This window comes from Lysinibacillus sp. NPDC096212 (assembly GCF_044763105.1).
Lineage (GTDB): Bacteria > Bacillota > Bacilli > Bacillales_A > Planococcaceae > Lysinibacillus.
In genome coordinates this window covers 1-57671 of sequence record NZ_JBIWFQ010000022.1, presented here as the reverse complement: position 1 = coordinate 57671, position 57671 = coordinate 1, and the positions used below count along the sequence as shown (strand labels likewise).

Annotated in this window: 48 protein-coding genes, 5 pseudogenes and 1 other annotated feature (1 of these 54 running past the window's edge); of the genes and pseudogenes, 37 read left to right on the top strand and 16 right to left on the bottom strand. The window is 35.8% G+C overall.

Annotated features, from left to right (window positions below; genetic code table 11):
- From ACIQ7T_RS19390 to ACIQ7T_RS19375, 4 genes are all read left to right on the top strand, one after another.
- Positions 1-512, top strand: the 3' portion of a protein-coding gene (locus ACIQ7T_RS19390) for a DNA ligase D (protein ID WP_402872695.1). 1312 nt of this gene lie to the left of the window's left edge; 512 of the gene's 1824 nt are visible here — the last part of the coding sequence; its start codon lies beyond the left edge, outside the window; the stop codon is at positions 510-512.
- A gap of 1 nt (position 513) precedes the next feature.
- The gene (locus ACIQ7T_RS19385) at positions 514-996 is read left to right on the top strand and encodes a hypothetical protein (protein ID WP_402872692.1); all 483 of its coding nucleotides are present in this window, start codon (positions 514-516) and stop codon (positions 994-996) included.
- 20 nt (positions 997-1016) lie between these two features.
- On the top strand, positions 1017-1478 hold the full coding sequence (locus ACIQ7T_RS19380) for a hypothetical protein (protein WP_370080157.1): 462 nt from the start codon (positions 1017-1019) through the stop codon (positions 1476-1478).
- A 150-nt stretch (positions 1479-1628) separates the two neighbouring features.
- On the top strand, positions 1629-2072 hold the full coding sequence (locus tag ACIQ7T_RS19375; protein ID WP_370080155.1) for a PH domain-containing protein: 444 nt from the start codon (positions 1629-1631) through the stop codon (positions 2070-2072).
- A 112-nt stretch (positions 2073-2184) separates the two neighbouring features.
- Here ACIQ7T_RS19375 and ACIQ7T_RS19370 read toward each other — a convergent pair whose 3' ends face one another.
- Complete coding sequence (locus ACIQ7T_RS19370) at positions 2185-3105, bottom strand: MBL fold metallo-hydrolase (RefSeq protein ID WP_370080153.1); 921 nt, start codon at positions 3103-3105, stop codon at positions 2185-2187.
- Between the two features lie 1056 nt (positions 3106-4161).
- Between ACIQ7T_RS19370 and ACIQ7T_RS19365 the strand changes: the two genes are divergently transcribed.
- The gene (locus ACIQ7T_RS19365) at positions 4162-4662 is read left to right on the top strand and encodes an NUDIX hydrolase (protein WP_402872689.1); all 501 of its coding nucleotides are present in this window, start codon (positions 4162-4164) and stop codon (positions 4660-4662) included.
- A gap of 40 nt (positions 4663-4702) precedes the next feature.
- On the opposite strand, the gene ACIQ7T_RS19360 is transcribed toward ACIQ7T_RS19365, so the two are convergent.
- On the bottom strand, positions 4703-5662 hold the full coding sequence (locus tag ACIQ7T_RS19360) for an MBL fold metallo-hydrolase (RefSeq protein WP_402872687.1): 960 nt from the start codon (positions 5660-5662) through the stop codon (positions 4703-4705).
- Between the two features lie 379 nt (positions 5663-6041).
- On the opposite strand from ACIQ7T_RS19360, the gene ACIQ7T_RS19355 reads away from it, so the two are divergent.
- Both ACIQ7T_RS19355 and ACIQ7T_RS19350 read left to right on the top strand, forming a co-directional pair.
- Complete coding sequence (locus ACIQ7T_RS19355) at positions 6042-6836, top strand: phosphotransferase family protein (protein ID WP_402872685.1); 795 nt, start codon at positions 6042-6044, stop codon at positions 6834-6836.
- Positions 6837-7173: 337 nt separating this feature from the next.
- Complete coding sequence (locus ACIQ7T_RS19350; protein WP_402872682.1) at positions 7174-7455, top strand: VOC family protein; 282 nt, start codon at positions 7174-7176, stop codon at positions 7453-7455.
- Between the two features lie 58 nt (positions 7456-7513).
- Here the strand turns inward: ACIQ7T_RS19350 and ACIQ7T_RS19345 are convergent, their stop codons facing one another.
- The gene (locus ACIQ7T_RS19345) at positions 7514-8770 is read right to left on the bottom strand and encodes a nucleoside permease (protein ID WP_402872679.1); all 1257 of its coding nucleotides are present in this window, start codon (positions 8768-8770) and stop codon (positions 7514-7516) included.
- 1074 nt (positions 8771-9844) lie between these two features.
- Positions 9845-10762, bottom strand: coding sequence for an alpha/beta fold hydrolase (locus ACIQ7T_RS19340; RefSeq protein WP_402872676.1), 918 nt, complete (start codon positions 10760-10762; stop codon positions 9845-9847).
- A 519-nt stretch (positions 10763-11281) separates the two neighbouring features.
- On the opposite strand from ACIQ7T_RS19340, the gene ACIQ7T_RS19335 reads away from it, so the two are divergent.
- The 7 genes and pseudogenes from ACIQ7T_RS19335 to ACIQ7T_RS19305 all read left to right on the top strand — a co-directional run bounded on the left by ACIQ7T_RS19335 (position 11282) and on the right by ACIQ7T_RS19305 (position 17957).
- Positions 11282-11635 (top strand): ArsR/SmtB family transcription factor, encoded by a 354-nt coding sequence (locus ACIQ7T_RS19335; RefSeq protein WP_402872673.1) that lies wholly within the window; start codon positions 11282-11284, stop codon positions 11633-11635.
- 16 nt (positions 11636-11651) lie between these two features.
- Positions 11652-12883, top strand: a pseudogene (locus tag ACIQ7T_RS19330) (NADH:flavin oxidoreductase/NADH oxidase family protein).
- A 235-nt stretch (positions 12884-13118) separates the two neighbouring features.
- The gene (locus ACIQ7T_RS19325) at positions 13119-13463 is read left to right on the top strand and encodes an ArsR/SmtB family transcription factor (RefSeq protein WP_402872670.1); all 345 of its coding nucleotides are present in this window, start codon (positions 13119-13121) and stop codon (positions 13461-13463) included.
- A 30-nt stretch (positions 13464-13493) separates the two neighbouring features.
- Complete coding sequence (locus tag ACIQ7T_RS19320; RefSeq protein WP_402872667.1) at positions 13494-14006, top strand: SRPBCC family protein; 513 nt, start codon at positions 13494-13496, stop codon at positions 14004-14006.
- Positions 14007-14063: 57 nt separating this feature from the next.
- Positions 14064-14444 (top strand): VOC family protein, encoded by a 381-nt coding sequence (locus tag ACIQ7T_RS19315; protein ID WP_402872664.1) that lies wholly within the window; start codon positions 14064-14066, stop codon positions 14442-14444.
- Positions 14445-14598: 154 nt separating this feature from the next.
- Positions 14599-15108, top strand: a complete 510-nt coding sequence (locus tag ACIQ7T_RS19310) for a MepB family protein (protein ID WP_402872661.1) — start codon at positions 14599-14601, stop codon at positions 15106-15108.
- A 774-nt stretch (positions 15109-15882) separates the two neighbouring features.
- A pseudogene (locus tag ACIQ7T_RS19305) lies at positions 15883-17957 on the top strand (serine hydrolase domain-containing protein).
- An 87-nt stretch (positions 17958-18044) separates the two neighbouring features.
- Here ACIQ7T_RS19305 and ACIQ7T_RS19300 read toward each other — a convergent pair.
- Positions 18045-18254 carry a hypothetical protein gene (locus tag ACIQ7T_RS19300; protein WP_402872659.1) on the bottom strand — a complete coding sequence of 70 codons (210 nt, stop codon included), beginning with the start codon at positions 18252-18254 and terminating at the stop codon, positions 18045-18047.
- Between the two features lie 1185 nt (positions 18255-19439).
- On the opposite strand from ACIQ7T_RS19300, the gene ACIQ7T_RS19295 reads away from it, so the two are divergent.
- Both ACIQ7T_RS19295 and ACIQ7T_RS19290 read left to right on the top strand, forming a co-directional pair.
- Positions 19440-19727: a hypothetical protein gene (locus tag ACIQ7T_RS19295; RefSeq protein WP_402872656.1), complete on the top strand. Its 288-nt coding sequence runs from the start codon at positions 19440-19442 to the stop codon at positions 19725-19727.
- Positions 19700-19915 (top strand): GNAT family N-acetyltransferase, encoded by a 216-nt coding sequence (locus ACIQ7T_RS19290; protein WP_402872653.1) that lies wholly within the window; start codon positions 19700-19702, stop codon positions 19913-19915. Before ACIQ7T_RS19295 ends, ACIQ7T_RS19290 begins: the two co-directional genes overlap by 28 nt.
- Positions 19916-20288: 373 nt before the next feature.
- Here the strand turns inward: ACIQ7T_RS19290 and ACIQ7T_RS19285 are convergent, their stop codons facing one another.
- Entirely contained in the window at positions 20289-21716 is a 1428-nt protein-coding gene (locus ACIQ7T_RS19285; protein ID WP_402872650.1) for a serine hydrolase domain-containing protein, read from the bottom strand.
- A 78-nt stretch (positions 21717-21794) separates the two neighbouring features.
- A pseudogene (locus ACIQ7T_RS19280) lies at positions 21795-22824 on the bottom strand (IS256 family transposase); the annotation flags it as partial.
- A 244-nt stretch (positions 22825-23068) separates the two neighbouring features.
- Between ACIQ7T_RS19280 and ACIQ7T_RS19275 the strand changes: the two are divergent.
- The 6 genes from ACIQ7T_RS19275 (at position 23069) to ACIQ7T_RS19250 (ending at position 32815) form a co-directional block, all read left to right on the top strand.
- Positions 23069-23788: an ABC transporter ATP-binding protein gene (locus ACIQ7T_RS19275; protein ID WP_370080126.1), complete on the top strand. Its 720-nt coding sequence runs from the start codon at positions 23069-23071 to the stop codon at positions 23786-23788.
- Positions 23757-26222 (top strand): FtsX-like permease family protein, encoded by a 2466-nt coding sequence (locus ACIQ7T_RS19270; RefSeq protein WP_402872647.1) that lies wholly within the window; start codon positions 23757-23759, stop codon positions 26220-26222. The genes ACIQ7T_RS19275 and ACIQ7T_RS19270 overlap by 32 nt, the downstream gene beginning before the upstream one ends.
- Positions 26223-26228: 6 nt before the next feature.
- Positions 26229-26735: a PadR family transcriptional regulator gene (locus ACIQ7T_RS19265; RefSeq protein ID WP_323657096.1), complete on the top strand. Its 507-nt coding sequence runs from the start codon at positions 26229-26231 to the stop codon at positions 26733-26735.
- A 71-nt stretch (positions 26736-26806) separates the two neighbouring features.
- Complete coding sequence (locus ACIQ7T_RS19260) at positions 26807-27442, top strand: hypothetical protein (protein WP_370080120.1); 636 nt, start codon at positions 26807-26809, stop codon at positions 27440-27442.
- 1175 nt (positions 27443-28617) lie between these two features.
- The gene (gene acnA, locus ACIQ7T_RS19255) at positions 28618-31323 is read left to right on the top strand and encodes an aconitate hydratase AcnA (protein ID WP_370080118.1); all 2706 of its coding nucleotides are present in this window, start codon (positions 28618-28620) and stop codon (positions 31321-31323) included.
- Between the two features lie 79 nt (positions 31324-31402).
- Positions 31403-32815: a YcdB/YcdC domain-containing protein gene (locus ACIQ7T_RS19250; RefSeq protein WP_370080116.1), complete on the top strand. Its 1413-nt coding sequence runs from the start codon at positions 31403-31405 to the stop codon at positions 32813-32815.
- 207 nt (positions 32816-33022) lie between these two features.
- Here the strand turns inward: ACIQ7T_RS19250 and ACIQ7T_RS19245 are convergent, their stop codons facing one another.
- From ACIQ7T_RS19245 to ACIQ7T_RS19235, 3 genes are all read right to left on the bottom strand, one after another.
- Complete coding sequence (locus ACIQ7T_RS19245; protein WP_402872643.1) at positions 33023-33421, bottom strand: hypothetical protein; 399 nt, start codon at positions 33419-33421, stop codon at positions 33023-33025.
- Positions 33422-33523: 102 nt separating this feature from the next.
- Complete coding sequence (locus ACIQ7T_RS19240; protein WP_402872641.1) at positions 33524-34090, bottom strand: hypothetical protein; 567 nt, start codon at positions 34088-34090, stop codon at positions 33524-33526.
- Between the two features lie 308 nt (positions 34091-34398).
- Positions 34399-35541, bottom strand: coding sequence for an MFS transporter (locus ACIQ7T_RS19235; protein ID WP_402872639.1), 1143 nt, complete (start codon positions 35539-35541; stop codon positions 34399-34401).
- Positions 35542-35708: 167 nt separating this feature from the next.
- Between ACIQ7T_RS19235 and ACIQ7T_RS19230 the strand changes: the two genes are divergently transcribed.
- The gene (locus tag ACIQ7T_RS19230; RefSeq protein ID WP_402872637.1) at positions 35709-36560 is read left to right on the top strand and encodes a LysR family transcriptional regulator; all 852 of its coding nucleotides are present in this window, start codon (positions 35709-35711) and stop codon (positions 36558-36560) included.
- 48 nt (positions 36561-36608) lie between these two features.
- Here the strand turns inward: ACIQ7T_RS19230 and ACIQ7T_RS19225 are convergent, their stop codons facing one another.
- A complete protein-coding gene (locus ACIQ7T_RS19225; protein WP_402872635.1) occupies positions 36609-37193 on the bottom strand; it encodes a DJ-1/PfpI family protein in 585 nt (194 codons plus the stop codon).
- Between the two features lie 141 nt (positions 37194-37334).
- Here ACIQ7T_RS19225 and ACIQ7T_RS19220 point away from each other — a divergent pair, with 141 nt between their 5' ends.
- The 6 genes from ACIQ7T_RS19220 (at position 37335) to ileS (ending at position 44476) form a co-directional block, all read left to right on the top strand.
- Positions 37335-37772, top strand: a complete 438-nt coding sequence (locus ACIQ7T_RS19220) for an Lrp/AsnC family transcriptional regulator (protein WP_402872633.1) — start codon at positions 37335-37337, stop codon at positions 37770-37772.
- A 105-nt stretch (positions 37773-37877) separates the two neighbouring features.
- Positions 37878-38396 carry a sigma-70 family RNA polymerase sigma factor gene (locus ACIQ7T_RS19215; protein ID WP_402872631.1) on the top strand — a complete coding sequence of 173 codons (519 nt, stop codon included), beginning with the start codon at positions 37878-37880 and terminating at the stop codon, positions 38394-38396.
- A complete protein-coding gene (locus ACIQ7T_RS19210) occupies positions 38389-39345 on the top strand; it encodes a hypothetical protein (protein ID WP_370083575.1) in 957 nt (318 codons plus the stop codon). The genes ACIQ7T_RS19215 and ACIQ7T_RS19210 overlap by 8 nt, the downstream gene beginning before the upstream one ends.
- A 143-nt stretch (positions 39346-39488) precedes the next feature.
- On the top strand, positions 39489-40121 hold the full coding sequence (locus tag ACIQ7T_RS19205; RefSeq protein ID WP_402872628.1) for a hypothetical protein: 633 nt from the start codon (positions 39489-39491) through the stop codon (positions 40119-40121).
- Between the two features lie 38 nt (positions 40122-40159).
- Positions 40160-41011 carry a DUF2785 domain-containing protein gene (locus ACIQ7T_RS19200; protein ID WP_402872625.1) on the top strand — a complete coding sequence of 284 codons (852 nt, stop codon included), beginning with the start codon at positions 40160-40162 and terminating at the stop codon, positions 41009-41011.
- Positions 41012-41092: 81 nt separating this feature from the next.
- Positions 41093-41332, top strand: a binding site (T-box leader).
- 54 nt (positions 41333-41386) lie between these two features.
- On the top strand, positions 41387-44476 hold the full coding sequence (gene ileS, locus ACIQ7T_RS19195) for an isoleucine--tRNA ligase (RefSeq protein WP_402872622.1): 3090 nt from the start codon (positions 41387-41389) through the stop codon (positions 44474-44476).
- Between the two features lie 670 nt (positions 44477-45146).
- Here the strand turns inward: ileS and ACIQ7T_RS19190 are convergent.
- Both ACIQ7T_RS19190 and ACIQ7T_RS19185 read right to left on the bottom strand, forming a co-directional pair.
- A complete protein-coding gene (locus tag ACIQ7T_RS19190) occupies positions 45147-46100 on the bottom strand; it encodes a Tle-like phospholipase domain-containing protein (RefSeq protein WP_370083567.1) in 954 nt (317 codons plus the stop codon).
- 195 nt (positions 46101-46295) lie between these two features.
- Positions 46296-46418: a hypothetical protein gene (locus ACIQ7T_RS19185; protein ID WP_370083565.1), complete on the bottom strand. Its 123-nt coding sequence runs from the start codon at positions 46416-46418 to the stop codon at positions 46296-46298.
- Positions 46419-46714: 296 nt separating this feature from the next.
- Here ACIQ7T_RS19185 and ACIQ7T_RS19180 point away from each other — a divergent pair, with 296 nt between their 5' ends.
- The 6 genes and pseudogenes from ACIQ7T_RS19180 (at position 46715) to ACIQ7T_RS19155 (ending at position 52572) form a co-directional block, all read left to right on the top strand.
- Positions 46715-47188: a DinB family protein gene (locus ACIQ7T_RS19180; protein WP_370083563.1), complete on the top strand. Its 474-nt coding sequence runs from the start codon at positions 46715-46717 to the stop codon at positions 47186-47188.
- A pseudogene (locus ACIQ7T_RS19175) lies at positions 47188-49166 on the top strand (S9 family peptidase). Before ACIQ7T_RS19180 ends, ACIQ7T_RS19175 begins: the two are co-directional and overlap by 1 nt.
- A 423-nt stretch (positions 49167-49589) precedes the next feature.
- Complete coding sequence (locus ACIQ7T_RS19170; protein ID WP_370083559.1) at positions 49590-50099, top strand: hypothetical protein; 510 nt, start codon at positions 49590-49592, stop codon at positions 50097-50099.
- 166 nt (positions 50100-50265) lie between these two features.
- Entirely contained in the window at positions 50266-50739 is a 474-nt protein-coding gene (locus ACIQ7T_RS19165; RefSeq protein WP_370076659.1) for a GNAT family N-acetyltransferase, read from the top strand.
- Between the two features lie 730 nt (positions 50740-51469).
- Complete coding sequence (locus tag ACIQ7T_RS19160) at positions 51470-51961, top strand: DinB family protein (RefSeq protein ID WP_402872619.1); 492 nt, start codon at positions 51470-51472, stop codon at positions 51959-51961.
- A gap of 321 nt (positions 51962-52282) precedes the next feature.
- Positions 52283-52572 (top strand): annotated as a pseudogene (locus ACIQ7T_RS19155) (CcdC protein domain-containing protein).
- A gap of 256 nt (positions 52573-52828) precedes the next feature.
- On the opposite strand, the gene ACIQ7T_RS19150 reads toward ACIQ7T_RS19155, so the two are convergent.
- The gene (locus ACIQ7T_RS19150) at positions 52829-53257 is read right to left on the bottom strand and encodes a HEAT repeat domain-containing protein (protein WP_370076655.1); all 429 of its coding nucleotides are present in this window, start codon (positions 53255-53257) and stop codon (positions 52829-52831) included.
- 435 nt (positions 53258-53692) lie between these two features.
- Here ACIQ7T_RS19150 and ACIQ7T_RS19145 point away from each other — a divergent pair, with 435 nt between their 5' ends.
- Positions 53693-54277, top strand: a complete 585-nt coding sequence (locus ACIQ7T_RS19145) for a hypothetical protein (RefSeq protein WP_370076653.1) — start codon at positions 53693-53695, stop codon at positions 54275-54277.
- 279 nt (positions 54278-54556) lie between these two features.
- Here ACIQ7T_RS19145 and ACIQ7T_RS19140 read toward each other — a convergent pair whose 3' ends face one another.
- Positions 54557-55159, bottom strand: a complete 603-nt coding sequence (locus ACIQ7T_RS19140) for a LysE/ArgO family amino acid transporter (protein WP_370076651.1) — start codon at positions 55157-55159, stop codon at positions 54557-54559.
- 264 nt (positions 55160-55423) lie between these two features.
- Between ACIQ7T_RS19140 and ACIQ7T_RS19135 the strand changes: the two genes are divergently transcribed.
- A complete protein-coding gene (locus ACIQ7T_RS19135; protein WP_402872614.1) occupies positions 55424-56851 on the top strand; it encodes an aminotransferase-like domain-containing protein in 1428 nt (475 codons plus the stop codon).
- Positions 56852-57080: 229 nt separating this feature from the next.
- Here the strand turns inward: ACIQ7T_RS19135 and ACIQ7T_RS19130 are convergent, their stop codons facing one another.
- On the bottom strand, positions 57081-57569 hold the full coding sequence (locus tag ACIQ7T_RS19130; protein ID WP_370076647.1) for a 3-isopropylmalate dehydratase small subunit: 489 nt from the start codon (positions 57567-57569) through the stop codon (positions 57081-57083).
- Positions 57570-57671: the final 102 nt, after the last annotated feature.

The following is a 57671-nucleotide window of genomic DNA, read 5'->3' as shown; positions in this document are numbered from 1 at the left end:
ATCCTCCTTCCGTTGAGCAATTTTCACTTGCTGTTACTGGAGCTCTGGATTTAAAGGGAATTATCGATTATTTTAAGCTGCAATCTTTTGTTAAAACGTCGGGAGGTAAGGGAATACAGCTATATATACCGTTACCTGAAAATGCCTTTACTTATGAAGAGGTGCGAGTATTTACTGAATTTGTCTGTCGTTTTTTATGTGAGCAAAAACCGGAATTGTATACGATCGAGCGTTTAAAGAAGAATAGACATCAAAAATTATATTTAGATTATGTGCAGCATGCAGAAGGCAAGACGATTATTGCTCCATATTCAACTCGTGGCAACGAAAAGGGCTTAGTGGCAACGCCATTACATTGGGAAGAGGTTAATGAGCATTTAACACCAGATCTCTTTACTATTCCTGCTGTACTGGAGCGAATGAAAAATGTGAGCAACCCTTTTAAAGATTTCCGTCAGGTAGGGAAGAGCCAGGATTTTCAATCAGCTTTAGAGAGGTTAAAAGAGCAATGACTTGCTATCTAAGTTTGAAAAGGAAGAAAATGGGATCTGTGTAGAAGCGGCATCCCTTTATCATCATGTACCAAATAAAGAAGCACTTATACAACAGGTTATCGATGCTGTGAGTATAAAAGCTGTTGTTGACGAAGCAACTGTGCTGCCATGGACGCAGACGTTCCATTCTTTTGCAACTAATTTCAGAAACATATTGAAAGCGCATCCGGGGGTGGTTCCATTAGTGGCCATTCACTCCGTTTCTGAAAAGACGGGCGCTAAATTGGCTGTCCCATTAATTGCTGTAATGGAAAAGACAAAGGCAAGTCCCGAAGAAGTTCTTTTCATCATCCAGTCGATCGCCGTCTTTGTTATTGGTCATGCACTTGCGGAGGTAGGTAATTGTCCTGATCGTCCCACAGCGCCAGCGGAATACTATAATCAATGGTTCGAAGTAGGTCTCACTGCATTGATCAATGGATTCGAACAAAAGTATGAGTAACAATGACAGGAGGAACAATCATGTTTTTTTATTTATTGCTATTGCAAGTTGCAACGTTGCTTTATCATCAACTTACAACATGGATTGATTTTTATCCTTTTAACGGAGTACGTCATTACTCAGCCAAAGAGCGCCGCAATGAGGCGTTGGTGAACGGCATAATTATGATGATCCCTATCTTGCTTTCTTTAAGCCGCGAGTCCGTATGGTTCGGCATTAGTGGATTTGTATGGACCCTTGTTTTGATTGGGGCAATTTTTAACTGGTGGATTCCTTATTTGACAGGTGTGATGGTTTATAAAATGCCGAATAACGAGACATGGCAGCAAGTATACGAAAGGATTTTTTCGAACACCATTACCATACTCCCTCGTATAAAAAATAATCCGCGTCCCAACCTGGAGCATATGATTCTCCACGCCCTTATTCTAGGGTCGGCGATTACTGCTTGGACGTTTGCTTTCTATTTCAAAATCGGCTAAAAGTTATTATTAAAGTTCGATTTTTATCAAAACACCATTATTAAAAAGCACTTAAAAGAATGTTCTTATACTTGCGAAACCACTGCCTATTGATTTAATAATAGTAAGTGAATTTTAGAGAAAATTAATAAGAATGGTGGGATAACTCTTATGGTTTATCATGCAAAAACAAATATTAATTTAGCAATAATGATTTTTTTATTGATTTGGATATTTGGCGCTATATCACTTCTTCCGATCATCACATCTTTATTAACGGTTATTATTATGTCAACGGCCTTTATTGTTTCACTAGTTTTTATTTGGTGGTACGCAAATTCTATCAAGTTTGTTTTCTGTGAAAAGTATCTCTTAGTTAAAGGTGGTCCATTCAAAAGTAAGATTCCGTATCAAAGTATAACAAGGGTTTCTCCAACGACAGATAAGTATACTGGTTATCAAATTTCATCATCTGAAAAGGGACTGGAAATATTTTACGAAACAGCAGCTCATGGTAGTATAAAAATTTTACCAAAAGATAAAATGAAGTTTATTTTAGAGTTAAAAAAACGATGTCCTAATGCACAAATTCCACAAAATCAACAATTCGAGTAAATGGTTAAATTTGTTTTATCTGTAATCCTTTTTTGATAGGGAGGAGCAGGCTTTTCAATCTGTCTTGGCTCATATATAAGACTAAGAGAGGACAAAATACTACGCCCTCTCTTTAATTGGTTGACAATGCTTTTAGTTGTTCTATATTTTGCTGGTAAATCTCAGGTGAACGCCAATCTTTATAGATTTCAGGAATTTCAATATCCTCATTCTGCTTGCTCTTTTCTGCAATAGTAGTTAATTCAGAAATATAATTGATTATTTTTGAGATATCTTCTTTTGTACCTATTGGACCGTGTCCGGGTACTGCCACGTCAATTTCTAGTCGTCCAACTTTTTTTAAAATATTGCTCCATTTCACAGGATCAGACTCTTCAAAAAACGTTGGGTGACAATTCACAAATAATAAATCACCCATAAATATTACTTTCTCATCAGGAATATAAAGCATTGCATCACAAAATGAATGGCCTCCTCCTAACGTGAAAAGCTTTGCACAACGTTGTGTTCCCTGAAAGGTTATTTCATTTATAAATGTTTGGTTCGGTAAAACTAATTCCAAAGTTGGTAAAGAATCTTTTAATTCATTTAGAGAATTTATTTGGTATTGTATTTGGGGATCATTAGTTTGATTTAGTTGGTCTTTTAAGGATAGAATATAGCCTTTTAAACCTTGAATATCATTTTTCTGTTTACTGAATCTTGAGGGATGGACATCTCTTATTTTTGAGTATGTAATTTGACTTGAAATAATAATTGAATCTTTAAATGTTTGGTTGCCTCGAATATGATCGCCATGCCAATGGCTGTTAATAACCCATGTAACAGGTCGGTTTGTTATTTTTTCAGCAACGAACTTTAAGTCTTCAGATGCTTGTTGAGTGTTAAATGTATCAAAAATAATAATTTTATCGCCTAGATCCACAAAACCGGCATTTCCTACAGCTCCACCACCATCTTTAGCTATTGCTGCATATATACCTTTACCAATTCGGTCTAGCTGAAAGTGTTTACTATAAAACGTATCGTTCATTTATCTCACCTCTTATTTTATTTAGTTTCCTATATTTTCTATATTCGATTTTGATTAAAACAATTCCTTTAAGATTTAAAAGTGGCTACATCTGTATACGTATTCGTCTGGCCCTATAATACAAAGTTTTTAATTGAAGTAATCTATGCTTATTTATCAGGGAGAGAGGGCAGCTTGCTCTAGTTTTGAATCTTTATATCTTGTGGTAAGCAAATCAAGTTTAAATAGAAACAGATATGAAAACTGTTATAAATATTCCCACAGCCATTACAAAGAGGGAAATTTTCTGTAATAATGAATAGTCTCGAAATTTTTTATTTTGAAAAGCAAAATCAGAAATTATGGAAAATAGAAAAGCTACTAAAATATCCACCAAGATTCTATTAAGAAATGAAATATTGTATATAGCAATTGCTATAATTGCTATATGCGAAAAGATAAAAAACCTAATATATTTGATATATTTGTTTTTTAATATCATTTTATCACCTCTTAATTCCTTTATATTACAAAATATGTATTGACAGGATGATTATGACGTTTAATATATATGTCAATAAAATTATTATTTTTATGTTATTTTCGTTAGTTTTTATTTTGTATTGGCCAGTTTAGTTCCAATGCTAATGCTACTATACCGATGTTGCTGATATAAGTACCGATAATGGTCAAATCTTGTTACTTGTACAGTATGGATATCATGTCTAGGAGGAAACGCTTTAACTTGTTTAATACTCTACCTTGTGTAGAAGGAATTAACTTTGAATGATACGACAGAAACGTCTTGCCACCAAAACTTGTGCGGTTTTTCTCGTTATTAGATTAATAGAATTCCTATAGCCTTTGCTCTTTCTTTCATTCGATTTAACATTTCACTTCGCAACAAATCAATTTAGTCTTGTTCTTATGGTGACTGCAAATAAATACGGTTATGACTGTAAGCATCCAGCAATTCTATATTGACCATTTCGTTTGGAGTCTGTTCATGTATGCAATATCGAGAAAAGGTAGCGATATAACGTGATAGATTTAACTTTTGAAAGGTAGGAGATTCTGATGGATAAAGAAAAACATGATATCACATTCCCAACTAAAGATGGTGTGTTCAATATGAGGGTGGGTGCAATCATTCTCCGAGATGATAAAGTGCTGATGGTTAAAAATAATCGCGACTCTTATTACTACTCCGTTGGGGGAAGAGTGAAATTACAGGAAACGTTAGAAGAAGCCATTATCCGCGAATGCTTTGAAGAAACCAAAGTGCATTTTGAAGTTGATCGTTTAGTGTATATTCATGAAAATTTTTTTCCTGTTCAAAGTGGTACATATGGAGAAACCCAATTTCATGAAATAGCATTCTTTTATTTAATGAAATCAAATGAAGTCGAAGTAGAGTGTGAAAGCTACACCAGTGATGGCATTGAAGAAAGGTTAGAATGGTTACCTATTTCGAATCTTCAGGATGCCTTTCTATTCCCAGAGTTCTTTAAATCAGAACTCGCTTGCTTGCCTGCTGAAATCAAACATATCGTAACAGTTGAAGAAAAAAGAACATAAAAGAAACAGAGAGGATTACTCCTCTCCAGTTAAGTTTGCTTTAATTTTGGGAATTCTTTTTCTCTAAGAAGTAATCCAGAATCCCCATTGACGAAACAATAGTATCGAATGGGATTGTTTGATAAACCGGATGATTTTCTGCGATGCCATTTTCCTGTAAATAGTTGTACAAAAGAGCCTTTAAGCGGGTATCTAAAAATTGTACTTGTTCTTTAAAATCACTAGATACCAATAACGCTTTTTTCCCTTCAGCTAGAAATAATGGTGTCCAGTAGCGTACTTGTCTGTAAGCTTCAGTTGGATTTTTATAAGCACCGAAATGGCCGAAATACAATTCTGTAGCATTTAACTTTTCATAAAGTTGGATAGATTGCTCCATTGTATCTGGGTCATACTGATTCGGTGAAGTGGAGGGAATAATTAAATCAATTGATTCGCTCTCCATTTCTGGGTAACGTACACCAGTTGTATCTCCAACAAACAATCCATTCGTAGCAGAATAAAGCATTGAAACATGATGCTTTGCATGACCTTCTGTATGATAAAACGTTAGCTGATGTTGACCTAAAGATAGTACTTCCTCATGTCCAATCTCTATAATGCGGTCAGCATCTATAGGGACAATCGGATCAAAAAGACGATCGAACTCCGCCCCGTAAACACTCTTTGCACTGGCAATTAGACGACTAGGATCCACCATATGAGATACACCTCGTGGATGTACAACGAATTTGGCATTTGGACAGCTTTGTAAAAACAAGCCTGCACCGCCAGCATGGTCTAAATGGATATGTGTAACAATTACATATTGAATATCCTCTAGATCAATATGTAATTCATCTAAACCTTCTATTATATATGGCATAGAAGGACTAGCAGAAGTCTCGATTAATGTAATTTTTTCATCGATAAGCAAATAAGAGCTTGTACGCTGTTCACGATTTAAATCATGTGTATCAATACAATAAAAATTTGGTGCAAGTTGTTGGACTCTCCCCATGTAAATAATCCCCCTTAGTTTCTGTTGAATGTAAAATATTCTCTAATATGCAATTTTTATCTACAAAAAGTAGTGGTTATACTTTATAATAATAGAAAAATATACTGAATGTCCATTCATTTTTTAGGGGGATCTATTAATGGAGAAAAAAATTCGCTACGATACACAAAAAGTCCATCGAGTTAATATAGCTATCATTTCAATTTTGGCTGTTCTTATTTGTGGACCAATGATACTTTTTTAACTCCCACTAGATTCATAACGGCTTAGTGAACACCTTTAATATGGATGATTTCAAGCATTCTGAGGATTTCCTGAAGAAACGAGTGACTCTCAGCAATGCAGTATAAGCTAAATTCTTTTCAGAGGAGGGTTCTCATTGCAGCCTATACAGGTTGATGAAATACCAGAAGAAATAAGAGAATTTCTAAAAAAACTTGACTCTATTAAGTTTCCAAGACAAGGATACACCTCGAATGTTGCAATTATTCACAATCATCAAGGCTCTTTTGCTCTCAAAAGAACAAAAGGTGAATGGTATTGTTCTTTGTTAAAAAAGGAGGTTTCTGTACTAAACTGCTTAGCAAATGAAACAAAACTACTCATTCCGAAAGTAAAGCTATTCGTTGAGCAAAAGCAAGATCGTCAATGTTGGGCACTTTTTGAGTACATACAGGGTGAAACTGTCCGAATTGCTTTAAAAGATGAGAAAAATAAGGAAACAAGGCAAGAAATAATATTTAATTTTGGCAAACTCTTAGCGGATATTCATTCAACGCCTTGTCCAAAGGAACTAATACACAATAAAAACTGGCTTGGGCAAATGATAAGTCAAGCACACAATAATCTTATTAATAATGAAGTAGATGGAACTAAGGAGTTATTGGAAAAGGTTAAAAAGAATAAACCTGATAATTATAAACAGACGTTAATTCACGGAGACTATACAATTGATAACGTATTGGTATCCAACAGGGAAATCACAGGTGTTATTGATTGGGGGAGTGGAGCATATGGAGATCCGAGATATGATGTTTCACTAGCAATTCGACCGAAAACAAATGTCTTTGAAAAAGAAATCGAAAAACAAATTTTTTTTGAAGGATATGGTGAAAATATAATTGATGACAAAATATATGAGTATTTTGTTAATGGACTATATGAGTTCTTTTAATGATTAGATGATGGGCTTTTATTAATTCAGACAAAAGATTGATGTAAATGGTTTGTGCTTTTAATATACTATTTCATAAATAATGATGAAATAGGAGAATATTTACATGATAAAAGGTTTATATGAAGCTCATTTACAGATTCTCCGAACGAGAAAGCCTATGCAGGGTGTAGCCCGTCTTTAGACATGGGATGAAAGTGAGGTCAGACAAGAGGTAACTATTGCTACCTTAATTGTCTGAAAGGGTGTTATACTTCATCTGTAGACTAGTAAAAGTCTATAAAACACGCTCGTTCATTGAAAATTGGATATTGTATAAGGTTCGATAGCCTAATTCATGCTATCGGTAAAACAATATGAGCATGTAAAAGAGTGGTTGTCTTCAATCGGCATTGAAGTTCGAACTGAATTTGGACTTGCTTCCGAACATCAACCTTTAGTACTGTCAAATAACCCACATGCACATGCGGCAATTTACTTTTCTGATCCAGATGGTAATTCATTAGAATTAATAACACCGTTGAGACTAGATGATGTTGAGAGTTTTAATGAGATGTCTCTTGAAGAGGGAGAAAATGTCAATCCATCTAACCTAATTATTCATGAGGACAAACTTTAAAAGTACAGTAAAAGAGCCATCACCAAAAGGTAAGGCTCTTTCTAAATTTCCTTTTAAATCACTGTTTCACAGCGCTTTTCATTGCACCACTGTCATGATTATATTTAAAAATTACTGCAAAAATGATTGCCAAAACCAGGGTATACGCACCAAAGAATAACCAAATATATTGCCAATTCCTGACTCCGTCAATTGTAAAATAATCAACTACTTTTCCGCTAATAACAGCTCCTAAATAGGCGCCTATGCCATTGACCATTGTACTAAATAATCCTTGAGCACTACCACGAATGCGGTGATCGACTTCTTTTTCCATAAAAATGGCTCCCGAAATATTAAAGAAATCAAAGGCGCAGCCGTAAACAATCATTGATAATAATAATAGTAAAAATCCTCCGCCAACAGGGCTCCCATACCCAAAGAAAACAAAGCGTAAAGTCCATCCCACCATACTGATCAGTATTACTTTTTTTATCCCATACTTACGTAAGAAAAATGGAATGGTCAGTATAAAGAATACCTCTGAAATTTGTGACACTGATAATAAAATAGCTGGATATTTTACCGCAAAGCTATTTTTATAATCAGGGTTCAAGGCGAAGTCGTGTAAAAATGGATCACCAAATGTATTCGTAATTTGAAGCGCAACACCTAATAGCATTGCAAAAATTAAAAACAACGCCATTTTTTTATCTTTAAAAAGAACAAAAGCGTCCAGTCCCAAAAGGCTTACCATTGACTTGTCCTTAATAGCAGCATTAGAAGTTGGACAGGGAGGAAGGGAAATTGTGTATAGTGCAAGTAGCAACGAAGAGCCGCTAGCTATAAATAGCTGAATATTACTTAATTCAATTTTGGCAAGACTAATAATCCACATCGCAATAATAAAACCAATTGTCCCATAGACACGAATAGGTGGGAAGTCCTTTACAACATCAAATCCTTTATTTTCTAAGTGATAATAAGAAATTGTATTCGATAATGCAAGTGTTGGCATATAAACGATTGAGTTAAAGAGCATTACCCAAAACATTATTGTAGGGTCTGAAATTTCAGCAGCGGTAAATAAGGTAATGGCACCGAGGAAATGCAATATTCCATATAACACATTTGCTTTTACCCACCGATCTGCAATAATGCCTATAAGACTCGGCATAATAATGGCTGCAAGACCGTTAGAACTATACACGATTCCAACTTGCGCACCAGTAAAATTCAACGTATTGATCATATAAGAACCAAATGTCACAAGCCAAGATCCCCAAATAAAAAACTGTAGAAAAATCATTATTTTAAGCCGTAATTTTATATTCATTTTTTTCCTCCTATAGAAGGTGATGGAGTTTTATTTACTTTGTGATGTTCTGAGCTAATGCTACCATTGTGTATTTATTTGAAGAAGTAAGAGAAGTTGCTGTTTTAGACTTTAGAACATACCTACAGCATTTGCTCCTAATGTCAGATTCATACGAACTTTATTGGAGTTTCTTATGTTGATTCTTGAAATGTTTTGTGTAAATTGCGGCAATGTATACGATTTTCACGAAGATGCCAAAAACGTGGAGAGATACTGCAAGAAGGATATTAATTTTACTGAACAATGTATACGTCGATTCTAGAACGTAATTGTAGACTAGCTCTTGAATTTTCTAATGTGCAATCTAGTTGCTAAATAATATAATTATTAAGTGACGTAAAAACTTAAAGTTTAGGAGTAGGTACAATGTTTATTATGGCAATATTGGTTACTTTAATTTTCGGCAGTTTTTCTTACATGTTGTTGAAGTTTCCTGAAGATTTCTTAAAAATGAGTTCCTTTTCAAATAGATTTACTGAGAAACCATTTTTAAAAAAGTTCGTAAAGTTTACGGGCTGGTGGTTTTTAATACTTGTGATAGGTATATGGATTATAGCATTCATCTCTTTATTTGAATGAAATTATAAGAAGTAGTAGAAAATCACGGCTGATGAGGATTGTCATAATAATTCATAGGTGGGGAAAAGAGAGGTGACTCCTCAGAAATGCAGTAGTTAGGTAGGAGGGACGAGGTGGCTCAAACAACGCCTGCGCAGAGTGTTCTCTCAAAGTGAGATGAGCAGGGAAGTACATATTTTGGTGAAGAGCTATTATTTAAAGTTAGAATCTGAAAAGGGAGAATTTAACATGCAATTAATAGATATTTTTCCTATAACATCATTAGGTATGTTGTATTGTTTTAGGCTTTTTAATTATTATTTCACATACAATTCAAATCGTTGCGAGAACAATTTAAAATACATAACTTACAATACAGAAAACCCAATCTCTCAGTGGAAAAATGAGAAATTGGGCTTTTTGTTACTCCAGAAAGCGCGGCCGATTTTAGAAGGTCAGAAATAATTAAATAGCTTATACTTCTTGAACATTAGCACTCGTTACTAAAGAGTCCAGTTCATATAGCGGATCTTTATGTAAAAAATTAATGATAGACTCGTTTACCTTTTTAGCATCCTCGATAAATAAGCAATGACTTGTATTTGGCAACATCATGGTTTCTATATGAGGAATGCAGGCTTTTGCTTGCGTTAGAGCCCGTCTAGGATTGTAGATGACCTCTTTGTCGCCCATTAATAATAAGGTTGGAACTTGAATAGTCTTTAGTTTTTCTTTTGGAATCACTTTAGGGATGACTGGCTTTACCTTCCATCTGTAATGCAATACCCCGTAAATGAATTGATCAAAGACTTTGTTATCGATGGTATTTCCTTTTGCAATGAACCAATCACAAAAAAATCGCTGGATGAATCCTTTCCGTCTTATGGCGTTTATAAAAGCAAGACGAAGGAAAAATTGTTTATGGAACGGGATAAATGAAGCGGCAGGGGCTAAGAGGACCATCTTGTTTATCCTGCTTTGTATGGCTGTCGCTATATTCAACGTTATATACCCACCTGCCGAATGTCCGATAAAATCTGTTTTTTCAATACCAAGATGATCTAGAATTTCAGCCATCCATTTCCCCATGTCCTCAGGATCGCTGATGGAACGAAGAGGTTCACTTTTGTTTATATCCCCAATTACATCAACTGCATAGACGCGTCGATTATTACTCAACGCATCAATGTTTGCATACCAAATGGTGGATCCCATTCCTGCCCCATGCAACATAATAACTGGCGGAAGTTCTTTTTCTCCAGTTGCTATGACATGTGTATTTCCATATGTAGTTGGTATATTCAATATTTCATATGAAACATTCCAACGTTTTAAATTATTGCTATAGGCTTGCTGAAAAAGTTCTTCGCCTTCTGGTGTTTTGAATGCCATTTTATCCTCTCCATCATATAAAAGTATTTGAACATCCTATTAAAGGTTATCGGGGTAGACAGTAGGGAAGTTTGAGCTTGTTCCCGAACCTTTGAAAACTTCTACTATTTCTCCATCGTACAGAGAAAGTAATAAAGTTGGTATAGCCCCTATATAGAATAATCTCTTCAAATCCCCCACCATATTTCCATTTTAGGAAATAGAATTAGGGTTGTATATAAAAATAATTGGGAATGGATAATCTACTTCAGAATGCGTATACACTCTATTAATTAGATGAACATAATACTTAAAGTAGTAAAGGAGCATCATGAAAAATTGATTAATCCTCAGGACTTCATTTTCTATGATGTTTTTGATTATTTACATCATAGCGAGAAGAATGTGTGACTAAGAATTTACAAAATATAATGCAATTATTTTAATGGTCTCGATTTTCTTTCTCATTAAAATTGTATTTAAAAAATATGATAAGATGCCTTTAGTTTAATCGATTAAACGAAAGAGGAGATACAGCAAATGAAGGAAGTTGAAAAACTTAGTATATTAGCAGAAGAATTTTTGGCTTGTCAGACTGTTTTAAGTGCCATTGGAGATACAACACGACAATCAATCATTTTTACTCTTATAGGAGTAAGTTGTGAAGATGGAATGCGTGTCGGTGAAATTACTCAAAAAACACATTTATCACGTCCAGCTGTTTCTCATCATTTAAAAGTGTTAAAAGAAGCAAAAGTTGTTAATGTAAGACGTGAATCGACAAAGAATTATTATTATATTGATCCACATAATAACAGTTTGAAAATGTTAAAAAACTTACTACTACAAATAGATGATTATATTGAAGAGCATTTGGAACCATCTAAAAATTAGTGGAAGGAACATAAAAATGAAATCTGCAATTTTGAATACATCTATGAATAAGTCTACAAATTTCACCGTAAAAAATCGTTTTTTTAAAGCAGCTATGAGTGAGACGATGGCAACGGTAAATAATAATCCAACGGAAAATCTGGTGAATCTTTATTCTCGCTGGGCACAAGGAGGCGCAGGATTATTAGTGACAGGAAATGTAATGATTGATCGCAGAGCACTTGGAGAACCAGGTAATGTGGTTATCGAAGACGAACGAGATTTAGAAATCTTAAAAAAATGGGCAAAAGCAGGTACTAAAAACGACACACAGCTTTGGATGCAATTGAATCATCCTGGAAAACAATCGCCCAAAACAATATCTAAATATCCCGTTGCACCGAGTGCCATTCCTCTTACAGGCGATATTAAAGATTTCTTCAATGAACCACGTGCACTAACGACTAATGAAATTTGGGAACTAATTGAACGATTTGGGAACACAGCTCGGATTGCAAAAAAAAGCAGGATTTACAGGTGTCCAAATCCACGCGGCGCATGGATATTTAATCAGTCAATTTTTATCCCCTCATCATAATCAGCGCCAAGACGAGTGGGGTGGCGATTTAAATGGTCGTATGAAATTTTTAATTGAAATATACAAAGAAATACGTAAACAAGTAGGCGATGAATTCCCCGTTGGTTTGAAATTAAATTCAGCAGACTTCCAACGTGGTGGTTTTTCAGAGGAAGAATCAATGATAGTTCTTCAAAAAATGGATTCGCTTGGGGTGGACTTAATTGAAATTTCAGGTGGTAATTATGAAAATCCTAAAATGTTTGATGGTGTTCGTGAAAGTACAAAGAAACGCGAAGCATATTTTTTAGAATACGCTCAAAGCACGTGAATTGGTAAAAACGACTTTAGTTGTTACAGGAGGTTTCCGTTCTGAAGAAGCAATGACAGAAGCAGTCGAAAGTGGTGCAGTGGATATGGTTGGCGTTGGAAAGCTATTTGCATTAAATCCAGACTTCCCTAATCAAATAATAAAAGGTACGTACAAAACTATGACTATAAAACCGATACGAACGGGGATTAATTTTTTAGATAAGAAATTAGCTTCTATGTTAGAACTTGTATGGTATGAACAGCAGTTTAAATTGATGGGAAAAGGGCAAGAACCAAAGCCTAATTATAGTGTATGGAAGACAGTTTTTAGAATGTTTAAAGAAAATGGTACTGCAGTTTTTCAAAAGCGTAGAACATAAGTCATCAATTTTTTTACTTCGTATATAGTAATGTTAGAAATAGACAAGCGTATGAAGCTTTTAAGTACAACTTAGAGTGAGAAACAATACTTTGGTTCAAATGATAAAGATACATTTCAATATTCCTTGACGGGAATATTCCGATTGAGTTATATTTGTGACTAACAGGATCATAAAACCTGTGCTGAGGTAGATGATAATTTACCGGCGACCATCATTTTACGAGGTGAGTGACATGTCAGGGAAAGTTCCAGGAGTAAACATAACGATGTTGAGCGCTTTGTCTGAACCAAATCGTTTGAATATCGTCGAACTCCTGCGCCAGGGTCCTCTAACTGTGGGTGAGATTGCCGACCAACTGGGATTGAGGCAGCCTCAAACTTCAAAGCATTTAAAAGTACTTAGCGACAACGGGATCGTGGAAGTGCAGGCTGAAGCTAACCGTCGAATCTACAAGCTACGGCCCGAGCCATTCCAAGCGCTGGATTCTTGGTTACAGTCCTTCCAGAGTGTAATGCAAGAACGATTCGATAATTTAGATGAATATTTGAAGGAATTGCAGAAAAAAGAAAAATCATAAAAACCATTTCATCTTCAAGGAGGAGTTACAATGTCAAACAATTCAATGGTATCAAGAGTAGAAAACGATCGTGTACTTATACTGGAGCGCGTTTTCGATGCTCCACGAGATTTATTATTTGAGATGTTCAAAGATCCAGAGCATCTGAAACGTTGGTGGGGGCCGAGAGGATGGGAAATTCCAGTGTGCACCGTTGATTTCCGTCCGGGAGGCGTTTGGCACTACTGTATGAAGTGCGTCGATGAAAATCTAGGTGACTTTTTTGGTATGGAAGCGTGGGGAAAAGGGGTTTATAAGGAGATTATCGAGCTTGAGAAAATCAGCTATACCGATTACTTTTCAGATGCTGAAGGTATTTCGAATGACTCCATGCCGTCGACCGAGATTACATTGGAATTCATCGATTTGGGTGGAAAGACTAAGTTGATAAACCGTGCAGAATATGTGTCTGCAGAAGCGCTTAAGACCGTTATGGATATGGGCATGCTACAAGGCATCACAGAAACGTGGGACCGTTTGAATGAGCATGTGCAGTCGCTGTAGTAATAGAAAAGTTTTTTAGGTAAGAAAATCAGACATTTTATGGGAATGTAAAAAGCAATGATTAATAAAGTCGGTCAAATCATGTTGTATGTTAATAACCAAAATGAAGCAAAAGAGTTTTGGACAGAAAAAGTAGGATTTAGTGTAATATCAGAGGAAGATAACGGCCAAGGAATGAAATGGATTGAAATTGCTCCAACTAAAGAAGCAGCGACAAGAATTATTCTCCACAATAAGGAATTAATCGCTAAAATGCAACCTGAAATGAATCTTGGTACACCTTCTTTAATGTTCTTCTCGGAAGATATCGATAAATTATATAACGACTTATTAAACAAAAACGTTATTGTCGGAGAAATTGTAAATATGCCTTCAGGTAGGGTGTTTAATTTTGCGGATAATGAAAACAATTACTATGCAGTAATGGAAGCAAAATAAATTTTTAAACAATTTATGAGTGCGATGCTTGAATAAAAGCATCGCATTTTACTATGTTGGTCGATTTATAATAGAGCTTTTTAATGAACAATTACGGTGACAATTCCGCAGATGATATAATGGTATATCTTAGAATAAGATAAGGAGTAAAACTATGAACAAATTTAATAAGACGTTAGCATATGTAAATGAATTACTTTATGAACCTAATAATTTAACTATAAAAAACATCCGAGAAGAAACTCAAAATTCAGATTATGGAGCTGGGATATTTCAGTTAAATTCTAAATCGGTTAGATTTAGAGTCGCAAAAATAACACCTACTAAGATAGGGCAGTTTGTTTCCTTTTGGGAAAAGAATGAAACTAATAAAAACCAGGCATTCTCATTTGATAATGCCACTGATTTATTGGTAATAAATACTTTTAATGATAATGGTGAATTTGGCCAGTTCGTTTTTCCAAAAGAGATTCTTTTACAACAAAACATCCTTAGAACCTCTAATACAAAGGGGAAAATGGCAATCAGAGTATATCCTAAATGGGATACTCCCACTAGCAAACAAGCGATAGCAACACAAAAGTGGCAATTACCATATTTTATAAATTTGGACGATAATAATAGTTTAGCAATACATGAACTATTAAAATTATACACTAACTAAAATTGATATCTTTAAGTTTGTCATTCAAATATTTACTACACACTTTGAGGAAAGAAACTATAAAAGGGTCACTGAGTTGAAAGTGACCCCTAGTAACAAATGAGGGAGGATGTGGCGGTCAACCAACGCCACAACCTAATAAGTGCGTGCGATACACTCAACATTAATTTGTGCAAATTGAGGTTACCTATACAATAAAAAAGCCGTAGTGTCGTCTCACACTACAGCTAAGAATTGGTTTATGTCCTTTTATAGGTTCGCATTAACAAAATCAAAGATGAATTGTTTATGGTTTAAAATCCAACAGGTAAGATATTTGGTGACAGCGAACAGGAACAGGAAGTACTTTTCTGGTTGCTAGAGGGCATCGTTTTGGTTGGGTTGCGTATTTCGAGCCAGACGGTAAGCTATGGCGAGTTAAAACCGGTACATTAACTGGTGCTGAAGCAGCCAAAGCAGGATCTAATAAAATAAAAACAGCTAAACTTGCGCAAGTTGCAAATGTTGTAGCTGCATAATAGGAGATGACCAGCAAAGCTAATTTAGCCGAGCTGGTCTTTTTAATTTACTTAGTCATAATCAACCATAAGTCTTAAGCCCGATATGCTATCAGTCTATCACTGTATTTACGAGTAAATAAAACTTTGATATTCTATTTATGGAAAATACTTCTTGGAGAAGGGGGATCAAGGTGTTAAAGTAGACAAAAAAATTTTATTTGTAGGGGCATGTTTTAGGAAGTGTATATCTAGAAATCAAGGAGGCGATTCTTTTATGAAAAATAAACTATCTGCGGTGTTAGCCGCTACATTAGCGTTAACGATGAGCCTACCAACAGGGGCTATGGCGCTTTCTAGCAGTCAGGCTACGGTTGTAGCTAGCCAAGAAGTAGCTAGTCAAGAACTAAAAAAGATTGCGGCAGAGAAGGCTACTTTACTCACGGAATCCTATGAAACGACTAGCGTGCAGTATGCGCTAATTGATAATGGTAAACTAATTTTGTCGGGTCAGACAGGCAAGAACGATATGAAAGGGAAACAGCCGCTGACCAAAGATACCCTATACGGGATTGGTTCAGTCAGTAAAATGTATGCAACGGCGGCTATGATGAAATTGGTCGACGAAGGAAAAGTCGATTTGGATACTCCTGTTGTCCACTATGTTCCTGATTTCAAGATGAAAGACGAGCGTTACAAAAGCATTACGCCACGTATGCTGTTGAACCACTCCTCCGGCTTGCAAGGTAGTACGCTTAGTAATTCATTTTTATTTAATGATAATGATACCTATGCCCATGATAACTTGTTGCAGCAATTGTCCAGCCAGCAATTGAAGGCGAATCCTGGCGCGTTCTCGGTATACTGCAACGACGGCTTTACGCTTGCCGAGATTATGGTGGAAAGAGTCAGCGGTATGAGTTTTACCGAATTTATACATCAACGGTTTACAAAACCCTTAAAGCTAAATCATACGAAAACGCCACAGGACAAATGGGAAGACGATAAGCGAGCTGGACTTTATTTTCCAACGTTCCAAGGGCAGCTTCCTACTGAATCGGTGAATGTAATTGGTACGGGAGGGATCTCTTCCACAGCAGAAGATATGGTACGATTCTCACAAATATTTATGGGACAGGATAAAGAAATTCTCTCTGATAAGGCAGTCAAGGCGATGGAGCATGAGGAATATAAAAAGGAATGTGGCCAGGGGATGGTGATAATATTGTCAACTATGGTCTTGGCTGGGATAGTGTGAAACTATATCCATTCAGTGAATATGGGATAAAGGGCTTGGCTAAAGGCGGCGATACTGGACTGCAACATGCTTCACTGGTCGTACTTCCTGAACAGAAGATGGCAGTGGCTGTGTTGTCATCCGGCGGTAGCAGCACAACAAATCAACTGATGGCGACTGAATTACTGCTCACTGCGCTTAAAGAGAAGGGCACAATTAAGGATATCAAGCCGAACAAATCCTTTGACAAACCGGTCAAGGCCAAGATGCCTCAAGACGTAGCGAAGAAAGCGGGTTTTTATGGTAATAGTTTCAGTCAATTCAAAATAGATATTACGAGGAATGGAGAATTGATCCTACCATCTAATCCAGAAGAAAAATATGTATATACTGCGAATGGAAGCTTTATTAATGCGGAAGGTACCTCCAAGTTCAATTTCGTCACAGAGAAGAATAGACGAACATATTTGAAGGAGAGCACATTTATATCGATGCCAGGCTTAGGGCAAGTAGTGATTACTCAATATGTAGCCGAGAAACTAGAAGACAATGTGCTATCGAAGGAAACCACTGCCGCATGGGCAAAGCGGGAAGGCGTCAAGTTCTATCTTGTGAACGAGAAATTTAGTTCTATGCAATATTTAATGATGCCTACCCAACAAATTAATAGCAAGGAAGGCATGGAGGGCTATTGGGAAAGCAGAAAAATTACAGGCCCTAACACGGCGATGCATCAGCTCCAAATACCTGTGATGGGTGGCCGTGATACGTCGGAAGCCCGTTTCTTTACAGAAGGCGGCGATGAATATATGGAGATGTCCGGATCTTTATACGTAAGTGAATCCAACGTAAAACCGCTGGATGTAAGCCAATCATCCAAATTTACGCTGCAAGCAAATGGGCATGCGAAATGGTTTACGATCCCGCAAGAGGTAGCAGGGAAAACGATGACCGTGGCGTTGCCATCAAAGAGTTCGTTCGCTGTGTATGATGAGAAGGGAGTATGCGTCAACTTTACCGTTGTGAGCGGCAATAACAAAATAAAACTGCCGAAAAGCGGAACGGTTGTATTTGCTGGCGCGCCGAACTCGGAATTTGCAATCACGTTGAACTAACTATAATTCAAAGTACAGAGAATCCAGAAGAAATAAATGCAGATAAAGTTGATGAATAATATTTTAACAACAACTGGACCAAGATAGCTAAATGCCATCTTGGTCCAGTTTCATTTCATTTAACATTTGCTTACGCTCCAATATCAATCCCATAAACTCATCTAAATCTTCCTCTAAAGCATGATTTTTAATAAAACTACGTGCCCTAGATCGAGCACTAATGTACTTTGCACGCTCTTTATTCTTTTCTTGCCAGCGTTTATTTGCTTCGGTCTGAGAATTTTTTTCCAACTTCATCACGTTCCTTCAATAATCTTTTTTGTTCACGTTTTAAAAAATATCCCTGGATGTATAACGCAAGCAGAGCAACCAGTGAGACAATGAGTAGGATACTTAAAATTTTCATATGCATGTAGTATACTTAGTAATGAGGGAGGGGATAAACCCCCTCGTCTCATTTTTCTTATTTCTAGCTCTAGCTTCTTGTTTTCTAACTTCTTCTTCCGGTTGTCGAGCCATTTTGAATGAAGTTGTAAAGCAATGAATGCTAGGGCTATTATTGTTCCTAAGTATTCCACATATTCACCTACTTTCTATACTTTAATTATACTAATACTAGTATACAACGTCGATACTTTCCTTCAATTATTTCCATTAAAATCAAACATTTTTTATTGAATAAAAACGAACATTAGTTCTATGATGTGCACAAACAAACGGGCAAACGATGTGATTCAATTTATAAAATAAATCATCGTTCATATGATTGGTTAAAATATAAACATTTTAAAGTTTATATTTACTGCTCAGGGCGTATTCAACAAAAGACAGCAAACTTAGTATAGATAATCCTTTATAAATAAGAATTTATAGGGGGTTTTTTATTTGCCTTAAAATAAAAAAAAGGGTGTATTTGTATAAAATATTCGAGCAGTTAAATCATAAGCAGACCCCTCAATGAACTCATTCGCAACCATGACAACACAAAAAAAAGTTAATAATTTACAGAAATGATATTGATATGCTAAACTTTTCCTAAAAAACAATGTTTGTATTTTGGATAGTAACACTAATCGTCTGATTTATTATGAAGTTTGAATGTACCAATATTAAAAAAATTCAAAGGGGATAATAGTATGAAAACTTTTTATCATTGTTTAATAATGTGGATACCCTTTGGATTGCTGTTTTCCTTAGAAAGATTGTTGCTCTTCAACTCCCATGAAAGAACTTAATCATCTTTCATTTTCTGTGGTGTAGCGCTGGTTTTTGCGCTACATGGATGGCTAAAGGGGTAGTTTAGTTGAAGAGTGTTGTTTAACTTATTGTTCATCAATCGGGCCAGATTGTGGAATAACAACTTTTTATGAAAGATTACCAAACGACGCTTGGGAACTTTTTTTAAAAGTATAATCTAAAAATGGCTGAATAATTTTGTATATATTTTACAATAAAAGAAATCAAGAAGGAGGTTTATATTTTATGGGAGTTTCATTATGTAAAGCAAATATAGATGATGCTGTGACGATTCATGAAATGCAAGTCAAAGCATTTATGCCCTTACTAGAAAAATATCAAGATTATGATACAAACCCTGCCAACGAATCCTTAGAAAAAATTATTACTCGGTTTAACCAACCTTTTACAGATTATTATTTAATCAAATATTTCGAAGATACAATTGGTGGTATTAGAGTTGTAAAGATGGGAAAAAATCTTATCGTGTCAGTCCTATATTTATATTGCCAGAACATCAAGGAAAAGGAATAGCCCAAAAAGTCTTTGCAAAAATAGAACAGATACACCATGATGCAAAATTATGGGAGTTGGACACCATAATACAAGAAGAAGGACTCTGTTACCTGTATGAAAAGTTAGGTTATAAAAAAACAGGTGAAACAAAGAAAATAAACGACAAAATAACAGTAGTGTTTTATGAAAAATCCCATTCTATTTAAGAACACTTTAGTTCATTGGAGATTCATAAAGTATACATTATAACTTCAAGAATCGTTCCCAAATGGAAGTTTGGAAACACACCAAAAAGGCACGAATGTTGTTAAATCAATGTTCGTGCCTTTTTACGAGTGTGTGCAGAAATAATAAAGTTGTTTAATTTACAATAAAGTCATTTAAAAAATAATATAGTTGTTTAAAAATCCTTATTCCGAACGAACAAGTTAGTGGAAGTAATAGTAATTAGGTTTGGCTGGGAAAATTGTCGATGATATTAAAAAAGACACCGAAGTGTCTTATGTTTTTCAAATTAAGCATACCGATAAATTGAAATTTAATTACTTAACATTATGCTTATCTTGGGAGCAAGGTATTTTATCGGTGAGTGTATACAAACCATGTAATGCTGGCTGTTAATAATGCTGACGAAATCAAAGCTGTAAGAACACTAGATGTTCGCCAAATAAGTATCGTTGACCAATCTAAAGCACAGCACAGTATACCCAGGGCAATCGTAGCGATCAGGAAAATAATTGTTACGATTATTCTCTTTTTTGTCATTGGCTGCCGCTCATTCGTTTTCTTTCTGCGTAATCCTAAGAGAAATAACAAAACGGCCAATAGGCAAAGAATAATTGTGATAGACGACAAAGTGATATCCAAAAGCTGTGTGCCGCTTATTTCATATGACTGAGTTAGATTGCCGTCTAATATATCTTTAACTTTTAGTACCAGGTTTATATTGGTATTTGCACCGTTGCTCAGCAAGCAGACAGCTGTTCGTTCATTTAGCAGTATGGCTACTTTGGTTCTGAAATTTGGATTGCCCCCAGTGTGTTCTATAATCGTTTGGTCGGCGTTTACCGACCAACCTGCCGCATAATACATATCGTTGACAGCCGAAACAGACATATCACCCTTATGTGATTTTTCGATAACCGTGTGAAATATTTCGGGTATGTCTTGCACGATACCCATCTGTATGCCCATCCAACGCGCCATATCTTTTGTATTAGAAATGATGTAGCCTGCGGGTTTATTCCCAGCATAATCCGGAGCTTTAAATGGAGTTGTCATAAAAAAGGAAGAACGGTAGCCCTGCGCTAACTGTCCAGTGGCTTGAGCATCTTCTTTATAAACATACGTCTGGTGAAGACCTAATGGCTGAAATACCTGTTCCCTCATAAAGTCTTCATAGCTTTGTCGCGACACAATCTCAATAACCAAACCCAATACGTCATAATTAACAGTTCCATAGTTATACTGTTCACCGGGAGGGAACGCCAATTCAGCATCCACGAGCATTTCCACAGTCTTTTGCAACATATCCGGTGTATTGCCTTGAGGAATATTTTGAGTATGCCTAATATTTGTTAGACCACTGGTATGGTGAAGAAAGTTATTTAGTGTAAGGCTTTGCATATCAACAGGTTTCCCTTGATACTTTAACGTAAACCAAGGTAAATATTTTTGGACAGGGTCAGTCATTGAGAGCAGCCCTTGCTCTTCCAACAGCATAATACCCATACCGGTAAAAGCTTTACTGACCGAGGCTAACTCATAGAGTGTATTTTCACTTGCAGACAACCCCTTTTCACGGTCTGCATACCCTGAAGAAAAGTAGAACACTTCATCATCAGCAAGTATTGAGATTGACATTCCCGGCACACCTGATATACGACGGGCATCATCTAGCAACGCTTGAATTGCCGCAGATTTCGAATCTGACAACGCATAACTTTGTGTTGCGAATCCTGAGAATAATATAAATATCGTTAATACAAAAACAATAATCTTATTCATAAACTCTCCTTTTTGAAAAATTAGGTACCGTCAATAATTTTGTGTAAATAAGTTTTTCCTTTTCTTGTAGACGCTCTTTTATTCTTTCGTTTTGAACAGATTTTCAAGTTCTGCTCGAGCTTTGTCAAAACCTATATGGTACCTGGTGGCGAACCGTTGATTATATTCTTCAAACTGTGAAACTAGAACGCGTTCTAACGATTCTTCGTTGGGGAATTCCTCCTTACGCTTGCTATATTTCTTGATTTGTTTATTGAATGATTCAATCAAGTTGGTGGAGTAAATACTACGCCAAATGGATTTTGGAAAGCTATAGAACGTGAGTATATAAGGATTGGCAGCTAACGGTTTTGTGACTTTGGGATAGAGTGTTTTCCACTTTTCAATGAAATCTTGGAGCGCTTTCTGTGCATTTTCCAAGTTATCTGCACGGTAAACCTTTTTGAAATCGTCACAGATTTTTTGGCGATCAGAAATTCGTACTTTATGAGAAATATTTCGTTGTAGGTGGACACAACACGTTTGGTATTTTGCATCTGGATAAATGGAGAGAATGGCATCTGCGATACCTTTTAACCATCTGATACAAATAATAAGATTTCTTCCGCACCACGGTCTTGAATGTCTTGAAGAACCTCTTTCCATACGCTCGCTGATTCAGTCGGTGCAATGGTATATCCTAGTACATCTTTTGAGCCATCTTCACTGATTCCAACGGCAATAAAAACAGCCTCTTTTGCGACTGTTTCTCGTTTTAAAGCAATATAGGTCGCATCTAAATAAACACACGCATACCGTGCAGAAAGGGGACGAACTTGAAACGCCTCAACTTGTTCAGACATCACCTTTGTGAGGTTCGAAATCGTTTGTGGTGTGTAATGGTGACCATACATCCGCTCGATGAGATCAGCAATTTCAGCGTTTGTCACGCCTTTTTGAAACATATGAATCACGAACGCTTCTAGTGTATTGTATCGTTTGAACGGCGATAGGGCGCTACGGTTTGTTGTTTAAATTCTCCATTACGATCTCGAGGGATAGCAAGTTGAAGATCACCAAACTCAGTATGTAGCATACGCGTATAGGAACCATTTCTAGAATTACCAGAGTACCTTTATAGTACCGGGAGGTGCTGCGTGTTTATATGCGTTATTTGAATACGGGCTTACGAATAAAGTGACGACTTTATTATCATTATACAGTATTTATGTATAATGTATACTAAGTATACATTATACTTAGGGGGTCTTTTATAAAAAATACATAATTTATAATGAAATTTAAACGATTTTACTTTTATGCATTATATACTTAGTATATAATAATTTCGAAAGGATAGGAGGAATTAAAACATGATTAAAGTTAGAAATTTGAAAAAGGAATTTATACAGGGGCAAGAAAGAACACAAGTCTTGAAGGGTTTTGATTTGAACGTTGAAGAAGGCGAATTTGTGGCTGTAATGGGCCCAAGTGGTTCTGGAAAGAGCACATTACTACAACTTTTAGGGGGTCTTGATGTTCCTACTGAAGGAGATATAGTAATAAATCAAAGTAATTTAAGTAATATGACGGAAAAAGAAAGAACGATATTTCGTAGAAAGTATATCGGTTTTATTTTTCAGAATTACCAGCTACTCCCTACATTAAGTGTAGAAGAAAATATAGCTTTCCCTCTTCATGCAGATGGTAGTTTAACTAAAAAGAAGAACCAAATTATTATAGAACTACTTGATTCTGTCGGATTGAAAGGACTTGGTCGGAAACGTGCTAATTTGCTGAGTGGCGGTCAACAACAACGAGTTGCTATAGCCAGGGCGTTAGTTAATAATCCTTCTGTTCTATTAGCCGATGAACCAACAGGAAATTTAGATAGAGGTAAAGCCGAAGAAATACTCGGATTAATATCAAGATTCAATCGAGAGAATAATCAAACAATCATCATGGTAACGCATGATATTTTCGCAGCTGGGTTTGCTGATCGAATTATTCTTTTTAAGGATGGTGTTATTGATCAAGTGATTTCTAGAAAGGATGATGATTATGCTAAATATGTGGCGAATTTCATGGCGTAATATCACACAAAATAAAAAAAGGTTTTTCATTTCCCTACTTGGGATAATCTTAGGTATAGCTTTTGTAACATCTATGCTTATTGCAGACAAAACAACAAATGATGTTTTCGATTATTATGAAGAAATGTATGTGGCAAATGCGGATTATTGGGTTCTAAGCGATGAACATACTTACTCTGAGGATGTGGTTTCGTCAGTTTTAACTAGCCCAATTGTGACGGAAACCATGCTTGCACTTGATAAACAAGCCTTTTTTGAGCTGGAGGGTGATCAATCTTTAAATCAAAGATCTGTCCGAATTACAGGCGTGAATGATCAAAGCAGTTCTTTACTGAAACTTCCCGTTATCGAAGGGAGTTTGGATAATGAAGGTTTGGTGATACCAAAAGCTGTTGCAAATCTGTTAAATAAAAAAGTAGGAGATACAATTAGGTTTACCGATTTGGGAGAAGCTAAGGTTTCCGCCATTGTTGAATATACGCAGTTGCTTGCAAGTCCGAGTAACTGGGAGCGTGCTGAATCAACCAGCTTCCGAATCATGGCTCCACTTGAATTGCTACAAGAATGGACTGGTATGGAGGACAAACTTTCCTATGTAAGATTTCAAACAACTGAAGAAGGAGAGAAACTTTTTCAATCTCTCCAGGAAGAATTTCGTAATTCAAATGTATATGTACAACCAGTTGTCGCGGATGATCGACAAAGTAACGATATAGGGGGACTATATACGTTCTTTTACTTAATTGCTGGGTTATCTATGTTTATTAGCGGATTCATTGTTTTTAATATGATTTATACAAGTGTTATGGAGCGAAAAAAGGAATTTGCAATCATGAAAAGTTTCGGATATCTACAAAGTTCTGTTTCCAGACTTATTCTTATTGAAGTACTACTGTTGGGGCTAATAGGTACAGCTGTTGGGGTGCCTATGGGAATTTGGCTTGGGGATATGTTCATGCAAACTTTACTAAGCGTATTTGAATTTGACATGGTTTACACATTAAATTGGAAAATACCTGCATTAATAGCTGTAGTAGTTGGAATTTTATTTCCTGTTGTATCTTCATTATTTCCTATTTACAATGCGGGGAAAACCTCTGTGTTATTGACATTAAAAATGGCAAATCAAACCCAATCATCGAGAAGCCTGTACATAGTTAGGGCAGTTCTAGGTGTTGGCTTGCTTGCTGTTGTATTTATCAATCATCCCATCTCTTATTTAGCGATTTTAGTAAGCATCATTTTGTTGTTTCCATTATTGTTACTTGGTGTGAGCAGGATATTTAAACCTATTTTAAAATTAATCTTCGGCTACTCTGGTAGTCTGGCAACGCAAACCCTTACAAAACAATTAAATCGAAATGCTAATACTGCTGCTATTCTTGCTGTGGGGATTGCAGTGATATTATTACTAAGTGCTGTTATTGAATCCGCACCTGAAGGTTATGAAAATGAAATCAGGAATACGTATGGAGGAGACCTGAGAGTTTCATCAGAAGCACCTTGGTCTAATCAGGATATAGAAAAGTTACTATCGTATGATGCTGTTGTAAATGTTGATCCTTTAACGGAAGCTACGCCAATTACATGGGTAACCACTGATGGGGAGAAGAGACAGTTTTCCATTTTTGCTGTAGATGAAGAAGGCCCCACCTTATTTGAAAGTTCTAATAAAGACAATTTATATTATGAGCTGGCAAAGGAACCTTCTGTTATCCTCGGCGAAAGAGCTTTTGATGAATGGGGTGGAAATATAGGAGAATATATTTACATTAATACACCCTCAGGTAAACAACAACTTGAAGTCCTTGATGTAGTGAAAACATCGAATTACTCAGGCTATGTTGCATTTATGGATGAGAATCATTTAAATAATAAATTTGGTTGGGCGAATCATTTCGACATATTATTAACTTTAAATGACGGATATACTGGTGAACAATTACGTAATGAGTTATGGTTGGATTTCAGCACTCATCTCTCAAAAGTAGAAACAGTAGAAGATAAAATTAAATCAACTACTTCAGCATTAACCGGTATGAATGAGTTGATTTTAATCATGTTAGTTTTAATCATTGGACTAGCTAGTATCGGTACAGCAAACACTTTATTAATGAATACGTTGGAACGCACCACCGAGATAGGGACAATGCGAGCGCTTGGTTTTACGAAACAGCAAGTTAAAAAGATGATCATTGGAGAAGGTTTACTTATTGGATTGTCGGGGTTTATTGGTGGTATAATTTCGGGTGTAGTTTTACTTTATACAACTAGCCAATCCGAACTATTGGGAGGGTTGATATCTTTTCAATTACCTTTAGGGAATATTATTCTGGCACTGATTGCTGGTGTTTCTCTAAGTCTCCTTGCTTCTTGGATTTCCAGTACTACAGCTAGTAAAATAAATATTATATCATCACTCAAAGAAGGTTAAGCAATTATGTCGGTTAAGTACGGAATATTAACTCTGCTATTTCTACAAAAAAATCACGGGTATGAATTAAAACTAGAGCTAGAATCCCATCTGGGAGTTAAAGGAAAAATTAATCCTGGTCAAATTTATACGACTCTAGACCGTCTAATACGTGATCAACTTGTCTTATCTGTAGGAATGGATGACCAAGAAAGAAAACTTTATGAAATCACTACGGAAGGTAAAAAAGAGTTGGAAAATTGGTTGCTGGAACCTGTACCCTATCATTCTACTAAAGAAGACTTTCATTTTAAATGGAGCTGTGCTCGTAAGATTGATTTCGAACAAGAAAAGAAAATGCTTGATCAACAAAAAGCGATGATAATGAAAGATGTCATGGAATTGACTAAATTTAAAACGGAATTTCTTCTTCAAGGTGACGAGAATAGGTATTTATTAATCACTGGTACCCTCTTGCATTTAGAAGCAGATTTAAACTGGATAAATCAAGTTGAAAATCGAAATAGACCATAATTCTAGGTAAAGGTTTTCTCTTTTAAAAACCTTTGCCGTTATTCAATCTTTTGAAGGGGAGTGAAAATTTTTTGGATGTTATCCTTGATTACAATTGGGAATTGTTTATCTCTATAGAGGTATTGTCATTGGGATCCCTGATCTTATTCGGTATATTTCGCTATTTTTTTAAAAAAACTCGATATAGCCTAATGTTTATTTTTTTATTTCTGTTTTTGTTGATAATTGAGGGATTACTCGGACTGTATGTCTATCGTCAAACAGGAGAAATATCAACTTTTCAAATCGTTATTATCATCTTTATCATTTATGCTTTTACATTTGGTATACTTGATTTTATCAAATTGGATCGTTGGATGCGTAAAAAAATTGGAAAGTTACGTGGCGTTGAATTATTGACTGATAAAGATTATGAGATTATTGAAAAAAATAATAATCCTAAATATATTGCAAAGAAATATCGTGTATCATCCTATATTCATTTAGTTTTGTTCATTACAGTTCAAGCTATTCTATGGGTAATTGGTACAGAAAGTTTGGCAGAAATAAAGATGTACTTAAGTGATTTTTCGTGGCTAGGAAATGAAAATGCTAAAGGATCACCTTATCCAAATGATGCTGCGTTTGCAATAGGTGTAATTTGGGGAATTGTATTTATTGCTGACTTTATTAATTCATGGTCTTATACATTGTTTCCAAAAAAATAGGCAGAAGTAAGTTTGAACTTCAAAATTCGCACAATTATGGCATATACAGGTTATAATCGCCTTTTAATAATTAGTGGAAACAAGATATTAATCTATTCTTTGAATACATGTCCACAGTGAAATAGTGTTGTTTAATTACACTTTTTTATAAAAAGGTATTGATAAAGTGTAAGCCCGAATTATAAAAAAATAGGCGCACTTTTTCGGTACGCATCACGAATAGCCGTATATCATTGATTTTTTTATCAGATATACGGCTATTTTATTTTCCACATGCAGCTTGGATGTTTTTTGACCAAGGCATGTAGTGATTTAAAATTTCTAGGTTTCGGTGGATATCCAGATTCGGTGGATCCGTCATTAACTTCAACAGGTATTGATAGAAGTCCACTAAATGCGCCCTTATTTTTGGTATATATAACAAAATTATGGATACAGTTATCTTGGGTTACAGCGAAAATCCTTTTTCATTATTAGTGGGCACAATGATAAACAAAAAATATAAGGCTCTAGCTAATGTTGAGTTTGGATTTAAAACAGAAGAAAAGAGCCTTTCGTCAAATCGCCAAACATATTGCAACAAAAGTAGATCGCGATATGATTTGGCTGGAGCCGAGATTGTATTGTAAAGTCCAGTATTTAGAGAAAACTAATTCTGGATTGTTAAGAACAGTATCGTTTAAAGGATTTTGTTTTGATAAAGAACCTGAAGAATGTATCTATTGAAATAATAGTTCATGAAAAGTCACTCATTATTTATTTATAAAATGAGTGACTTTTTTAAATTTTTTTAATATGATTTATCTATATAAAAAATATGTTTCTTTGTAAGATTTCTACTATATAAAGTACCTGTCCGAACGATTGTTATAAATTATTCAATATTATAGGTGGGGTACCATTAAAAAAACTACGAGTGCCCCAAAAAATGCCCCAGTTAAATACACTTCATATAAAAGGTATAAAAACTTCTTTTTAGCGAAACCTTCATATTATGCACATCAAAAAATTAAAAACATTAGGCTACAAACCAGGGTCATAAGGATTACTTATTGAAAAAGATAATATTAATGTAATTTACTTATGAATATAAATACGCTATTATGGGTATTGGAGAAAAGATGCTTTAAAAATTTATATAGCCTTTTCAAAAAGAAATTTAGGGGGATCCGCAAATGGCACAAGGTAATTTACACAACAGCCGCGCATCATTCGAAGTTAATGGTAAAACTTATAATTACTATGACTTAGCTGCGATTGAAAAAGCTGGCGTTGCAAAAGTTTCAAACCTTCCTTACTCAATCAAAGTATTATTAGAATCAGTTTTACGTCAATATGATGCATATGTTATCAAAGAAGAGCACGTAAACGAATTATCAAAATGGGGTAACGGTGCAGATCCAGAAGCAGAAGTACCATTCAAACCTTCACGCGTAGTATTACAAGACTTCACTGGTGTACCAGTAGTAGTTGACCTTGCTTCTCTACGTTCTGCTATGAAAGAAATGGGCGGCGACCCAAGCAAAATCAACCCTGCTATTCCAGTTGACCTTGTAATTGACCACTCAGTACAAGTTGACAAATACGGTAATGCATCTGCATTAGCAGCAAACATGGACCTAGAATTTGAACGTAACGCTGAGCGTTATAACTTCTTAAAATGGGCTCAAACTGCTTACAATAACTTCCGTGCTGTACCACCAGCAACTGGTATCGTTCACCAAGTAAACTTAGAGTATCTAGCTCCAGTTGTACACGTAAACGAAAATGCTGACGGTACATTCGAAACTTTCCCAGATTCAGTAGTAGGTACTGACTCACATACAACAATGATCAACGGTATCGGCGTTCTTGGATGGGGCGTTGGTGGTATCGAAGCTGAAGCAGGTATGCTTGGTCAACCTTCATACTTCCCAATCCCAGAAGTTATCGGTGTTAAATTAGTTGGCGATCTTCCAAACGGAACTACTGCTACTGACTTAGCATTAAAAGTAACTCAAGTATTACGTCAACGTGGCGTAGTTGGTAAATTCGTTGAGTTCTTCGGACCTGGCGTAACTAAATTACCACTAGCTGACCGTGCGACAATCTCTAACATGGCTCCTGAATATGGTGCTACATGTGGTTTCTTCGCAATTGACGAAGAATCATTAAACTACATGCGTTTAACTGGTCGTGACGAAGAGCACATCGCGGTTGTAGAATCTTACTTAAAAGCTAACCACATGTTCTTCGATCCAACTTTAGAGCCAGTTTACACTGACGTATTAGAAGTAAACTTAGCTGAAATCGAACCAAACCTTTCTGGTCCAAAACGTCCACAAGACTTAATTCCACTATCTCAAATGCGTACTCGTTACAAAGAAGCAGTAGTGGCACCACAAGGTACACAAGGTTTCGGTTTAACTGAAGATGAATTCGCAAAAACTTCTGTAGCTAAATTCGCTGAAGGTGATGTAGAAATCCCAACAGGTGCTGTAGCAATCGCTGCTATCACTTCTTGTACAAATACATCTAACCCATACGTATTAATCGCTGCGGGCTTAGTTGCGAAGAAAGCTGTAGAAAAAGGTCTAACTGTGCCTAAATGGGTAAAAACTTCTTTAGCACCAGGTTCTAAAGTAGTAACTGGTTACCTTGAAGATTCAGGTTTACAAACTTACCTTGACCAAATCGGTTTCAACACTGTAGGTTACGGTTGTACAACATGTATCGGTAACTCAGGTCCATTACTTCCTGAAATCGAAGACGCTATCAAAGAGAACGACTTATTCGTAACTTCAGTTCTTTCTGGTAACCGTAACTTTGAAGGTCGTGTACACCCACTTGTAAAAGCTAACTACTTAGCTTCACCACCACTTGTTGTTGCTTATGCACTTGCTGGTACTGTGGATGTTGACCTACAAAAAGATTCATTCGGTAAAGACAAAGATGGCAACGAAGTATTCTTCGCTGATATCTGGCCTACAACTGAAGAAGTTAACGCAGTATTAGGTACTGTAGTTAACCGTGAATTATTCCAAAAAGAATACGAAACTGTATTCACAGCGAACGAAAAATGGAATGCAATTGAAACATCAACTGAGTCTCTATACACATTTGATGACAAATCAACTTACATCCAAAACCCACCATTCTTCCAAGGTCTTGCAAAAGAGCCAGAAGCTATCAAAGGCTTAGAAGGCTTACGCATTATGGCGAAGTTCGGTGACTCAATTACAACTGACCATATTTCTCCAGCTGGTGCAATCGGTAAAGATACACCTGCAGGTAAATATTTAATCGAAAACGGTGTTGCAATTCGTGACTTCAACTCATACGGTTCTCGTCGTGGTAACCACGAAGTTATGATGCGTGGTACATTTGCAAACATCCGTATCCGTAACCAAGTTGCTCCAGGTACAGAAGGTGGTTTCACTACTTACTGGCCAACAGGTGAAGTAGAGTACATCTATGACGCATGTATGAAATACCAAGAGCAAGGTACTGGCTTAGTAGTACTTGCTGGTAACGACTACGGTATGGGTTCTTCTCGTGACTGGGCTGCTAAAGGTACTAATTTACTTGGTATCAAAACAGTTATCGCACAATCTTACGAGCGTATCCACCGTTCTAACTTAGTAATGATGGGTGTTCTTCCACTTCAATTCATGCCAGGTGAATCAGCTGATACATTAGGCTTAACTGGTAAAGAAGAAATCTCTGTTAACATTACTGACAACGTGAAACCACGTGAAATCTTAACAGTAACTGCTAAATCTGAAGACGGATCAGTTAAAACTTTCCAAGCTTTAGCTCGTTTCGACTCAGAAGTAGAAGTAGACTACTACCGTCACGGTGGTATCCTACAAATGGTTCTTCGCGCGAAAGCTGCTCAATAATCATTTAACTAAAAAACCGATCTCTTAGGAGATCGGTTTTTGTCTATACATAAAAATAATTGTCATGGGGGTTTTGATTTTGCAAAAAGATAAACTAAAAGAACGGGCTCTATCAATTGTTCCATTACCAAGTCACTATAAACTAATCATAGAAGAGTATTCTGAAGACGAAAGAGTGATGTTCTCATGGGCAACTGAACAACAAGATGAAAGTATGACTGTTGAGTTAGACTGCTCTGGAAACCTCATATACTTATCAATTGAAAAAAATGATTCTGTTTCTGAGGCAAATTCTTTATCTATTGATGAAAAAAGAAGATGTGCTGAACAATTTTTACTTAGTCATTATCCATCTGCACTGGAAGATTTAACGTTTTCAAAAGCTAAACAACTATCTAGTGCGGATCGTTTTTATTTTGAACAAATTGTCATGGATTTACCGTTAGAACATGCTGGTTGTTTTATAGATGTCGATGCTTTGGGAAATATTGTTGGATTTAGATATGACGGAGTGAAAACGAGTCCTGAAATTCCTTCAAGGCTAGTTTCAAAGAAAGCTCTAATGGAACATGTGCGGAATGAATTGGTGTTACAACTAGTAATAACAACATTATCTCGTGATGTTTATAATGTGAAGAAAGATGGACTCCATCTCGTGTATCAAGTAAATTCATTTTTACACTTTAAAGCAGATTCTTTAGAACCAAAATTAACGAGTATTCATGATGAAAATGAGCCTGAAAGTTATGCTACACTTCCTCCTTTACCAACTAACTTAATTGCCAATGAATTTACGAATGAATCAATCATCGGCATAACAGATGAACTGGAGCTTATTCGAGAAGTAGACAGAGGTCCAGAGATAGGAATCGTGTGGCGTATACGGGATTGGGAGATGAGAGAAAAAGATTTATCGTTGAACAGTTTTTTTAAAATGCAGTCAGAAGATACAGTAAAAGCTATTATTTCAAAGAAGACTGGTAAAGTTCAAAGCTTTATATGGATGTATGAACGCTCAGGGAATCTACAGCTTAGTCAAGCAGCCTGTTATCAAAAAGCATTAGATTTTTTACTGAAAATAATTCCTGATTACTATCCTTATATCCAACGATTAATTCGAGAAGATGAGGAAGAAGATAATACGTCACAAAGAGAATCGTTTATATTCCAGGCCTATAATAGCCAAGGTATACTTATTCATGATATGGTTGGCGTTGTTGTTAATCGTATGACTGGTCAGATTGATAATTATGCTGGACCAAACTTTGATTTGATTGAGCTTAGCCAAGTTCCAACAGGACCACGTATTTCTATGGAAGAAGCGTATCGTCGATTTCTAGAGAATGTCGATTTTCAATTGGTTTGGGACAAAAATTACGATGACGAAATAGAATCTTATCAACTTGTCTATCAAGCGTGTGATCGATATACTAGGTCACCTATCCGGTATATTGACGCAATAACTGGCGAAATTATTGTCAGTAATGTTTAACTTTTTTCAGTGAATTGTTAATTGAAGCGACAGCTATAGAAGTCTCCAACCTCTTTAAGTGGTGAGATGAATGAGGATAAAGTTATCAAAACATCCGTATCCAGTTGCTCTTGGTGCAGAAACCGATTTCATGGGAAGTCGGTTTTTTCATGCACCTCTATTATGATGGATAGAACTTCAATAAAGAGGTCTTTAGTTTTAAAATCTTTACTCTTCTACAATTTCCAACTGTTTGTAATAGTTTTCTACAATAGGATAAATATCCGGGTTTGAATCATAGTAGGTATTATCAATTTCGCTTAGTGTAAAATAAAATTTTCTTTCACTATCAAAAAGAGTAATACCATATCTCCAACCAACACGTTTTTCTTGATTGTCTTGCGGAGTAAATTTTATATCTTTAATCAGAGAAATGAATTCATTGATTTGGTCTTGCTTAGTTATCGTTTTTGAAGCACCCGTTGAACCATCTTGGATAATCACTTTATCGATACTTTCAATTTTTGCATCCTTATAAAAAGCTTCTAATGATTGCGTTTTTCCATTTGTACAAGCAGACACCAAATACAGACTTACCAATAAAATTAGAAACAAAAATCTTTTCATTAGACTGCCTCCAAAAAGTTTATTCTATTGCCAATTAGACGGGCTAAATTACAAATAGTTACAAATTGCAAGAGTGTTTATTTAATGCAGCTGGCAGCTTTTTCAAATGCCATTGCCTCGATAATGGTTGTAATATATCGTATAACACTTAGTGACGGATAGATCCTCTGAAATCGTGGATAGAAACGTCAAAATCGTGGATAGAACTTCCGGAATCGTGGATAGAATGGTCAAAATTGCGGATAGAACCTCTGGAATCGTGGATAGAAACGTCAAAATCGTGGATAGAGCCTCCGAAATCGTGGATAGGGTGGTCAAAATTGCGGATAGAACCTCAAAACAATGGATAGAAATGTCAAAGCGATAGATAGAACCTCCGAAATGATGGATAGAATCGTCAAAGTGACGGGAAGAACGGCCAAAGTGACGGGAAGAACGGCCAAAGTGACGGAAGTTCCCGCCAAAGTGACGGAAAGAATCGCCATAGCGACGGATAGAACCATCGAAACGACGGAAAGAACGGTCAAAGCGACGGAAAGAATCGCCAACGACGGAAGGTCCCACCGAAGTGACGAAAAGAATCATCAGAGCGACAGATAGGACATCGAAGCGACGGAAAGAACGGTCAAAGCGACGGAAAGAATCTCCAACGACGGAAGGTCCCGCCAAAGTGACGGAAAGAATCGCAATAGCGACGGATGGAACCATCGAAACGACGGATGGAACAGCCAAAGCGACGGAAAGAATCTCCGACGACGGAAGGTCCCGCCGAAGTGACGGAAAGAATCGTCAGAGCGACGGATGGAACCATCGAAACGACGGAAAGAACGGCCAAAGCGACGGAAAGAATCTCCGACGACGGAAAGCGCCATCCTAAAAGAAGGTAACCCAGTCAAATGTGCCATTCTAGCCATCAAAATGACGAATAAGATCATCAAATCAACAGTTAGAATCGCAATTATATAAATTTATACTTTCTAAACGCTAAATTTGTTCTTCAAACTAAAGAACTGTAAACAAATGGCGATTAGCATAGAGATAACCGCAAAATAAATCAAAGTTATTGTTCCAATCTGTAAGGACAGTACAATGCCACCTAAGCTTGCACCGATTGCACTGCCTAAATAATTTACAGAACTGTTTAAGGCCACTGCGGAGCTTCCGTTGTTGGGCTGATATGATAGTAAAATATGTTGTTGAGGTGCTTGGCTTGCCCAACCCATTGCTCCCCAGACAAAGAATGGTAAGTACTTTATTATAGGTAAGTTAATCATTAATGGTATACAAATAATGGATAAAGTTAAAGTGAATAAAATGATTGTAACTAAAGTTTTTGGTTTTCCGAAGTAGTCGATTAAGTATCCAATCATTATACTTCCAAATAAGCCACCGAATCCCCATGCCCAAAGATATTTTGTTATGTTACCTGAGCCTGCCATGTCTTCTAATACGGGAGATAGATATGTATACAATCCAAGGCTAGCAACACTGGCGAAAAATGTTATACATACAGTTACAGTTACTCTTTTATCTAGAAACATCTTTAATCGTTCATTTAGTGCAGGGGGAGGGGTTGTTGGGAAATTGGGAAGTAAAATATACATACATAAAACAGAAATTACACCGATTATAACTAATAGCCAAAGTGTTAATTTCCAATCAAATAAGTTGGATATATATATACCTAAAGGAACCCCAAGTACTGTTCCCATACTCATTCCTCCAATAGTCAATCCTAGAGCTCGCCCTCTCTTTTCACTAGAAACGAACTTTGTAGAGGCTGCAACAGCTAATGGTGAAAATAAACCAGCCCCAGTCCCCGCAATTGCCCTCGAAAGTAGAAAAATAGAAAAGGTTGGCGCTAAAGCTGTGATGCCATTCGCTATTGTAAAGATAAGCATTGACCCTATTAAGATTTTTTTTATTGGTTTTCCTGCAAGTAAAGAAGAAAATAACGGCGCTGATATTGCGTAAAATAAAGTGAAAATACTTACAGCCTGGCCGACTTGTGAAGTGCTTTTGTGATACGTATCGCTAATTCCTGGGAGAAGCCCTGCGATCACATAGGCATCAAAGCCCAAGGCAAACATGCCAAAGGATAATAATAAAACATTTTTCATTTATTGAACCTCCAAAAATTTAAAGATGCTAAGTATAGACGTCCTATAACGTTATGTTATAATCGATGCACCTTCTATATTTAATAGATTACTAAAAAACCAAGAATATGGAACAATCACTATTTTATAAGGGTATAACGAATCGTTATAGGTTAAGGAGGAATACAATGAATGTAGAATGGTTACATAGTTTTATTGCCGCAGCCAATCAGAAAAGTTTTTCAAAAGCTGCTCAAATCATGAATCTTTCCCAACCTGCACTAAGTAAACATATACGAAACTTAGAGAATAATCTTGGCATCGAGCTATTTCATAGGACATCGATTGGTATCGAATTAACAGAAGCTGGCGAACGTTTTTACACTCGCATTACGCCAGTTTTGACTGAATTAACGGCCATTCGTGAAGAATTACAGCAATTTAACCACAGCAATCCAATTGCCATCGGTGGTCTGCCTAGCTTAGCCACTTACTATTTGCCAGACAAAATGAAAGAGCTTAAGCTACTAGATCGACCTATAACATTAATGATTCAAAATACGTCAAATGAACTGTTGCAATCTTTACAAAAAGGTAGACTTGATGCTGTCTTTGTTGATGCAAAATATTCGAGAGAATCTTTGTGGAGTTGTGAATTGTTTACGGAACCTTACTATGCTGTGTTTCCGTTGAATCATCGTTTTAATGCAAGAACAGCAGTGGAGCTGGAAGAATTATGTGAGGAGCCACTTATTGTTCATCAGGCTCCTTGTGATTCAAGGAAGGAAATAGTAGAACAAATACAGTCTCTTGGCTACACACCTAATATCATAAGTGAGGTGAACTTTGGGGATTTTATCTTTGGAGCTGTAAGTACTGGAATGGGGATTACGATTGTACCAGAATTAATGGCTAAAAATATTGGTCATCTTCAGCTTTTCGCCTTACCAATTAATAATTTCGGAAGAACAAGAACCATTTCATTGGTTACAACAAACAAAGAATTTGGATCGAGGCTACATCATCTATTATCAAATTAAATGTAAAGAAGCTGTCTCAACTTAACGCTTTGAGACAGCTTCATTAAATTAATTAAACCCCATTAAATCCTTTACTTTTTTAGTATTTTCCACAGATGTCAGCATTTCCAGTAAGCTGAATGCAACGTCGAATGCTGTACCGGGATTTGAGGATGTAATAATATGTTCAGTTCGAACAATTCGCTCATCGACGATTTCTGCACCATAGGATTGTAGCTGTGCTAATCGTTTGCTTGTTGGATGATTATAAGTAGTAGCTTTTCGATTTTGTAGTACTCCGCTTTGACCTAAAATTAGGGAAGCTACACAAATCGTCGCAATCGGTTTTTTGTGTTCATCGAAATGACGAATGACCGCCTGGAACTCCTCGCTAAAGGCATCATCATAAAATCCAGCTTCTTCAAAACCTCCAGGAATCGCTAGTGCATCAAACTCCGCTAATGAAATTTCATGAAGTAACTTTTCAGGTGTTACGTTAAAATTCCATGTACATTGTAATTGCTGATGCAATCCTACTGTCACGACTTCAGTTGTGCCGTCTCCCTCCCATTTATTCCAGCCAAGTACATCTGTAAAAACACTCGCTTCAACAGCCTCGAAACCATTTGCTAATAGTAATAATATTTTTTTCATGTTGTTAATGCCTCCTTTATATGTTTCATTGTAATGAATAAGGCTATTCAATGACAGAATCTGTATAATGTTATTTAGATGAATTGCTTTATTATAAAAGGAATTTTATTAAATCTAATTAATTAAAAAAGGTGGATACATATGGATCAAATAGATACAGAAATATTACAGCAATTGCAGCGAAATGCAAAAATATCGATGAAGGAATTAGCTTCGATGGTTCATTTATCATCTCCAGCAGTAATTGAGCGTGTTAAAAAGTTAGAAGAGCAGGGGATTATTGAGGCTTATAGTGCGAAGGTAAATTTAAAAAAGTTAAATCGCGATATTCAAGCTATTATTTTATTTAAATCAATTGATTGTAAAAGTCTTTCGGATTTTTGTAATGCACATCCTGATGTCCTTGAATGCTATCGTGTAGCGGGTGAAATAAGTTATATCGTAAAAATTGCAACTAATTCAGTGGAAACATTGGAGCAGTTTATAGATGAGGCAATGCCTTATGGAACGCCATCTACAAATATTGTGCTTTCTTTAAATAAAAAAGCGGTCATTGCTCCTTTCTCTGATGAAAATTAGAATAAGTGAATTTAGAGTTTATCTAGATCTTTATTTAAAAAAATATAAAAAAAGCAAACCTCATTATCGTGAGCACCGTTTATAGGGCAGAGAGGGGGAGAGATGTTGCTTGAAACTAAAGAACTCGAAGAAATAATGCAGCAGCATACAGAAAGGCTCATCCGACTTGCCTTTTATTACGTCAAAGATTTACAAAGTGCTGAAGATATCGTGCAGGATGTATTTATCAAATTTTACGATATTCAGCAAAACTATGAGGAAAGAGGAGAATTACGGGCATATTTATCGAGGCTCGTCATTAACAAAAGTAAAGACTATTTACGTAGCTGGACATACCGTAAAATACAAGTTCAACAGAAGATCTTTGCCAAGCAGGCTATTACGAAAAGGGACATGCTAGTACAGCAGGATGAACAAACCTTAGTAGAAAACGCCATCTTAGCACTACCATTAAAACAGCGTGAGGTCCTAATTTATTTTTATTTTGAGGAAATGCCTGTTATTAAAATTGCCGAGCTTTTAAGTATTCCGGAGAGTACGGTGAAAACAAGGCTACGTCGTGGACGAGAGCTATTAAAGCCGAAGCTACAGCAAATTGAATGGGAGGTCCTGCTGCATGAGTAAAGTCGATGTGAGGGTAATAAATGATTTAACCGAAAGCAAAAAGCGTGTGATGACTAATGTTGTACAGCATTTAGAACAGCGTGAGATGAAAAAAAGATCCTGGCGTTGGCAATATAGTGTATTATCTATTTTATTTACAGTTTGTATTGGAATATTTCTGTATAGCCAATTCAACGGAAGTCAAGAGCAATCAGCAAGTATACCAACTGTATTGGATGAAAAATTTCTAAACTTCTATTTAGAAACGGATTCCCGAGTAAATGATCAGAAAAGGTCCAATGATGCAAAGAAGCAGAACTTTGAATCCTTTTTACAGGCTGAATCTTTATATGCTTACGCTCGGTCAAAGGGGATAGTACCTTCGCAAAAACAAATTGATGAACAGCTTGAATCATTGATAGAAGTAGGTATAAATCAAAACGAAGCGCAATTTACTGAACAATTAAAAATGGTGAATCTTACAAGAGAAGAATTTATCGAACAATATTCTTATAGATTAGCTATAATCAATTCACTATTGGAGCAGGAAAAGAATCAATACAAAGATGTAAATAGGCCGATACTATATTTTCTAGTCTTGAAAGATGCTATGAACTATTTAGAGAAGCACTATAGTCAAGAGATAGTTGCCTTACGTGAAAAATTTGATATTCCAGTTGGGGAAAAAGAACTCCATTCTAAAAAGGGGTTAATCGTAGCAATCAAGGAACATGAATTTTTAGTTGTTTCCTATGCAGATAAATCGGATATTGGTAAATTATCAATTGATGACATTGTACAAAAACACGGTAATGGTACGTGGTTCCCATTAATCGATGCTCCTACAACATTGTCGCTTGGAGATAATGTAGAAGTGAAATATAGTATAGATATAGGAAGGGAAAAAGCCGAATCTAAAATAACCTTTGCAGATATAGATAGCATGAAAATACTCGAAGATCATAAATAAATCAAGGCTAGACATTCGAAAATTTCAAGAATGTCTAGCTTTTTTATTAGCTGTTTTATATATTTGGATTAGGGTACAATTATTGTAAGTATTTGTATGATGGTGTTTTCTTAAAAAATAGGTACTGGGGAGTGAATAAAGCATTGATAACTGTAATAATGGACAATTCGTTAGCATTTATTCTATCTTTTCCACTTATACTTATCTATTTTAAAAGTCTTTCCCAGGAAAATTCAGCTTGGCGTTGGACTTTGCCTCTTTGGTTTTTAAATCATAATATGATTAGATATTTAGTGTCTTTTGGTGATGACTTTTGGGTGGTGTTAATGTGGCAAATTCTTTTTGTTTGGCCATTATGTATAGGCATATATTATTTCTTATACAAAAAGGAAGATAAATGGGGATTTTATATAGGGTTAAAGAAAAAGAATGTCATTTTATTGGGAAGTCTACTCGTTTTATGCATTGGTTCACTTGGGATTAGTATGTATGATACTAATAAAAAAGTGATTGCCTTTCATGAACATGTAATGAAGGAGTTGCAAGATAGCTCTGACCGTCCGCAATATTTGATACAAAATAGTGTTACTCCATCTACTCTGCTCTCTTTGTCTGACCAAATCAATGAGGTCAGAAATGGAAAGGTGCGTGCGGTGACCTTTCCTTGGAAAAGCAAAGTAATTGTTGTAATGGACAACGAGCAGAAGGAGTTTACTTATGTACGGTTTAATGAGGGATGGAAGCTTGATGGCATTTATCGTGAAAGTGGTTTTTGATTATTCGATTAAAAGCAAACATGAAAAGGAGAGAAACAGTGCGTATACTACAAAATGAAAACTTATTGAAGGAAGATGAATTAAAAGAAATACTCAAAGAATTACAAAGTGGAGCTATTACATGGCAGCAAAAGGATCATACCGATCTCATACAATCAATGATGCTACATATCGGTTCATTAGATAGTGAATTACGAGATAACTTAATTTATGGATCGTTTTATGAATTGATTCATGAAAAAAACTTACTAGAGCATTCACTTTTAACGGAGCTTTTAGAGGAATGTTTGAATAATTTATTATACAAGGGTATTGAAGAAAGCGAATCAGATTTAGTTTTTACCCGTACATTTACGTCACTATTGATTGCCCTAATATTGTTTAGAGATAACGCAGATGATTTTTTATCCCAACAGAAAATCGCTGATTGTAAAGATAAAGTACTAGCTTATTTAGCGGCAGAAAAGGATGTAAGAGGCTACGTTCCGGTGAAAGGGTGGGCTCATAGTGTTGCCCATATGGCTGATGCAATCGATGAATTGGTGAAAAATCCGAAATTAAATAAAGCCTCTTATTGTGAAATTGTAAGCGCATTATACAACGCCATTTTGCAAGAAAATTATGCTTTCATTCACGAAGAAGATGAACGGATTTTAGTGCCTATTTTCACAATGCTTGAGCATGGTTTAGAGGAGCAAGAGCTCATTAAATTGCTGCAAGAATTACCTGCTACTTTAAAAGTAAAAAAAGGACAGCTCGATGTACAGCATCACAGAATCTTAGTTTTTAACTGCAAAACCTTTGTAAAAAGCTTTTATATTAATACAAATGGAAAGCCTAAGTTCGCAGCTCTTCATAAAAGCATTGAAGCATGTCTCAATGAATTATAAGGAAAACACTACCAATATTAGTACTTTGAAATTATTGACAGACAAAAATTAGTTTGTTAAGATGAGTGACAATAAAAGCATACAAATTCGTTGATGAGAAAAAGTAGTGTTTCATTTTGTTCTACAGAGAGCCGACATATTGGTGGAAGTCGGTGTGCAAGTGTTACATGAAGATCCTCTCTGAGAAGATTGGCTGAACATAGTAAGCTAATCCGGGTGTCTACCGTTAAAAAGAACACGTATGATTGTACGTTGCTAAGTGCTATTGAACGTTGATTCAATAGAATTAGGGTGGTATTCGCGGTTAACCCCGTCCCTTACTTGGGACGGGGTTTTTTGTATGCCTTTTATACAATTAGTATAGGAGGAATTTACATGCAAGCTAATGAGAAGAAAGAAACGACTGTAGAAAGAGAAACGCGTATTCGTCAGTTGTGGGAACAAGAAGGAACGTTCCAAGCGTCTGTTGCGAATCGTTCTAACAATAAGCCTTTTGTATTTTACGAAGGTCCTCCAACAGCGAATGGCTTACCACACGTAGGGCACGCATTTGGCAGAACAATTAAAGATGTCGTGGCTCGTTATAAAACGATGCAAGGTTATTTAGTTGAGCGTAAAGCTGGCTGGGATACACATGGTTTGCCTGTAGAGTTAGGCGTGGAAAAAAAGCTAGGTATCTCTGGCAAGCAAGAAATTGAGAAATATGGTGTCGAACAATTTATTCAAGAGTGTAAGGGAAGTGTCTTTACCTATGAGAAGAAATGGCGCTCCTTTACAGAGCAGCTAGGCTATTGGATTGACATGGATGACCCATATTTAACGTTAAGTAATGATTATATTGAGTCTGTTTGGAATATTTTAAGTCATGTGCACAAGGAGAAGCTTTTGTATAAGGGCCACCGCGTTTCACCTTATTGTCCTAGTTGTCAAACATCATTAAGCTCTCATGAAGTTGCGCAGGGCTATAAAGATGTAAAGGATTTATCTGTCACGGCAATGTTTAAGCTAAAGGATAAAGATGAATATTTTCTTGGCTGGACAACGACTCCATGGACATTACCTGCCAATGTTGCATTAGCCATGAATCCTAAGCTCATGTATGTTCGAGTGAAGCAGCACAATAAAGTCTATATCTTAGCAAAATCACTAGTGAATAAAGTTTTTGCTGATTCTGTGGAAGTGTTAAGTGAACATGAGGGGCATGAATTTGAAGGTGTATCGTACACCCCACCATTTTCTTATGTCACAGTTGATAAGGGGCATGTCGTTGTATTAGCGGATTATGTCACAGAGCATAGTGGAACTGGTATCGTCCATATCGCGCCAGCATATGGGGAGGACGATTATAAAACGGTTCAGCAAAATGGGCTATCGTTTGTCAATGTTGTTGATTTAAAGGGTTGCTATACAGAAGAGGTTCCAGAGCTTGCCGGTAAATTTGTGAAAGATTGCGACGTCGAAATCATTAAAATGCTCGCTAAAAAGGAGCTATTGTTTGATAAGGAAAAATATGAGCATAGCTATCCACATTGCTGGCGCTGTGATTCACCATTGCTTTACTACGCGACTGACAGCTGGTTTATCAATATGTCTACAATGAAAGATAAACTTTTACAAAATAATGAACAAGTTACATGGTATCCTGATCACATTAAGCACGGTAGATTTGGCAATTTCTTAGAAAACCTAGTGGACTGGAATATTAGCCGTAATCGCTATTGGGGTACACCGCTAAATGTGTGGGTTTGTCAGGATTGTGGTCATGAAGTGGCACCAAATAGTATTGCATCTTTAAAAGAACTAGCGAAGGGTACTATAGATGACATTGAGCTTCACAAGCCGTATATTGACGAGGTTGTGTGTACTTGTCCAAAGTGTAGTGGTGACATGGAACGTACACCTGAAGTGATTGATGTTTGGTTTGATAGTGGATCCATGCCATTTGCGCAGCATCATTATCCTTTCGGTGACCTAACTACTTTTAACAATCAATTTCCGGCGGATGTGGTCATCGAAGGCATCGATCAAACACGAGGCTTTTTCTATAGTTTATTAGCGGTTTCTACCTTATTCACAGGAAAGGCACCTTATAAAAATGTACTTTCTTTAGGGCATGTTTTAGATGAGCATGGACAGAAAATGTCGAAAAGTAAAGGAAATGCGTTAGAGCCAGTTGAACTGATAGAGCAGTACGGAGCGGATGCTTTACGATGGGCGTTTTTAGTCGATAGTTCTCCTTGGAATCCCAAACGTTTTTCAACAAAAATAGTGATGGATGCGAAATCAAAGCTAGTCGATACACTAGATAATACGTTCAAATTTTATCAGCTATATGCAGAAATAGATGGCTTCCAGTACGATGCTAACAAGACTGGCACTCGCACAAAACTAGATCATTGGGTATTGTCTCGATTACATCATACAATTCAGCTTGTGACAAAATCTATGGATGATTACCAGTTTACACAGGCAACACGCGAAATCGGCAAGCTTGTGGAAGAGCTAAGTAACTGGTATATCCGTCGTTCACGAGCAAGATTTTGGGCAAATGGGCTGACAGAGGATAAACGAGGTGCTTATAGTACGCTGTATGAGCTACTAACGACAATTTGTCAATTACTAGCACCATTCACTCCATTTATCGCAGAGGATTTATATCGACAATTATCAGGGAAAAGTGTTCATTTACAAAACTACCCAACATACAATGAATCGCTCGTTAATGCTAAGCTTGAAAAAGAGATGGCGAATATTTTAACAATCGTTGAGCTAGGCCGTAGCATACGTAATAGTCAAGGGATCAAGGTAAAGCAGCCGTTAAGTGAAATCATTGTCTCTGTTGACGGCGAGTTATCAGATTATCAACCATATAGCGAGCTCGTGAAAGATGAATTAAATATAAAACAATGCGTTTGGACAAATGATTTTTCAGCTTACGAAACAGTTCATTATAAGCTTAATTTTAAAACGGCTGGTGCAGCATTTGGAGCAAAAGTGAACAAAGTAAAAGATTACGTAGTGAATTTAAATGATGAGGAGAAAAATGTATTACAGCGAACAGGTTCAGTTCCGTTAACGATCGATGGAGAACAGGTAACATTATTAAAAGCGCATGTGTTAACTGAATCTATCGTGAAGGAACATTACGTCTTAAGTGAAGATGCTTCTTGTCGAGTCCTTATGAATGTTCATTTGACAGCTAGCTTACTTGAGGAAGGGCAAATAAGGGAATTAATTCGCACAATTCAAGATACACGCAAAAAATGGAAACTCCCTGTTGAGCAATATGTTTCGATTTCGATTGCTGGAAGTGCCAAAGCAACAACTATCATCCAGCAACACGAAGCGTTACTAAAGGCCAATGTGTTGTTAAATGATATTCATTATCTGAGTGACGATCATGGCGAACGATATATAGAGACAAAAGTGTTTGATGAAAAAATTACTGTTTATTTTAAGCTGTAAAATCTTTAATGCTCAGGTAATCTGGAAGACAGAAGAGTGATCAGGTAAGCCCGGAAACTGCTTTGGAGTCGCCAGAAAAAAGCACAGAACGATGTAAAGAACGCTCAGGTAACTAAAAGTAAGTTAATTGTTTAAATAATGCACTTAAAACAATGTACAACATTTTTATTTGCTATTTTTAAGTTGAACTAATTTTGATATTAGTTCAGCTTTTTTGTGTTTAAGGATATAGTTCGAGTATATTTATAAAAGTTTAGTATCTGTAAATTTTTCTCTCCGTTATTTAACTAACAGAGAGGATATATCAAAGTGCAGTATTAAATTACAACACTATATTGAGTGAATATCTGAAAGAAAATGTGCAGTAGGAGAATGAAATTAATTAATCACAAACATGGACTCCAGACGCTAATCGAATGATTACAGATTATATCGAAAATGAGTACCTAGAAATGTATGAGGATTGGGACTGACAGAGCTAATGAATGCGTTACAGATGAAATCTTGCAGAAAATCCAAACAATCTTAGATAAAGCTTTTGCCAGCGATTCGGTTAAACAATATTGGACTTTAGAAAAGAAAATCGTAATTTAAATACTGTACATTTTAAGCAAAACTAAATGGACAAAAAAATGTGTATTCAGTAATGAATACACATTTTAATAAAAACTTAATGATACACGTCATTTGAAAGATATTTTATGCTGTGATAGTCCACAATATTTTTATTTTTGTTAATTCGGTAGTAGTTAACGATATCTATGAGTGGAGTTAATGGTGAATAATCCAAAGAAGTGTAATGAGGAATTTTTTTATTCACTGCACCTTCTTCACCGATATACGATAGTTTGCTAGAATGCATATCGTGTATACTATTTAACCATTCATTATCAACGAAAAGGTTTTTTACATCACTGTGATATGTACGGTTTTTGTTTGCAGTCCATTGAGTATCAGTCATTTGTGACTTAGCTACTGGTAAAGCATTAAAAGTATATACTCCGCTAATTTTTTCCTTTTTGATAGGACCATAATGAGTAAACTTTTGGTTAGAAACTACTGTTATTCCAGCACGAACGTCTAAGTAGGACTTCGCTGCCAACCATCCACCTAAAGAATGTCCTGTAAAATACCATTGGTAGTCTTTATAACCAAATTTATCATAGATATAGTTAAGGTAGAGGTGCGCTTGATGTAATTGGCCTGGAACACTACCATTCAATAATGATGATGCTGCTGTTGCATAATCTGAAACATCTTCTGAACCTGCAAAGGCAATGAATAGTTTCTTACTACCATTTGGATCGGCAATAACAACTGTCATTGCTTTAAAGCCAGTTCTATCTAAATTGTAACTAGGTGCTCCCATCTTATGATTTTGATTAGAGTTAATGTCTACCGAATCAATCACTTTAAATTTATTTGGACCATGTTCAAGATTGATTGCATGTTGGATTTCAGCATTTGTCTTATTTCCGACTTTGTAAACTTGGTCTGCTAAATCATAGTATAGTTTACTAGGGTTATCTGCATAACCTGCTTGTGCTTTACTAGCACCAATAGAAAATGTAAATAGTAGTAGGATGGCAGAAAGTAAAACTGTAAAACTAAATTTTTTTAACATGAAAAATTAATACCTCCTTTTATTAAGTATATTGGTAATTATCCTTTATTTTGGTAATTAAGTCTACGGTATTATTAATTAAACAAGTATATTTACGAAGATTTTTTTGTATCAGCAATAATAGTGAACATTTTGAGGATTAAACAAAAATAGAGCGATTAAATCGCTCTATAATCCCATTATGTATTCAAGTAATTACTTATTTCTTTCAAGTTCTTCGATACGTTTTTCTAACTTTTTAATCTTAGCATCAGCTGAGACAGCAAAGGCGAATGATAAACAAGCAAAAGAAAAGGCCATAAGTGCAAAAGAGTTCATTTAAGTACCTCCGAATAATAATAAAGGAAAATTGTTGTAATTAATTTACGGATGAAAATGGAAAAGGTTTCAAATAGTTCATGGCGATTGAAAAGGAAAAAGCCGCAGCGTAGCCCATACTACAGTAAACTAATGAACAATAGAGGAAATTAATAAATAAGGTAATCTACTACTTATTACGAATATCAAGAATTTGTGAAGAATCATACTCGAACTACGGCGCTGGTTAGTTGAAGAAGGAAATAGTTGGATTTATATCGAAATATATTGTAATAAGCTAGATTGGAGTGCTTACAATGATTAAATTATTTGAATACAACTGGCAGGTAAGAGATGAATGGTTTGACTGGTGCAATCAACTGACAATTGAAGAGTTGTTAAAAGACCGCAGGGGTGGAGTAGGAAATATATTATATACACTTTTTCACATAATTGATGTGGAATATAGTTGGATTCGTGGTATTCAAGGCAAAGAAGATGTAGTATTTCAGTTTGCTGATTATCCTACACTTGAAAAGGTTAAATCTCTTTCAGTTAAATTACGAAATGAAATAGCTGAATTTATAAAAACAAATGTAGGAGATTTAAAAGAAAAATTAGTCAGTGTTTCTTGGGATGAAGATAAATACACTGTTGACGAAATATTACACCATATAGTTACTCACGAAATTCACCACATAGGTCAACTTTCTGTTTGGGCAAGAGAATTAGAACTAAGTCCTGTACCTGCTAACTTTATTGGAAGAGATTTAACGAGAGGGGTTAATTAATGAATATGAATGAAAAAACATATCCAAGTATAGAAGAGATTATTTCATTACCAACCTTATCAGATACAAACATAAGTGATGATGGCAAAAACGTAGCATTTGTAAAGAAGACAGCTAACTGGGAAGATAATACATATAGGAATCATGTATGGATATATGAAAAAGATAAGGGGCAGTGTTACCAATTAACAACTAGGGATATAGAGAGTACATACCCTTTATGGTCTCCAAATTCTAGAGCTATCGCATACCTTAGCCCAGTTGGTGACGGGGATAATAAGAAAAATCAGATCTTTGTTAAGTCCATAGATGGTCATAGTGGGGTTCAAATTACTAATTAGAAAGAAGGGGTCAGTAAATTCAAATGGGAGCCTACTGGCAATGGATTTTATTATGTTGCACAGTCAAAAGAATCTGAGACGATAAAGAAACGTAAGGAACTATATGGAGATTTCTATCATATAGGTAAGGAATATCAAAATAGTTGTTTATATTACATTGAAATAGAAAAAGAGATCCAAAATGATAAAGGTGAACACGGAAATAGCGTTATTTATCAACTAACGGATGGTAAGGATTTTCATATCCATGAATTTGATATTTCAAATGGTGGGAAAAAGGTTGTATTTATGGCTACACCAAGTCCGAATATGGGAGATTTTATTAAAGGAAATCTATACTTACTAGATATTAAAGCTGGAGAGCTACAAAAGATAAATATAGATAAATTGTTGGGAGGGAGTGTTTGCTTCTCCCCTGAAGGTAGCAAAATATGTTACTCAGCAAGCATAAGGGAGAAGGATTATTATAAGACCCATATACAAGACAGTACGCTAGAGATTTATGATATTAATAGCGGAGAGCTATTTCAACCTTTAACAGATTTTGATAGTACGGTTATGCCATTACGGTGGACAGCTAAAGGAATTTTAATTCGATGGCAGAATAAAACTAATTATCTTATTGGGTTGTATCTGAGAATGGCACTGTGGAAATGTTAAGCGAAAAAGTAGATAGCTTTATAATGGAGGCTTCTATAACAAGTGATGGAAATCATATATCCTATAATAAGGCGATAACAAATGAAACCTTTGAAATCTATTTAGACGATAAAAAAATAACGAATGAAAATAGCTTTTTTAAAGGAAAGCTTAAAAGTAACAGGGAAATAATCTCATGGCAAAGTAGTGATGGTCTTGAAATAGAGGGAGTTTTATCAACCCCAGTAGAGTTTGACGCAAATAAAAAATATCCCTTATTAGTAGTAATTCATGGTGGACCGGCTTGGGCATCCTTTCCAATATTTTCAGACTGTTTTAATGAGAAATATCCTATTGAACAGTTTATCGAAAAAGGCTTTATCGTTTTAGAACCAAACTACAGGGGAAGCTCTGGTTATGGCAATAAATTTCTAACAGCAAACTACAGAAAACTGGGAATTGCTGACTACGATGATGTTATTTCTGGAGTGGATACACTAGTTGACAAAGGAATTGCAGATAAAGAGAGAGTAGGGGTTATGGGATGGAGCAACGGGGGATATATATCAGCTTTCTGTTCTACATTTAGTAGTAGATTTAAAGCCATTTCAGTTGGAGGTGGAATTACAAATTGGAGTAGCCATTATGTAAATACAGATATACCTTACTTTATTAAGATGTATTTAGGAAATGATCCATGGAACGATCCAGAAATCTATACTAAAACATCACCAATGACATATATTAAATCCGCCTGTACCCCGACTTTAATCCAACATGGCGAAAAGGATGCAAGAATTCCAACTCCAAATGCATATGAACTATATCAAGGATTAAGGGATATGGAAGTCGATACAGAATTAATTATTTTTAAAGGAATGGCATATAGTTCTGACCAGCCTGGAATTAATGTGGCTATTATGAAGCAAAATTTGATGTGGTTTTCACACCATATTCTTGGAGAAAGTTTGAAAGACTTTAGAATGCCAATCAAATGAACGATGGCGAGTGCCCTGTTGTCTTTTGAAGTCGTTTTTCAAAGGAACTTATTTATTAGATTCTTTACAAGAATCTGTAGATAATTGTTATGATGAGGATTAATTGATTATAGAATACTAAGAATCCTGATTTAAGTAATGATATATATTTATAAGGTTCATAAAGCTACATATTATTTTACCGCTTTGATTTACAAAGCCGATTATCTCTAAACATAGAGTAAATCGGCTTTTTCTCTAAAAATTTGCTTAGCGTACGAAATTCACGTTTGTTGCGCTACCCCTTTTTAAGCTAACGGGGCTTTACTTCAAGATTGGATTCCGTAGAGATTCCATCTTTTTCTTAGTCAACTAACGGCGTAAATACTTCAATAACCACAAAGGATATTTATGGTAAAATTTTGTTGGAAGGGGAGAATGAAGTTGAGTAAAAGGAAAAAAGTGCTATTTCGAATTTCAATAGGTTTGAACATATTTCTTATCGCAGTTGTAGCTTGGGGAATTATAAAAATGAATTTTGTTAAAGAGCAAGTTTTCGTTACGGAAGTACAGCGTAATTTAGTAGAATTGGAAGGTTTGATAGAAAATCAGATTGATGATAACTGGTCCGAACCCAATTTGGTTACAACTAAATTAGGAGATGTATTGAATGGAATTTGGCTTGGTATGACTACTGGAAAGCAATTGGGAACGCTTTCTAAAAGTGACAACGACATTCTTGAACATTTTTATTCTAAATTAAATCAATATCCTAAAGATGAATTATATAGATTTGTTGATTTAACCGAAGAGGATAAAAAGAATTTTGAAGAGTTGCGGGAAACACTCCGTGAAGTAGGATTAGGATTAAATATTACTATAAGTACAAATATGGATTCCTTTATAAATCAAGCAGAGAAATTAAACGAAAAAATTAAATACCCATTAAATTAACATTTACTTGATATTTTGTTAACGGGGTGCACTAACGGGGCGAAATTGTTCAATTAGAGCAATAGATTCTTGTGCTAAGTAGGTTAGTTGCATAAAGAATAATATATAGTTTGCTTTAATGTTAATATTAGTTTAAATAGATTTTTACATAAAAAGGGGGATTAAGATGGAAATTCGTTCAGTTAAAGGTTCAGACTACTATGTAATTTCACCTCTAATCAATGAGTGGTGGGGTGGCAGGAATATGTCTGATATGTTACCAAAGTTATTCTTCGACCATTTTACACAAACAAGTTTCATTGCAGAAAAGGATGGTAAACTTGTTGGTTTTCTAATAGGATTCCTTTCTCAAACTCATGCAAATGAGGCGTATATTCATTTCGTTGGAGTTCATCCTGAATACAGAAAGCATAATATTGGAAACCATTTATACAATGAATTTTTTAATGTGGTAAAGCAAAATAATCGAAGTATTGTTCGATGTGTAACGTCACCTGTCAACAAAGTTTCGATTGCCTATCATACCAAGATGGGTTTTGAAATTGAAGATGGAGATAGAAGTGTTGATGATCTGTCAATAAATACAGAATATGACGGACCAAATCAAGACAGAGTTTTATTTGTAAAAAAATTAGATTAAATTCTAGTTTCTTATTGCATTAATTAAAGATCATTGAGTTGCGAAGGCAGCTCTTTTTTCTTTAAACGGATGTAAAACAGAAAAAGTCAGTTATCATTGCAGGAAAAAGTAAGAAGAGAAGGTGGACAATGGACACGAATGATCGGAAAATAAGATTAGAGTTTCTCTTGCAAAAGTAAAAAGAGAAAGAAATAATGAATTACAGATGCAATTAGATTGGATGTTGGAGCCGTTCTCAACTAAAGAAAGTATTAGGATGTTAGATGTTGAAGAAAAGGAAAAAATGAAAACTGAATTTATAGCGAGCATCCCCATAATTGAATGGGTAAGTCTAGACTTCTGGGATTATTGAAAATATTATTCATTTAGCAGCAGAAGATGCCTATCAACAGTATGTATTTTGCCCATCACCTAAATTTGTAATAGAATTCGTTGAACCTGACTTAATAACCATTGCTTGGTAACAAGGGGGTTCTTGATCGATACGTTTTACTAACGGCGCAAGTTGCTATACAGTCTAATCGATTATTCAAGAATATGGCACTTTAATTAAAAATACGCATCTCTTTATTAAAGAAATACGCCCGATTGTGGAAGATCGTTAATTAAAGTTCAGGCTACACAAATATAAAGACCATGTATATTTTCACTCCTATGTACTATTTTCGAAAAATTTGATAAATTAATAGTAAGTAATGTTTAGAGAGTTACAAAAAAGGAGGCGATCCAAATGAGTAAAAAAGGACTCTTGCAAAATGGAGTCAATCAAGTTTTTTACGAAGAAGAATGGTACCCACCGTTATCAGAAGCATTAAAGAATCTCACTGCTGCACAAGCATGTTGGCAACCAGAAGGAAAGGCCTCTAATACGATTTGGGAAAATGCAAACCATTTACTAACCTTTAAAGAGCGCTTACTTTCTCGCTTATATAAAGATGACACATTTGTTGCTCCACAAAATAATGATGAAACGTTTATCCAAGGTGAAGCTAATGATGAAGATGCTTGGCAAGAAACAGTGAAGCGAACGCTTCACGTACATGATGCCTTAAAATCTTCATTAGCATCCTTTCAAGAAGCAGTATTGGATCAACCTAGTCCTTCTCTTCCAGTTTGGCAACAATATCTAAATATCCTTTTGCATGACGCTTATCATACAGGACAAATTGTACAACTTCGTAAACTACAAGGTTCATGGCCAGCTAAGCGCTCAAATTTATAAACGATGATTAAAATTGATTGAATATTGCACACAACAAAGCGATTTAAAAGCAGATCGAACTGTTACATCAAATAAAATCCCGATTTCCTAGTATTCAAATTGAGAAATTGGGATTTTTTATTAACCCATAATAGCGCCTGATTGTCGTTCATCCTGCCTCAAAAAATTTCTAATTCTATTTGCTACATCCTCTTTAGAAATCACTTCACTTGCATATTTTTTAACATATTGAGTTCCAACGCATACGCTATGTATTGCTTGTTCAAATAAGCATTTATCATTATTTTTGGATTGTTCATTTTAGTTCGCAGAATCCGTTCTATGTACAAACCAACCAAAGGCAGAGGAGGGCGAATAATTCTTCCCCTTCTATTTTTGACACCAGGATTTTCATTTTTTCTAAACGCTTCTGTGCACGTCACATACCTTCAATTATCTATAGCAATTTTTTTAGGAGTGGGTTTTTCTATTCCTCTTATTTTATGGTCAGATTATGAAATACGAAATGATGGTTTAATTATGCTGCTACTTGTTATTTAATTCCTTGGAGAATAGCTTGCTATATAAAGTATAAAAAGGTTCTTAAACTAAAAAATACAGTTAGTTTTTAGAACTTTGTATTTCTCTAACACTCTCCAAAATGAAACAAGGAGTATAAGTTTGTGAATAAATGCTCTTAAACTAACGAAGCAGGTTAGTTTAATAAGGTGTTTGTTTTATCATTAAACAATAAAGACGGATGATCAAAGAAAAGAAGTAATACAATTTAATATTAGTTTTCGATGAACCGCAGCGTAAGATAAGAAAAAGCCATTCCCTCCACAAGCGGAGAGAATGACTTTCCTTCATAAATCGCAAAACTACTGATTATAGTTTTGCCCAACGTTCCTCTAACCAGTTCATAAATTCTACACCTTTGTCGCCTTCATACGCATCAAAGACATCTAAACGCATACGTTTTAGTTTATCCGCAAAGTCTACCACTGTATGGTCCTTCGGCAAGCTCTTTTTCACCCGCAGGAAAATTTTGTCTGTGCCTTTGATAATATCAAAACGTGCAGGTGATGGCTTCTCTACGTCCTCACCAAACGCCGCGAGTGCTTCATAGGCTGCTAATTGCACCTTGTTGACAGTATCATGCTGCATACGATTTTTTAATAAATCTATGATTTTGTCATGTTGATAAGCCGATAACATTTCGACTGCGTCTAAACGCTCTCGCCAGCTAGACGTATAATTGGCCTGTTTTTTTAATGTTTCATACTGCTCAGGTAATGCTTTTTCAAACTGTTTCAAGTAATTGCACCTCTTTTTTTAACTAGAGGAAAAATGAATTCTTCTTCTGCTTCTCTTATTATACGTTGTCTGGGTGAAAATAGCTATGAATAGCTGGTAAGGATATTTATATAGAAAATGGAAACTAACTACATTAAGGTGAACCGTATCATAAGTATGTACTATTCTTTATTAGATTTGCTTTTCTTATTAAACTCCCATGAAAGAACTTAATCATCTTTCATTTTCTGTGGTGTAGTGCTGGTTTTTGCGCTACATGGATGGCTAACGGGGGCTTTACTTGAAGAAGGATTATTATCTCAACTACTAGAATACATAGATATGTGCAATTCTGGGTGCTAATTAAATGATTAAAATCCTTACTTATTCAAATAACTGACATACGAAAAATTTCAAACCCGTTACAAATACTAGAAATTCATTGGAGGTGTTAGCTTGAGTATAGATTTAGAAAAATTGAACTCAGATATATTAGACGAGGCAAACGAAATTCTATACAAATTAGGATTGTACGATGCCTTAAAAAAGTACGGTAATCCTAAAGTAAGTGGTAGTTATTCGTTAAAGTTGATGACGTGGAGAGATTTAGATATTTACCTTGAAACAGACACAAGTAATAATGACAATTTTTTTGAGTTAGGGAAAGAAATTTCAATTAAATTAAAACCAACAAAAATGAGTTTTAGAAATGAGTTAATTGGGAAAACACCACATTTACCAAATGGGCTATATTGGGGAGTACATACAAACTTATTTGGACACCAATGGAAAATTGATATTTGGGCTATTGGTTCAGAAGAAGTTAAGAAAAAACAAAATGATGTAGAAGAAATAAAAATTCAACTTGATGACATTAAAAGAAAATCAATATTGGAATTAAAAAAACAATTGCATAGTCATCCTAAATATCGCAAGGCATTTTTTAGTATAGATATTTATCAATCAGTTATAAACGATAATATTGAATCCTTAAGCCAATTTGAAGAATGGTTATCTAGAAAGAATGGAATAAAATTATAACCAATTTTAAACATAAGAGGCTTTTCATCAAAGGGGAGAATGACTATTTCTTCTTCAACTAACGGGGGGCGTTTCTACAATAAGTAGAGACGCTTTTTTACAAATAGAGCAGGTCTTTAAACATAAATAAAAGCTGATCTAATATCAAAATTAGTTCAGCTTAAAAAAAGTGTATTTTAATGTTGCACAATCTATATAGGATACTATTCTATTAAGTGTATTACTTTAACTCTTGATTTTTAATAAAAACTAGTATCCTGAGCGTTTTTAGTGAATACGTTACAGTAAACCACTAACAAGATAGAGAGCGGTTGCCCAAATAAAAATCGCTGAGCATTTATTAAAAATATTCATAAGCTTCCCAGAGCTATCAAGTCTTTTCAAGGATGCTCCAGCAATGATAAGACCGAAAAACCATAACCAAGAAATCAAAACACATGCTGCAGTGAACAACATTTGCTCCGTCCCACTATATTTTAAAGCACTCGTCCCGATAACACCTATTGTATCTAAAATGGCATGTGGATTTAAGAGAGAGACAGAGACCGCGAATAAAATTTGTTTTTTTACAGGAAGTGCCTCGTTATTATCGGTAGATGCAGGATTTGAGCGCCAAATTGTATAGCCCATATAAAGTAAGAAAAGTATCCCAACACTCATCAAGGCGATACGTAACCACTCAAATTGCAACACAATTATAGATAAACCGAATACCGCAAGTAGTATTAGAAGCGTATCACAAATTGAGGCAGTGATGCTGGCGGGTAAGGCCCGAACTAGATGTGGCTGAGTCGCACCTTGGGAAAAGACAAAGACATTTTGTACGCCAAGGGGCAAAATAAGTCCAAATGCTAAAATCATTCCATGTAGAAATGCTTCCAATGAAATTCCTCCTTTCACTAAACATTTTAGATATGATATAACTAAAAGAAAACGACCAATTGGGTGGTTTTTAAGCCATCCAATTTTAACTTCTTTTAGCGGCTGTTTGGACACCCGCTGAAAGAAGTTAAAGCCTCCGGCGGATGTTACGAAATCGGAAAGGAGTTCTTAGGCTAACTGACCTGCATCGTGCAGGCCTAAGTATAAAGCCGATTCCGAAAGCAATTATGCCGAGGTATAATTGATATGTTTGAGGTGATACGAATGAGCTGGCAACCAAGTAGACAGGGAGAAATGACATTACAGCAGCAAATTATTCAGTGGATTACTGAGCATATAGAACGTGGAGATTGGGTGGCAGGAACAAAGCTACCGACACAAAGACAGCTAGCTATGCAGTTCGGGGTCAATCGCAGTACTGTTCAGCAGGCGTTAGAGGAGTTAAAAGCAGCAGGAATATTGGAATCGAAGGTAGGCTCAGGTATTTATGTAGCACAAAATTCATGGGATTCATTAATTACACAAACACAACCAAATTGGCAAAAGTACATAGACACGAGTCTCCATAAGCCCAATTATCATACCATTCAATTAATCAATGAATACGAGCAGCGCGATGATATCATTCGATTGGGAACTGGAGAGCTTGCACCTAGTTTATTGCCCACTACTGAAATTGAAGCGTCTTTGAAAGAGCTCTCTTTGCAGCCGAAAGCTTTAGGCTATTCATCACCACAAGGTAGCGATAAACTTCGAGAAGCGATTTGCGAATACGTGAAAAAAAGGGGGATCTATGCAAAGCCCAAAAATGTTTGTATTGTCTCTGGTGCACTTCAAGCATTGCAATTGGTTGCTGTTGGGCTGCTTGAGCAGGGTTCTATCGTATTCCAGGAACAGACGTCTTATTTAAATTCAGTCCATCCTTTCCAATCTGTAGGTATGCAAATGCTGTCTATCGAACGTGATGAACAGCTTGCACAAACCTTAGCTCAAAAGAAAAGAAAAAGGCAGGCTGTATTTTATGCTGTACCTACGTTAAACAATCCAACTGGTGGGGTATGGACGTCGCTTGAAAAAAGGGAACTTTATGAAGCGTGTAAAGCATCTCGTATTCCTATCATTGAGGATGACGTCTATCATGAATTGCTATTTGAAGCGGCAACGTCTCCAATTAAATCAATGGATGATAGCGGGCAAGTCCTTTATATTGGGAGTGTTTCGAAAACATTAAGCCCCGGACTCCGTATTGGCTGGTTAATCGGTCCAACTACAGTGATTGAGCGGTTAGCAGATATAAAAATGCAGACAGATTACGGATCAAGCGCCATCTCACAGGAAATTGTGCTGCATTGGTTGCAATCTGGTAAGTATGAGAAGCATATTCAAAGTTTGCGGAAAGAATTATTACTGAGAGCCAACTTTGTTGAGGGTATATTACAAGAGAGATTTACGGAAATTGCTAGTTGGGATAAGCCGAAAGGTGGCTTCTATATTTGGCTTAGGTTTCATGAGCCAATCGTTGATAAAGACTTATTTACCAAGCTATTGCATCGACAAGTTCTCATTAATCCCGGCTATATTTACGATCCTCAAGATACACAGCATATTCGATTATCATATGCATATGGAACATATGAAGAGTTGGAAATTGGACTACAAATATTATACGAATGTGTTTTGAAGCGGTTATAAAGAATAGAAAAATAGTATGGGTAAAATAAGATTTTAAAAAGCCTCTCTTTAATCTAGCTTTGTTCAAAAGAGGGGCTTTGTATTTATGTTGGAATCAGTTAAATATTCAGTTGGAATAGCCTTTTAACAATGCAATCTGTACATCATGTTTTATGATATGACATTTCACCATCTGCAACATTGTCCGCAGCGAGTTTTGTCAATGCTTCAAGAACAAGTAAATGCTCCGTCATAACTTATATGTTTTATGCTCAGCTAAATAATTTACTAAGCCATTATTATTCAAAATATCAACCATTACTTCGGGCATTTTTGTCCCTGTATAAGATTGTCCATTTACTGTAACAATGCCTGAAATTAGATCTGCCTCAACGATGTCACCTGGCTGAATTTGATAATCTTTCAGTTCGATGATGGGTAAGCCGATGTTTATGGCATTTCTAAAGAAAATACGGGCAAAGGATTTTGCAATGATTAATGAAACACCAGCTGTTTTTAATGCAAGTGGTGCTTGCTCGCGTGATGAACCACAACCAAAGTTTTCTCCTGCAACAACAATATCACCCTCTGCTACTTTTTTACTGAACTCTGGATCTAAATCTTCCAGTACATGATCAGCTAGTGATTGTAAATTTAATGTTTTTGTATATTTCCCTGGAATAATACGGTCTGTATCAATATTATCGCCATAAACGTGGGATTTTCCTGTAATTTTCATATTGATCACCCCTCGTATATTAGTAGTAAGAGCTCTTTCCGATAGAATTTCCAGTTGATCCGGACAACTGGGGAATCTGTTGGATTTCCTATAGGAGATAGT

Bases quoted from the DNA above. Each gene is read 5' to 3' on its own strand.
- ACIQ7T_RS19310 (WP_402872661.1), top strand. From the start codon at position 14,599: ATGAACAAATTTAATAAGACGTTAGCATATGTAAATGAATTACTTTAT.
- ACIQ7T_RS19210 (WP_370083575.1), top strand. From the start codon at position 38,389: ATGAGTAAAGTCGATGTGAGGGTAATAAATGATTTAACCGAAAGCAAA.
- ACIQ7T_RS19335 (WP_402872673.1), top strand. From the start codon at position 11,282: ATGAAGGAAGTTGAAAAACTTAGTATATTAGCAGAAGAATTTTTGGCT.
- ACIQ7T_RS19360 (WP_402872687.1), bottom strand. From the start codon at position 5,662: ATGGGGAGAGTCCAACAACTTGCACCAAATTTTTATTGTATTGATACA.
- acnA (WP_370080118.1), top strand. From the start codon at position 28,618: ATGGCACAAGGTAATTTACACAACAGCCGCGCATCATTCGAAGTTAAT.
- ACIQ7T_RS19180 (WP_370083563.1), top strand. From the start codon at position 46,715: ATGATTAAATTATTTGAATACAACTGGCAGGTAAGAGATGAATGGTTT.
- ACIQ7T_RS19295 (WP_402872656.1), top strand. From the start codon at position 19,440: ATGGGAGTTTCATTATGTAAAGCAAATATAGATGATGCTGTGACGATT.
- ACIQ7T_RS19365 (WP_402872689.1), top strand. From the start codon at position 4,162: ATGGATAAAGAAAAACATGATATCACATTCCCAACTAAAGATGGTGTG.
- ACIQ7T_RS19270 (WP_402872647.1), top strand. From the start codon at position 23,757: ATGCTAAATATGTGGCGAATTTCATGGCGTAATATCACACAAAATAAA.
- ACIQ7T_RS19325 (WP_402872670.1), top strand. From the start codon at position 13,119: ATGTCAGGGAAAGTTCCAGGAGTAAACATAACGATGTTGAGCGCTTTG.
- ACIQ7T_RS19190 (WP_370083567.1), bottom strand. From the start codon at position 46,100: ATGTTAAAAAAATTTAGTTTTACAGTTTTACTTTCTGCCATCCTACTA.
- ileS (WP_402872622.1), top strand. From the start codon at position 41,387: ATGCAAGCTAATGAGAAGAAAGAAACGACTGTAGAAAGAGAAACGCGT.
- ACIQ7T_RS19235 (WP_402872639.1), bottom strand. From the start codon at position 35,541: ATGAAAAATGTTTTATTATTATCCTTTGGCATGTTTGCCTTGGGCTTT.
- ACIQ7T_RS19375 (WP_370080155.1), top strand. From the start codon at position 1,629: ATGGTTTATCATGCAAAAACAAATATTAATTTAGCAATAATGATTTTT.
- ACIQ7T_RS19300 (WP_402872659.1), bottom strand. From the start codon at position 18,254: ATGAAGTTGGAAAAAAATTCTCAGACCGAAGCAAATAAACGCTGGCAA.
- ACIQ7T_RS19265 (WP_323657096.1), top strand. From the start codon at position 26,229: ATGTCGGTTAAGTACGGAATATTAACTCTGCTATTTCTACAAAAAAAT.
- ACIQ7T_RS19135 (WP_402872614.1), top strand. From the start codon at position 55,424: ATGAGCTGGCAACCAAGTAGACAGGGAGAAATGACATTACAGCAGCAA.
- ACIQ7T_RS19370 (WP_370080153.1), bottom strand. From the start codon at position 3,105: ATGAACGATACGTTTTATAGTAAACACTTTCAGCTAGACCGAATTGGT.
- ACIQ7T_RS19130 (WP_370076647.1), bottom strand. From the start codon at position 57,569: ATGAAAATTACAGGAAAATCCCACGTTTATGGCGATAATATTGATACA.
- ACIQ7T_RS19275 (WP_370080126.1), top strand. From the start codon at position 23,069: ATGATTAAAGTTAGAAATTTGAAAAAGGAATTTATACAGGGGCAAGAA.
- ACIQ7T_RS19340 (WP_402872676.1), bottom strand. From the start codon at position 10,762: ATGGCATTCAAAACACCAGAAGGCGAAGAACTTTTTCAGCAAGCCTAT.
- ACIQ7T_RS19185 (WP_370083565.1), bottom strand. From the start codon at position 46,418: ATGAACTCTTTTGCACTTATGGCCTTTTCTTTTGCTTGTTTATCATTC.
- ACIQ7T_RS19345 (WP_402872679.1), bottom strand. From the start codon at position 8,770: ATGAATATAAAATTACGGCTTAAAATAATGATTTTTCTACAGTTTTTT.
- ACIQ7T_RS19220 (WP_402872633.1), top strand. From the start codon at position 37,335: ATGGATCAAATAGATACAGAAATATTACAGCAATTGCAGCGAAATGCA.
- ACIQ7T_RS19350 (WP_402872682.1), top strand. From the start codon at position 7,174: ATGCTATCGGTAAAACAATATGAGCATGTAAAAGAGTGGTTGTCTTCA.
- ACIQ7T_RS19285 (WP_402872650.1), bottom strand. From the start codon at position 21,716: ATGAATAAGATTATTGTTTTTGTATTAACGATATTTATATTATTCTCA.
- ACIQ7T_RS19230 (WP_402872637.1), top strand. From the start codon at position 35,709: ATGAATGTAGAATGGTTACATAGTTTTATTGCCGCAGCCAATCAGAAA.
- ACIQ7T_RS19245 (WP_402872643.1), bottom strand. From the start codon at position 33,421: ATGAAAAGATTTTTGTTTCTAATTTTATTGGTAAGTCTGTATTTGGTG.
- ACIQ7T_RS19160 (WP_402872619.1), top strand. From the start codon at position 51,470: ATGAGTAAAAAAGGACTCTTGCAAAATGGAGTCAATCAAGTTTTTTAC.
- ACIQ7T_RS19320 (WP_402872667.1), top strand. From the start codon at position 13,494: ATGTCAAACAATTCAATGGTATCAAGAGTAGAAAACGATCGTGTACTT.
- ACIQ7T_RS19315 (WP_402872664.1), top strand. From the start codon at position 14,064: ATGATTAATAAAGTCGGTCAAATCATGTTGTATGTTAATAACCAAAAT.
- ACIQ7T_RS19380 (WP_370080157.1), top strand. From the start codon at position 1,017: ATGTTTTTTTATTTATTGCTATTGCAAGTTGCAACGTTGCTTTATCAT.
- ACIQ7T_RS19165 (WP_370076659.1), top strand. From the start codon at position 50,266: ATGGAAATTCGTTCAGTTAAAGGTTCAGACTACTATGTAATTTCACCT.
- ACIQ7T_RS19225 (WP_402872635.1), bottom strand. From the start codon at position 37,193: ATGAAAAAAATATTATTACTATTAGCAAATGGTTTCGAGGCTGTTGAA.